Source organism: Pseudomaricurvus alkylphenolicus (assembly GCF_011683955.1).
Lineage (GTDB): Bacteria > Pseudomonadota > Gammaproteobacteria > Pseudomonadales > Cellvibrionaceae > Pseudomaricurvus > Pseudomaricurvus alkylphenolicus.
In genome coordinates this window covers 1095756-1153426 of sequence record NZ_JAAQPI010000001.1, presented here as the reverse complement: position 1 = coordinate 1153426, position 57671 = coordinate 1095756, and the positions used below count along the sequence as shown (strand labels likewise).

Annotated in this window: 54 protein-coding genes (2 of these 54 cut by a window edge); 30 read left to right on the top strand and 24 right to left on the bottom strand. The window is 53.7% G+C overall.

Annotated features, from left to right (window positions below; genetic code table 11):
- Nucleotides 1–749: the beginning of a 5-amino-6-(D-ribitylamino)uracil--L-tyrosine 4-hydroxyphenyl transferase CofH gene (cofH, locus tag HBA55_RS04545; RefSeq protein WP_166987665.1), read on the bottom strand. It extends 2281 nt beyond the left edge of the window; the window shows 749 of its 3030 coding nt (coding positions 1–749); its start codon is at nt 747–749; its stop codon lies off the left edge, out of view.
- A 176-nt stretch (nt 750–925) separates the two neighbouring features.
- Between cofH and HBA55_RS04540 the strand changes: the two genes are divergently transcribed.
- Both HBA55_RS04540 and HBA55_RS04535 read left to right on the top strand, forming a co-directional pair.
- On the top strand, nt 926–1966 hold the full coding sequence (locus tag HBA55_RS04540; protein ID WP_166987662.1) for an LLM class flavin-dependent oxidoreductase: 1041 nt from the start codon (nt 926–928) through the stop codon (nt 1964–1966).
- An 81-nt stretch (nt 1967–2047) separates the two neighbouring features.
- Complete coding sequence (locus HBA55_RS04535) at nt 2048–2995, top strand: LysR family transcriptional regulator (RefSeq protein WP_166987659.1); 948 nt, start codon at nt 2048–2050, stop codon at nt 2993–2995.
- A gap of 15 nt (nt 2996–3010) precedes the next feature.
- On the opposite strand, the gene HBA55_RS04530 is transcribed toward HBA55_RS04535, so the two are convergent.
- Nucleotides 3011–3940, bottom strand: coding sequence for a LysR family transcriptional regulator (locus HBA55_RS04530; protein ID WP_166987657.1), 930 nt, complete (start codon nt 3938–3940; stop codon nt 3011–3013).
- A gap of 346 nt (nt 3941–4286) precedes the next feature.
- Here HBA55_RS04530 and HBA55_RS04525 point away from each other — a divergent pair, with 346 nt between their 5' ends.
- The 5 genes from HBA55_RS04525 to HBA55_RS04505 all read left to right on the top strand — a co-directional run bounded on the left by HBA55_RS04525 (nt 4287) and on the right by HBA55_RS04505 (nt 11469).
- Entirely contained in the window at nt 4287–6617 is a 2331-nt protein-coding gene (locus tag HBA55_RS04525; RefSeq protein ID WP_166987655.1) for a TonB-dependent receptor, read from the top strand.
- A 553-nt stretch (nt 6618–7170) separates the two neighbouring features.
- On the top strand, nt 7171–7743 hold the full coding sequence (locus tag HBA55_RS04520; RefSeq protein ID WP_166987653.1) for an SDR family NAD(P)-dependent oxidoreductase: 573 nt from the start codon (nt 7171–7173) through the stop codon (nt 7741–7743).
- 60 nt (nt 7744–7803) lie between these two features.
- Nucleotides 7804–8919: a hypothetical protein gene (locus HBA55_RS04515; protein WP_166987651.1), complete on the top strand. Its 1116-nt coding sequence runs from the start codon at nt 7804–7806 to the stop codon at nt 8917–8919.
- Nucleotides 8920–8955: 36 nt separating this feature from the next.
- Nucleotides 8956–10527: an FAD-dependent oxidoreductase gene (locus tag HBA55_RS04510; RefSeq protein WP_166987649.1), complete on the top strand. Its 1572-nt coding sequence runs from the start codon at nt 8956–8958 to the stop codon at nt 10525–10527.
- A gap of 174 nt (nt 10528–10701) precedes the next feature.
- A complete protein-coding gene (locus tag HBA55_RS04505; RefSeq protein WP_166987647.1) occupies nt 10702–11469 on the top strand; it encodes a hypothetical protein in 768 nt (255 codons plus the stop codon).
- A gap of 83 nt (nt 11470–11552) precedes the next feature.
- On the opposite strand, the gene HBA55_RS04500 is transcribed toward HBA55_RS04505, so the two are convergent.
- Nucleotides 11553–12578 carry an AraC family transcriptional regulator gene (locus HBA55_RS04500; RefSeq protein WP_166987645.1) on the bottom strand — a complete coding sequence of 342 codons (1026 nt, stop codon included), beginning with the start codon at nt 12576–12578 and terminating at the stop codon, nt 11553–11555.
- A 141-nt stretch (nt 12579–12719) separates the two neighbouring features.
- On the opposite strand from HBA55_RS04500, the gene HBA55_RS04495 reads away from it, so the two are divergent.
- A complete protein-coding gene (locus HBA55_RS04495; RefSeq protein ID WP_166987643.1) occupies nt 12720–13466 on the top strand; it encodes a hypothetical protein in 747 nt (248 codons plus the stop codon).
- Nucleotides 13467–13678: 212 nt separating this feature from the next.
- On the opposite strand, the gene HBA55_RS04490 is transcribed toward HBA55_RS04495, so the two are convergent.
- The 6 genes from HBA55_RS04490 to HBA55_RS04465 form a co-directional block, all read right to left on the bottom strand.
- Nucleotides 13679–14593 (bottom strand): SDR family NAD(P)-dependent oxidoreductase, encoded by a 915-nt coding sequence (locus HBA55_RS04490; protein ID WP_166987641.1) that lies wholly within the window; start codon nt 14591–14593, stop codon nt 13679–13681.
- A 171-nt stretch (nt 14594–14764) separates the two neighbouring features.
- Complete coding sequence (locus tag HBA55_RS04485) at nt 14765–15493, bottom strand: hypothetical protein (RefSeq protein WP_166987639.1); 729 nt, start codon at nt 15491–15493, stop codon at nt 14765–14767.
- Nucleotides 15494–15588: 95 nt separating this feature from the next.
- On the bottom strand, nt 15589–15891 hold the full coding sequence (locus tag HBA55_RS04480; protein ID WP_166987637.1) for a Rieske 2Fe-2S domain-containing protein: 303 nt from the start codon (nt 15889–15891) through the stop codon (nt 15589–15591).
- A gap of 15 nt (nt 15892–15906) precedes the next feature.
- Entirely contained in the window at nt 15907–17316 is a 1410-nt protein-coding gene (locus HBA55_RS04475; protein ID WP_166987635.1) for an aromatic ring-hydroxylating oxygenase subunit alpha, read from the bottom strand.
- Nucleotides 17317–17462: 146 nt separating this feature from the next.
- Entirely contained in the window at nt 17463–17744 is a 282-nt protein-coding gene (locus tag HBA55_RS04470; RefSeq protein ID WP_166987633.1) for a cytochrome C oxidase subunit IV family protein, read from the bottom strand.
- A gap of 4 nt (nt 17745–17748) precedes the next feature.
- The gene (locus HBA55_RS04465) at nt 17749–18378 is read right to left on the bottom strand and encodes a cytochrome c oxidase subunit 3 family protein (protein ID WP_206019511.1); all 630 of its coding nucleotides are present in this window, start codon (nt 18376–18378) and stop codon (nt 17749–17751) included.
- A gap of 265 nt (nt 18379–18643) precedes the next feature.
- Here HBA55_RS04465 and HBA55_RS04460 point away from each other — a divergent pair, with 265 nt between their 5' ends.
- From HBA55_RS04460 to HBA55_RS04440, 5 genes are all read left to right on the top strand, one after another.
- Nucleotides 18644–19711 carry a spirocyclase AveC family protein gene (locus tag HBA55_RS04460; RefSeq protein WP_166987631.1) on the top strand — a complete coding sequence of 356 codons (1068 nt, stop codon included), beginning with the start codon at nt 18644–18646 and terminating at the stop codon, nt 19709–19711.
- Nucleotides 19712–19737: 26 nt separating this feature from the next.
- Nucleotides 19738–21336, top strand: coding sequence for a phytoene desaturase family protein (locus HBA55_RS04455; protein WP_166987629.1), 1599 nt, complete (start codon nt 19738–19740; stop codon nt 21334–21336).
- The gene (locus HBA55_RS04450; RefSeq protein ID WP_166987627.1) at nt 21329–22063 is read left to right on the top strand and encodes a hypothetical protein; all 735 of its coding nucleotides are present in this window, start codon (nt 21329–21331) and stop codon (nt 22061–22063) included. The genes HBA55_RS04455 and HBA55_RS04450 overlap by 8 nt, the downstream gene beginning before the upstream one ends.
- Nucleotides 22064–22089: 26 nt before the next feature.
- Nucleotides 22090–23088, top strand: coding sequence for an AraC family transcriptional regulator (locus tag HBA55_RS04445; RefSeq protein WP_166987623.1), 999 nt, complete (start codon nt 22090–22092; stop codon nt 23086–23088).
- 203 nt (nt 23089–23291) lie between these two features.
- Nucleotides 23292–24062, top strand: coding sequence for an enoyl-CoA hydratase/isomerase family protein (locus tag HBA55_RS04440; protein WP_166987620.1), 771 nt, complete (start codon nt 23292–23294; stop codon nt 24060–24062).
- Nucleotides 24063–24123: 61 nt separating this feature from the next.
- Here the strand turns inward: HBA55_RS04440 and HBA55_RS04435 are convergent, their stop codons facing one another.
- On the bottom strand, nt 24124–24393 hold the full coding sequence (locus tag HBA55_RS04435) for a hypothetical protein (RefSeq protein WP_166987617.1): 270 nt from the start codon (nt 24391–24393) through the stop codon (nt 24124–24126).
- Between the two features lie 214 nt (nt 24394–24607).
- Between HBA55_RS04435 and HBA55_RS04430 the strand changes: the two genes are divergently transcribed.
- The gene (locus HBA55_RS04430; RefSeq protein WP_166987614.1) at nt 24608–25294 is read left to right on the top strand and encodes a TetR/AcrR family transcriptional regulator; all 687 of its coding nucleotides are present in this window, start codon (nt 24608–24610) and stop codon (nt 25292–25294) included.
- A gap of 6 nt (nt 25295–25300) precedes the next feature.
- Here the strand turns inward: HBA55_RS04430 and HBA55_RS04425 are convergent, their stop codons facing one another.
- Both HBA55_RS04425 and HBA55_RS04420 read right to left on the bottom strand, forming a co-directional pair.
- On the bottom strand, nt 25301–27499 hold the full coding sequence (locus HBA55_RS04425) for a TonB-dependent receptor (RefSeq protein WP_166987611.1): 2199 nt from the start codon (nt 27497–27499) through the stop codon (nt 25301–25303).
- Between the two features lie 34 nt (nt 27500–27533).
- Complete coding sequence (locus HBA55_RS04420) at nt 27534–28196, bottom strand: transporter substrate-binding domain-containing protein (RefSeq protein WP_166987608.1); 663 nt, start codon at nt 28194–28196, stop codon at nt 27534–27536.
- Nucleotides 28197–28438: 242 nt separating this feature from the next.
- Here HBA55_RS04420 and HBA55_RS04415 point away from each other — a divergent pair, with 242 nt between their 5' ends.
- Nucleotides 28439–30037 (top strand): phytoene desaturase family protein, encoded by a 1599-nt coding sequence (locus HBA55_RS04415; protein WP_166987605.1) that lies wholly within the window; start codon nt 28439–28441, stop codon nt 30035–30037.
- Nucleotides 30038–30144: 107 nt separating this feature from the next.
- On the opposite strand, the gene HBA55_RS04410 is transcribed toward HBA55_RS04415, so the two are convergent.
- The 4 genes from HBA55_RS04410 to HBA55_RS04395 all read right to left on the bottom strand — a co-directional run bounded on the left by HBA55_RS04410 (nt 30145) and on the right by HBA55_RS04395 (nt 36108).
- Nucleotides 30145–31458 carry a type II toxin-antitoxin system HipA family toxin gene (locus HBA55_RS04410; protein ID WP_166987602.1) on the bottom strand — a complete coding sequence of 438 codons (1314 nt, stop codon included), beginning with the start codon at nt 31456–31458 and terminating at the stop codon, nt 30145–30147.
- On the bottom strand, nt 31455–31802 hold the full coding sequence (locus tag HBA55_RS04405) for a transcriptional regulator, XRE family protein (protein ID WP_166987599.1): 348 nt from the start codon (nt 31800–31802) through the stop codon (nt 31455–31457). Before HBA55_RS04405 ends, HBA55_RS04410 begins: the two co-directional genes overlap by 4 nt.
- A 116-nt stretch (nt 31803–31918) precedes the next feature.
- Nucleotides 31919–35020, bottom strand: coding sequence for an efflux RND transporter permease subunit (locus tag HBA55_RS04400; protein ID WP_166987596.1), 3102 nt, complete (start codon nt 35018–35020; stop codon nt 31919–31921).
- Entirely contained in the window at nt 35020–36108 is a 1089-nt protein-coding gene (locus HBA55_RS04395) for an efflux RND transporter periplasmic adaptor subunit (RefSeq protein ID WP_166987593.1), read from the bottom strand. Before HBA55_RS04395 ends, HBA55_RS04400 begins: the two co-directional genes overlap by 1 nt.
- Nucleotides 36109–36294: 186 nt before the next feature.
- Here HBA55_RS04395 and HBA55_RS04390 point away from each other — a divergent pair, with 186 nt between their 5' ends.
- Nucleotides 36295–37077 (top strand): AAA family ATPase, encoded by a 783-nt coding sequence (locus HBA55_RS04390; RefSeq protein WP_206019510.1) that lies wholly within the window; start codon nt 36295–36297, stop codon nt 37075–37077.
- 8 nt (nt 37078–37085) lie between these two features.
- Nucleotides 37086–38873 carry a nitric oxide reductase activation protein NorD gene (locus HBA55_RS04385; protein ID WP_166987587.1) on the top strand — a complete coding sequence of 596 codons (1788 nt, stop codon included), beginning with the start codon at nt 37086–37088 and terminating at the stop codon, nt 38871–38873.
- Between the two features lie 154 nt (nt 38874–39027).
- On the opposite strand, the gene HBA55_RS04380 is transcribed toward HBA55_RS04385, so the two are convergent.
- Nucleotides 39028–39237: a hypothetical protein gene (locus tag HBA55_RS04380; RefSeq protein ID WP_166987584.1), complete on the bottom strand. Its 210-nt coding sequence runs from the start codon at nt 39235–39237 to the stop codon at nt 39028–39030.
- A gap of 178 nt (nt 39238–39415) precedes the next feature.
- Between HBA55_RS04380 and HBA55_RS04375 the strand changes: the two genes are divergently transcribed.
- The 6 genes from HBA55_RS04375 (at nt 39416) to HBA55_RS04350 (ending at nt 46166) form a co-directional block, all read left to right on the top strand.
- Nucleotides 39416–40858, top strand: coding sequence for a hydroxymethylglutaryl-CoA synthase family protein (locus HBA55_RS04375; RefSeq protein ID WP_166987582.1), 1443 nt, complete (start codon nt 39416–39418; stop codon nt 40856–40858).
- A gap of 42 nt (nt 40859–40900) precedes the next feature.
- Nucleotides 40901–42103, top strand: coding sequence for an acetyl-CoA acetyltransferase (locus tag HBA55_RS04370; protein WP_166987579.1), 1203 nt, complete (start codon nt 40901–40903; stop codon nt 42101–42103).
- 24 nt (nt 42104–42127) lie between these two features.
- Nucleotides 42128–43039, top strand: coding sequence for an SDR family NAD(P)-dependent oxidoreductase (locus tag HBA55_RS04365; protein WP_166987577.1), 912 nt, complete (start codon nt 42128–42130; stop codon nt 43037–43039).
- Nucleotides 43040–43063: 24 nt separating this feature from the next.
- Nucleotides 43064–43918, top strand: coding sequence for a MaoC/PaaZ C-terminal domain-containing protein (locus tag HBA55_RS04360; protein WP_166987574.1), 855 nt, complete (start codon nt 43064–43066; stop codon nt 43916–43918).
- A 236-nt stretch (nt 43919–44154) separates the two neighbouring features.
- A complete protein-coding gene (locus tag HBA55_RS04355; protein WP_166987571.1) occupies nt 44155–44931 on the top strand; it encodes an SDR family NAD(P)-dependent oxidoreductase in 777 nt (258 codons plus the stop codon).
- Nucleotides 44932–44936: 5 nt separating this feature from the next.
- Nucleotides 44937–46166, top strand: a complete 1230-nt coding sequence (locus HBA55_RS04350; RefSeq protein ID WP_166987568.1) for an acetyl-CoA hydrolase/transferase family protein — start codon at nt 44937–44939, stop codon at nt 46164–46166.
- A 24-nt stretch (nt 46167–46190) separates the two neighbouring features.
- Here the strand turns inward: HBA55_RS04350 and HBA55_RS04345 are convergent, their stop codons facing one another.
- Entirely contained in the window at nt 46191–46430 is a 240-nt protein-coding gene (locus tag HBA55_RS04345) for a hypothetical protein (RefSeq protein ID WP_166987565.1), read from the bottom strand.
- Nucleotides 46431–46467: 37 nt separating this feature from the next.
- On the opposite strand from HBA55_RS04345, the gene HBA55_RS04340 reads away from it, so the two are divergent.
- Complete coding sequence (locus HBA55_RS04340) at nt 46468–47340, top strand: SDR family NAD(P)-dependent oxidoreductase (protein WP_166987562.1); 873 nt, start codon at nt 46468–46470, stop codon at nt 47338–47340.
- A gap of 103 nt (nt 47341–47443) precedes the next feature.
- Here HBA55_RS04340 and HBA55_RS04335 read toward each other — a convergent pair whose 3' ends face one another.
- Nucleotides 47444–47899 (bottom strand): MarR family winged helix-turn-helix transcriptional regulator, encoded by a 456-nt coding sequence (locus tag HBA55_RS04335; RefSeq protein ID WP_166987560.1) that lies wholly within the window; start codon nt 47897–47899, stop codon nt 47444–47446.
- A 177-nt stretch (nt 47900–48076) separates the two neighbouring features.
- On the opposite strand from HBA55_RS04335, the gene HBA55_RS04330 reads away from it, so the two are divergent.
- From HBA55_RS04330 to HBA55_RS04320, 3 genes are all read left to right on the top strand, one after another.
- The gene (locus tag HBA55_RS04330; protein ID WP_166987558.1) at nt 48077–49222 is read left to right on the top strand and encodes an acyl-CoA dehydrogenase family protein; all 1146 of its coding nucleotides are present in this window, start codon (nt 48077–48079) and stop codon (nt 49220–49222) included.
- A gap of 84 nt (nt 49223–49306) precedes the next feature.
- Nucleotides 49307–50242: a 3,5-dioxohexanoate:acetyl-CoA acetone transferase gene (gene kce, locus HBA55_RS04325; RefSeq protein WP_166987555.1), complete on the top strand. Its 936-nt coding sequence runs from the start codon at nt 49307–49309 to the stop codon at nt 50240–50242.
- Between the two features lie 260 nt (nt 50243–50502).
- Nucleotides 50503–51660: a Fic family protein gene (locus HBA55_RS04320; RefSeq protein ID WP_240945866.1), complete on the top strand. Its 1158-nt coding sequence runs from the start codon at nt 50503–50505 to the stop codon at nt 51658–51660.
- An 86-nt stretch (nt 51661–51746) separates the two neighbouring features.
- Here HBA55_RS04320 and HBA55_RS04315 read toward each other — a convergent pair whose 3' ends face one another.
- Nucleotides 51747–52754, bottom strand: a complete 1008-nt coding sequence (locus tag HBA55_RS04315) for an NADP-dependent oxidoreductase (RefSeq protein WP_166987552.1) — start codon at nt 52752–52754, stop codon at nt 51747–51749.
- A 124-nt stretch (nt 52755–52878) separates the two neighbouring features.
- Here HBA55_RS04315 and HBA55_RS37185 point away from each other — a divergent pair, with 124 nt between their 5' ends.
- The gene (locus HBA55_RS37185) at nt 52879–53061 is read left to right on the top strand and encodes a 3-keto-5-aminohexanoate cleavage protein (protein ID WP_420821491.1); all 183 of its coding nucleotides are present in this window, start codon (nt 52879–52881) and stop codon (nt 53059–53061) included.
- Between the two features lie 103 nt (nt 53062–53164).
- Here HBA55_RS37185 and aroQ read toward each other — a convergent pair whose 3' ends face one another.
- Nucleotides 53165–54391 carry a gamma subclass chorismate mutase AroQ gene (gene aroQ / locus HBA55_RS04305; protein WP_166987549.1) on the bottom strand — a complete coding sequence of 409 codons (1227 nt, stop codon included), beginning with the start codon at nt 54389–54391 and terminating at the stop codon, nt 53165–53167.
- Nucleotides 54392–54491: 100 nt separating this feature from the next.
- Nucleotides 54492–55445 (bottom strand): LysR family transcriptional regulator, encoded by a 954-nt coding sequence (locus HBA55_RS04300; protein WP_166987546.1) that lies wholly within the window; start codon nt 55443–55445, stop codon nt 54492–54494.
- 125 nt (nt 55446–55570) lie between these two features.
- On the opposite strand from HBA55_RS04300, the gene HBA55_RS04295 reads away from it, so the two are divergent.
- Both HBA55_RS04295 and HBA55_RS04290 read left to right on the top strand, forming a co-directional pair.
- A complete protein-coding gene (locus HBA55_RS04295; RefSeq protein WP_166987543.1) occupies nt 55571–55783 on the top strand; it encodes a hypothetical protein in 213 nt (70 codons plus the stop codon).
- A gap of 6 nt (nt 55784–55789) precedes the next feature.
- Nucleotides 55790–56725 (top strand): sodium-dependent bicarbonate transport family permease, encoded by a 936-nt coding sequence (locus HBA55_RS04290; RefSeq protein ID WP_166987540.1) that lies wholly within the window; start codon nt 55790–55792, stop codon nt 56723–56725.
- A gap of 20 nt (nt 56726–56745) precedes the next feature.
- Here the strand turns inward: HBA55_RS04290 and HBA55_RS04285 are convergent, their stop codons facing one another.
- Nucleotides 56746–57318: a CBS domain-containing protein gene (locus HBA55_RS04285; protein ID WP_166987537.1), complete on the bottom strand. Its 573-nt coding sequence runs from the start codon at nt 57316–57318 to the stop codon at nt 56746–56748.
- A 74-nt stretch (nt 57319–57392) separates the two neighbouring features.
- Nucleotides 57393–57671: the 3' portion of an HPF/RaiA family ribosome-associated protein gene (locus HBA55_RS04280; protein ID WP_166987534.1), read on the bottom strand. Its footprint extends 78 nt past the window's final position; only the last 279 of its 357 coding nucleotides appear in the window; the start codon falls outside the window, past its right edge; it ends in the stop codon at nt 57393–57395.

Genomic DNA, 57671 nt, shown 5'->3' with positions numbered 1-57671 from the left:
TGCTGGTCACGAAGATCGGCTGCCATTGCCTTAAGTTGCGCTAAAGAATCCCGCTCAATCTCCTGCAGCGTCGTTCCTCCATGAACAGCGGCATACAGCAAACAATAGGTGTGACTGGCAAAAGCGTTATCCCTATTAGACATATCCTCGAAGAACGCATCCACATCTTCCAGATAATCCATATCACGGCTGATGCCATTTATCTGAGCGATGGCAGGGTCAATACCCAGTTCTCTGCACTGCTGAAGGTGTTTCTGAAAACTGGCCACACCGAACTGAGGTGTAAATCCAGTATCGGTATCCAATATGAGTAGATTCGTGCCCTTTTCGTCATAGGAAGGTATGCCCCCCAGACGGTGCAAGTCCAGCTCCCGAAGCGCTTGCTCAAGATCATTCCTGGTGAGCAAAGGAATATCGGCGGGCAAGATGACTACACGTTTGACACCGTCCTCAGAAAGGGTCTGCAATCCCTCTGCAATTGCGCCATTCATATCGCAACCAGGAGGCTCAGGGATAACCCTGACATTGGGTAGGGATTGCGATATGCTCGTTTCTGAAGTCACCACAGCCACACCGGCAATATCTGAAACTCCGGACACCGACTCCACCACATCCATCAGCATCGCCCGCGCCAAAGCCTCTGCGGATACACCATACTTCTGGTGCAAACCCTGCCTTAGCCGTTTCTTGGCCTCAGTGAACCGCTTAACAGGGATCAACGCCCAGGGACTCTCTGCTGATATCGACATAACCGTGTATCTCTTGCGATTTGACAGACAATAGTACGGTCGGGTGCTCCCAAATTTGAATTGAATTTGACGCAAAACGGGCTTGACCAAGAATCAATTCCGAAGGCGATCGACAATCGGTAAATTCATACCAAAGCAATCGCGTATCACTCAATTAAACAGGAAAAGCAGCGGCTATGGCACACAAAAGAAAATCCCAACTCGGCATTACCATGCCTGGCATCAACCAACCCATGCACAAATTCCCGGAGTTGGCTTCCCTGGCAGACCAGGCAGGTTTTGATTCCGTCTGGGGTTATGAGTTTTACCGCAATGCCTTTGTAATGCACGCACTCGCGGCGACGCAAACCAAGAACATCAAATTGTGCACCGGCCTGGCCACCGCAGCGCAGCGCACCCCCTTTGAGATGGCAAATGCCGCCGCTGATGTAGACGAGTTATCCGATGGTCGCATGCTGATTGCCACCAGTATTGGCGGGCCCGCTTTTGCTGAGCACTTCAATGGTGTCGACATCGACCGGCCAGCCGCCCGAATGAAAGAGTATATTCAGGTGTTGCGTCTTTATTGGGATCACATGCATACCGGTGAGGCCAAAGAATTTCAAGGCGAGTTTTATCGTTTTAGCACACCACCCTTTAACCCGTTTGGTGGCCGCACCCTGACCCGCCCCCGCATCCCGGTCTATCTCGGTGCAGTGCGTCCGGCAATGCTGCGCTTGGCGGGCCGCAGCTGCGATGGCGTTTTGGCCTGGTTACTACCGCCAGAACACGTACGTGACATTATTATCCCTCAGGTAGACGAAGCTGCTGAGAAAGCCGGTCGCGACCCCAGCGACGTTGATATCGCCTCCTACGTGATTTGCAGCATCTCGGAGGATCGAGAAGAGGCCATGCGACGAGCCAGAATCCAGGTCGGCTGCTATGTTGCCTACCCCACCGCCGCAGAGATCTGCGAACAACATGGTCTCGGTGATGATCAACGTAAGGTCGCTGAGGCCCTGTTCCAAGGCGGTCCCGCCGCTCTGGCCGATGTTACTTCAGATGCCCTGGTTAAGAAATTCTCCATCAGCGGCACCCCCGAAGAAGCCAAAGCGCAGATTGACGAGTACCAAGAGGCCATTCCTCACCTGATTCTGCACACGCCCTATGTGCCTCCCCTGAGTGCAGCAGAGAGTGAAGACGCTTTCAAGAATATCGTTACCACCTTTGCCAGATAATAACCACACAGAATTGATCAATAGCATCTGATTTGCTCTAATAGTTGTATCACCTTAGTGACATCGGTTAGTGCAAGTCAGATGCTGGATCGCCTCTCAAGAACAGATTTAAATCTGCTGGTAGCCTTTCAGGTTCTCCTGGAAGAGAAAAATGCCGCCCGTGCCGCCAAGCGACTGTTTATTACACCGTCGGCCATGAGCCGTACCCTAAGCCGGTTGCGGCAGGTCTTTGACGACGAGCTGTTTATCCGCCAACCGCAAGGGTTGAAGCCCACTCCAAAAGCTGAATCGCTGGCTCTTCCTATTGAGCAAGCATTGCATATTCTACAAGGCGTTATCAGCCCGGAACCGTTTGAGCCGGCTAACGCGATTGGTGAAATACACTTGGGCATACCCGAACCGATTTCGGTCTTTATGGTTCCCGAACTCGTACAACGCGTTAAACAGGACGCTCCTCAACTGATCTTGAAGTCGCACCCGGTCATCGACGATTATTGCGACAAGCTCGAAGCAGGCAGCCTGGACTTTGTCATCTATCAACAGGAGAAAAAGACTGAGTTTAACTCTCAACTGATCGGCAGTTTTGATCTGGCCTGCCTGATGCGAAAAGGTCATCCTTACGAGAACAAGACATCGATTCCTGGTGAGTTGTTTTTCGATTCAGATCATATTCTCTACACCATACCGTTGATCTACGAAGAAAAGCTGGTCGACTTTGTCAATCAATCGCTACATCATGATGACAATAGGCATTGCCTTATGGAAACAACGCAATTACTCACGGCAATAGAATTAGTTATCAATAGCGATGCCTTGCTTTTACTTCCACCCGGAACCAAAGATCTCGCAGTATGCCGCAACCAACTGGTTGAAAAACCCATAGTCGACATGCCCATCAACAATGCTGTCAAAAATCTGTATCTGACCCAACACCAGCGTAGTTTGAACTCTCCGTTGCATTTGTGGCTGGCCGTACAGATTGCTGATACTGTAGGTGAGCGTTTTCCCATAAACCTCAACAGCGCATAATACAGAACCTATTTCTTACCTGAGCGTATCCGCTGCCACTTCTGCAATCTTTTCGGTAAACCATTGGTGCAGAGGGAGGTTAAGTGTTCGGAGATGTTGTGTAAGGTACATGTCAATGGTTTCGGCCTCTGGAGGAATATTTTTTATCGGTTTGGCTGTGAGCTTGTCGCCGCATGCGACCAGATCAAGCATTCCGATCGATCCCAGCATGACAGCTTCCGAATTCAGCAAGACCTCAATCCCCAGGAGAAGCTGCGTGGTTTCCAGTGCACAATGATTTTGAGCCTCCTGAACTTCCGCGTCCTTCATATAGCTAGACCAGGTTTCAATACCCACATTGGGCAGAGAGTATATAACTTTTCTTATGGTACGGAGTTCATTCCAATCTATGTACTCCTTATCGCTCAGAGGGTGGTTCTTTCTCATGATACAGAAAGGTTTCAGAGAGCCGACTTTATTGCTCACCAACTCTGGACCCGTTTCAAGCTGATACAAATAAAAATCCAATAGTCCGCTTTGCAAGGACTCCCGATAGTCCCCAACCAGGTTGTGCGAGGCCAGGATTACATTGGGAGCTTGTTGTTCCAGAATTTGTAGAAGCGCGGGAACAACGCATATGCTCGTGGGTTCCGTAATCCCCAGATGAATGACACCTCTGGCGGAGGCTGGGTCAAATGGCGTCGGGTGAACCATGCCATACACGGTTTTCAGCGTTTCTTGCAGCGGTCTGGCAAGCTGCTCTGCTTTGGGAGTCGGTTTGAGACCAAAACCTTGTCGAGTAAACAACTCATCGTCGAAAACCTGACGGAGCCGGTTGAGTGTCTTGCTCATTGCTGACTGAGTGATAAACATCCGTTCAGCGGCTTTAGTTGTATTCCGCTCCTCCAGCAACACCTGAAGGGCAATGAGTAAGTTCAGATCAATACGAGATAATTGGTCGTACATATTAGTTCTGCCTAAAGCGAAGATCGGGCGACATTGGGGGGATAGTTGTGCTCATAAGCACAAGAATAGGAGTTTGGAATACTGTTATCAATCATCAACCTTGTTAATTGACCTACGAGGGGCAGATTGCCGGTCACCATTTGTTTACCGTGCGATCTAGTCCTGTCAGGAATGCATCATAAGAGCAAGAATCATTATTTGCGCTCTAAGATCAGTACTATCATGAAATATAGTAACCAAGCTTACTTTATTGGTGCGATAGACACCCTCTCTGGAAACTAAACTCTCTATTAAGAGCCATAACTACCGTAGCTATTATAATTAGGTTATATAACGAGGAGCTAATATGAACTATTCTTATAAAGAAGTCGCGCAATCTCTAACATCAATTGGAATCAGGCCACTATTGCCTATTCCACTCATGGTTGCAGCCTCACTTCAATCTTCGCTAGTACAATCAGATACATTCACTCTGGAAGAGATAATAGTTACGGCCCAAAAGCGAGTGCAGAGTTTGCAGGATGTTCCGGTTGCTGTGTCAGCATTGAGCGGAGATGAGCTATTCAGTGGGGGCGTAAGTACTACCATTGAGCTAGAGAAAGTGGTTCCTAATCTAGCTATCAATAACAACGGGGCATTCACAGCGATCTACTTGAGGGGAGTTGGCACCCAGCTAGCTAACGCGGGACTGGAAAGCAGCGCTCCAGTCTACCTGGATGATAGCTACATGCCGCGTGCCTACGGGGGACTATTTGGCTTTGGAGACGTAGAACGAATTGAAGTACTCAAAGGGCCGCAGGGCATCCTCTTTGGACGCAACGCCACGGCTGGCGCCATTCGGGCTATCACTGCTGATCCAGCGGATGAGTTTGAAGCGCGAGTATCCTTGATCGCCGGCGACTACGACACCCGTGGCATTGAGGGTATGGTGAACTTGGCTCTTACAGACACTGCAGCATTGCGCCTGACCGCCCGCAAAGTGGAACAGGATGGCTATATCGATAACAAAACGCCAGGTACAAGTGTGTCAGAGTTTGGTGGCAAAGACGAAGAGGCATTCACAGCCAAACTATTGCTGACCCCCTCAGAAGAGTTCAGCATTAAAGTATCCACCGATTATACCGAAGTAAACGGCTCTGTAGGCTCTGGCCATCGTGCGCTCTTTGATGCGCCTTCACAGTTGGGAACGGCGTTGGGTGGTTGTAGTCCTTCAGATTTTTACGAGGTGTGCAGTAATGGCAATGGTTCTGTTCCGACAGCAGATGACGGCGTCATCAAAGCCTATGGCGGTGCAATTCGCGTCGATTACGAGTTAAGCAATGCAACCTTTTCAAGCATTACATCGGCGCGGATGCAAAGAGACAAATCCTATGCAGATGCGGACGCTACTGGCGCGACCTTGCTGGGTGTTTCCGGTGAAGGGCAAACGGATCAATACACTCAGGAGTTTCAGTTAGTCTCCAGCAGTGATAGCAATTTGCAGTATGTCGTCGGTTTGTACTTGCTCAAAGAAGAGTCTGATTTTGCATTTGCACTACACGGTGATTTGATCGATGCACAATTACAACAACAATTTGGGTTGCCGGCTCTGGTGCCTAACAGTGCATTCGGCGCCCATGGCGAAGTTGAAGTAGAGTCGTTTGCACCCTATATACAACTTGACTACGAAATCTCAGAAGCGTGGTCTGCCACTTTGGGGGCTCGCTATACCAATGAGAAGAAAGATCTACTGAGTAACACGCTCTACCCTGGCGCGGGGGCATTGGCGTCTGACGGATTTTGGGGCAATACCGTTGGTATTGTAGTTGACCCGGGCCAGGATATGGATTTCGAGGAATTTACTCCATTGGTCACTTTGACCTACCGACCCGATCAAGACTGGATGCTGTACGGTACATACTCACGTGGCTTTAAAAGCGGTGGATTTAATCTTCCCGGCTTTGGAGTAATCGATCAGGTAGACTCCGAAATTCTGGATATGTTGGAGTTTGGATGGAAATTCCAAGGATCAACCGTGCGCTTTAACGGCGCATTGTTTCACTACGACTACCAGGATTTACAGATTCAAACTTCGGACCCCGAAACCTTATCGACCAACGTACGGAACGCTGCCACGGCGACAGTAACAGGCTTGGAGATGGATCTGACCTGGGCCGCTACGGCGAATCTTGAGTTAGGAGCCGGTGTTGGCCTACTCGACAGCGAGTACGATGACTTCCCAGACAGTCTGGGTTATATCCCTTGTACTGACTTGGCTGCTGCAGAACAGCCGGCTACCTGTACACCATTTGGTCCTGGATTGGTAGTTGGTGTTGCGGAGCTGTCTGAAGACGCATCAGGCAATGATTTGGCCAATGCGCCAGAAGTAACTGCCTACATACGTGGGCAATACTCCATGGATCTTGAAAAGATTGGCACATTGGCATTCAGCAGTGTGATCAGTTACCGTTCGAAGACCTTTTACGATTCATCGAATCGTTTTGAAGATCCCAGTCGAACTCTGGTAGGGGTGCAGGCGTCTTGGACGTCCGTTGATGAAATGTACCAAGTGACTGCGTCGGTTGATAACCTCACTGATGAAGAATACAATTTGGTTGTATTCCCGCAGGGAACCGGTGGTTGGCAGATTCCAGCAATGCCGCGTCAGGTTACAGTGCAATTCACTGCAAATTTCTAACTCCTTTAGGTTTCCCTGCTAAAGAGCCTCTAAACCGGAGGCTCATCTATCCTTCGTGTTCCAAACCCGTCATTGCCGACGGGTTTTACAATCATAGGAATATAGACTTGAATATCGGAGATGTTCACCCCGAGTTGCGCTCCGCCTACGCTCGTATGCCTTCATTACCGTTTCAAGGACGTGCTTTTCTGTATGGAATACGTTTCATGTCCTGGTTCCTGTTGCGAAGGAAGGCCGTTAAGGACGTCGAGATTTCCGTGCACCCCATCGATGACTGTTCCGTGCACCTTTATCGTCCGAAAGCACCTCGCTCCAGATCGGCATGGCTCTGGATTACTGTTGGGAACAACAGTTCCTGAAGCATCCATTTCCAAAGGCTTTAATCATCAAGTCCACGACTTCTTAGCTAAGCACTTACTACTTGGACAATACACACATTCATGAGCACTTTTAAAATGATTATGAGGCCCAGTACCTAGCATTCAAAATCATTATTAATCTAGAGCGTCAGCACCTAATATTGAACAATACCGAGTTACCTACGAAAGTTATCATGCATCAGTTACAAAATAAATTTGACCTATCGGGAAAGACAGCTTTTGTAACCGGCGGTGGTACAGGTATAGGTTTTAGTATTTCAAAGGCCCTGGCTGAGTCCGGTGCCGCCGTTATGATCGCATCGCGCCGTGAGGAAATTCTACAACAAGCTGTCAAACAACTGGCGGAAGACTATCCAGGTGGCCTAATCCAGTATACCGTAATGGACCTCTCAGATAGAAACAGTGTTTTGAGCGCTGCCAGTAATGCAGTAGAGAAACTTGGTGGTATTGACATCTTCGTTGGTAATGCTGCGATGGATGGGCTAGAACCCATAGATAAGGTTCAAGACGAGACGATTGAAGCGGCCAAAAAATCAATACAAGAGCAACACGGTAGCGACAGCGTCTTAGCTATTGTGAGCGGCTTTACCAGTATGATACCCGTAGGACGTCTCGGTGAGTGTCATGATGTCGAGGGTATGATTCAATTGTTGGCAAGCGATGCTGGAAGTTACATTACAGGCAGCGAAGTTAATATTGATGGCGGGATGCGCATTATGATTCGCCCCAACACGCAAAGTCCGTAGAAGGCAATACGACTTTCACCATAGACCTCTCACCAGAATGAACATCAATGGAGTAAAGTAATGAGTTATAAAGTAATTCAGTGGGCGCCCGGTTATGTGGGCAATGCAGCAATGAAATATGTGATTCAGCACCCAATGATGGAACTAGTGGGTGTCAAATGCTTTGGCGATTCAAAAGCTGCAAAGGATGCCGGTGAAATCTGTGGATTGGACCCCATAGGTGTGTATGCGACCAAGAGCGAAGAAGAACTGCTGGATCTTGATGCTGACTGTGTCATTTTCACTTGCGGCGAAACCACTATGCTGCAACCTTACCCGGGCACTATGGGCTATGAGTTCTTAGAAACCATTTGCCGGCTTTTAGAGAGTGGAAAAAACGTTGTAGCGACCACCCCAATGCACATGCTTTATCCAAAACATATGGGTAACGAAGGCCAGAAGCTGGTGGATATGCTGAACCTTGCCTGTGAGAGAGGTAACAGTACGGTGCTCTTTACCGGTTATGAACCTGGGTTTATGGGGGATGCCATGGCGGCCCTGATTTCCAGCATTTCAATGGACATTACGGAGTTCCGAACTTACGAGCTGGTAGAATGGAGTAACTACGACAAGGTTGATAGCTTGAAGGCTCTTGGAGTCGGTGTACCCCCTGGAGGGGAAATGCGTCCCATGGTACTCGAAGCTTTTAGAAACGTCTGGGCAACCAGCATCTACGAGTTGGCAGATATGATTAACATCGAGTTAGATGAGCTGCGTGTATGGGACAGGCCCCAGTTGGCAGAAGATACCTTTACTACTGCGGGAGGTGTAGTGATTGAAAAAGGTACTGTAGCGGTAAACCACTGGGCGGTTGAGGGCATGAAGGATGGTGTTCCACGCATTGCTATTGAGCATTGCAACCGAATGCGTTCCGATCTTGCCCCCGAACTCCCATCACTGCTGCCTGGTGGTGGATATCGTGTAGAAATCCAGAGTAATCAATTGCCACTGACCGTAGACATTCACTCTGGTCGCTGTGGCACACCTATGCCCACAGTAGATAGTTTCGATGCCGCTATGTACGGGGCGGCAGCGCGGGCTGTTAACAGTATTGAGGCAGTGTGTAAGGCCAGCCCTGGTTTTAAAACCAAGGGGGACCTGCCGCCTATCACGGGCCGTAATGCTATGTGGTTATAAATTCTTTTCGGATCATTTGACAGAAGTAAGGTGCGTGTGAAAAATTTCGATTATTTGGTGGTTGGCGGTGGTCACAATGGTCTTGTAGCAGCCTGCTATCTAGCGCGTTCCGGACATTCCGTGCAGGTACTTGAGAAACGCCAGGTAGCAGGTGGAGCATCTATCTCTCAACCCCTTGTCAGCGTGGCGCCAGAGTATACTTTGAGTCCTGGAGCGATTGACGCTGTTTTTATCAGACAGACATCTATTATCGAAGAGCTGCGGTTAGCTCGTTTTGGATTCTCACTGATCGATGTCGACCCCGGTTATGGGTGGGTTAATGAAGATGGGGATAGCTTAATGCTATTCCAGTCAGTCAAACAGACTGCTGAAGACATCAAATACTACTCTAAAAAAGATGCTTCCCAGTATCTGGAGCTTGCTGAAGTATTTCAGCTTATTCTAGAAATTCAATCCGATTTTATGTCGAGACCGCTGAGTCAAAGTGGATGGTGTGATCTGGTCAGAGCTGCCTGGAAGCTTGTGGCCGATAAGAGTCTTCGCAGGACGCTAGGAAGGCTTCTTTCTGTTAGCGCCTATGAGGCAATCGCTGAGACTTTTGAATCTGAGCCTCTCAGAGGTTTGTACGCCTATTGGTGTGCAATAGCCTGCCCGCCGGATGCCGAAAACTCCGGTGTCTTCTTGGCCTCTTTTTCCCAGATACATCAGCTGGGTTGTAGCAGGCCTCGCGGGGGAATGTCTTCGCTGATTAATGCGTTAAGCAACTGCTTGATGGAGTTGGGTGGAGAGATACGTACATCGGCTTCAGTAAAGAATATTGTTGTTGAAAACAGCCAGGCTAGAGGCGTAGTGCTAAACTCAGGTGAAGTGATAAACGCGCGTCTCGGTGTGATTGGCGCTTGTGCACCGCAGATTACGCTGGGGCAGCTACTTCAAGATAACGACCGTCCCCAAAATGTACGAGAACAATTGCCGTTTATACCCGCCAATGCAAGCAATATGGGGCCTTTCAAAATCGATATGGCCATTGATGGTCCATTATTGTTTGAAAGGGCCAGTCAGAAAAGGGGGCAACGAGATGGTGTTGATATTAATGGTGCCAGTTTGATGACAGGCACATTGGATGAACACGTCGATCATACGAGTCAAGTAAGACTGGGAAGACTGGGAAAAAAGCCACCCATTTGGATGACGGTTCTCTCCCATAACGATAAAACCTTGGCGCCTGAGGGCAAATCTACGGCTTATCTCTACACCAGTATTCCGGTAAAGACTGATATGTCTGAAGAAGAGTTAAGTCACCGTTGTAGTAATTTTCTAGTCGAGAGTTCCAAACAGTATCTTGTTGGACTCGGAGCTGAGTTGGGACGTAATACCCTGACACCGTTGGCATTCAATGACGAATTCTCTTTGCCCAATGGCTGCATATACCATGTCGACATGTTGCCCACCAGATTGGGTCCTTTGCGACCTGCGCGTGGATTGGGAGGGGGCAGTACGGAGATAAAAAGCTTGTACCTCGGCGGAGCTGGGAGCCATCCTGGTGGTGGTGTCTATGGATTGCCGGGTAAGTTTGCGGCTCAAGAGGCTTTAATTTCAAAGGGCTAGTAGATTAGATACTCACTGCCTCCCCATTTTGCTCGTTTTTTACAAACAAGTCCTTCCAGGAAATCCGTAAGTGAAAAAACTTCAGTGTTTTCGTGTGGTTATCTCCATCACTATAGAGCTTAGTAACTAAGCGACAAAATATTTTCCTGAAGAATCAGAGATCTTTGAGGTGACATGATGACTGCTAGCAGAATAGTCCACGAGAGATTCCAGTTGATCAGCTGCTGGTGTGGATTGGGGTTCTTTGTATTGTTCTTTTTTGGCTTGCTGCCCATGATGGGATTCTTCCCACCCCCATCACCGATGATGTCTGGAGAAGAGCTGCTTGCAAAGTATACGGAAAACATACTTCTGATTAAAGTCGGTATTATTGTCTGCATTATCGGTTCCTCACTGCTAATCCCGTGGTCTGTAATGATTGCGTTCCAAGTCTCCCGAATGGAAGCAGGACGACTACCATTCATGACTGTACTCTCTTTGTCTGCAGGCATGATTAATGCTCTGTTGTTTATACTTCCTTTTATCTTTTGGTCCGGTGCATTCTATCGCGCAGATCGCGATCCGGAGTTGATAAGGCTCCTCAACGATGTGACGTGGCTGGAGTTTGTAATGATTGTTCCACCCTATGCACTCCAAATGTTCGCTATTGCTTACGCCGGATTGACCTCTACGGCCAAGCGTGAGGTTATTCCCCGGTGGTTCTGTTACTTTAATATCTGGGTGGCTTTGCTGACATTCCCCGGCATGCTGGCAATTATTTTTTTCGAAGGGCCCTTTGCCTGGAATGGTATTTTGGCGTTCTATTTGCCAGTATCAGTTTTCATACTGTACTTCCCTTGCTCATTTTGGGTATTCTACCGGGCAGTCAAGACCCATAAGTTGGATGTAGAAAACAGTAATCCATCTGGTGTGGAGAACACTTTGAGGACGGTGCTTTCATAGCGAAGCTGGATTTTTCAGCGTTGCATTGGAGCTACTAATCTTGGCCCTCTTTATCTAACAAGAATGCTAGAGGGTCTTGATTGTCATTGGTTATCATCAGCGTTATCTTCGACAGAACGATCCAAGTGTTTTCTGTAATTCGTAAGGGTAGAGCCTGTCCACGATTTGAAAGCACGTCGAAATGCATTGGCATCACTGTAGCCCAGCAGTATGGCTATGTCATCGATACGTAGTTGTCTTGACCTGAGGTATGCTGTCGTTAATTCTAGACGAAATTTTTGAGTTAGGGACTTATAGTTGGTGCCTTCTTCGAGCAAGCGTCTGCGTAATGTCCGAGGAGCTAATTGTAAGTGTTCAGCAGCTTGCTCAAATGCGGGGATGGCGCCAGGATTACTTAAGAACAACTTCCTCAGCTTAGACACCAAGAGATCTCGATAGCCGGTTGTGCGGAGTATATGCCTGCAATGCTGATTGGCTATGCGATGTAGCTGCTCGTCATTTCTGGGCAAAGGGAATGATAATGCAGGTGAGCGAATCACCACTGCACATCGGCGTGCATTAAAATAAATAGGGCACTCAAAGTAATTCTTGTACTTTTCTGCATGCAGTGGCGCCGGGTAGCTCAGGTAGACCTCTTTGATAGACAGTGGTTCTCCTGTAAGTGCCTTGACTATGTTACGTCCGGCAACGGTCATTTCCTCAACGCAAAAATTAAAGATAAAGCCGCTCTGAATGGCCGAAGAATAGACGATCGTCCACTGCTCTTCCTCGGGCTCCAGTTTGATGTTGATTAGCATACCAGTAAGGTTGCTAAAGGTAACCCAATGCTGAGCGGCTGCTTGCAGTGTGCCGGAGGAAACCATAGCGTGTGCAATAATTCCAAAATCCGCCAAATTGACCCGGTTGCCTACATCAAGGCCTATACCTTGATCCTCGGTCAGTCGAATCATGTTCTCTACGACTATCTGACACTGACTCAAATCTACCAGATAGTCCGCGTCATCAAGCCGCTCTTGGTTAATACCACTACCTAGCAATGCGGCTTCAGGGGTAATGCCCCGTTCTTGCATTACTGACAAATAGTAACGGATTTTAACAGGATGAAACATCGCTGAGTTCCTCTAGCCCATCCCTCAATATGAGTGGCCTCAAGTGTATGCATTTGTGGTTGTAATGGCTAGCGCTTTATTCTTGATGTTGACGTAGAGTGCATTCTCTAGATTCAATTTGTTATGGTATGAGGTACTAACATGCTCTCGGTGGCGATAACCAAGAAAACTCAGATTGCTTGCGTCTGGGCCGGTGTTGCATTTTTTGTGTTGACTTTAATCGGACTAGGCCTGTTGGCTAATTATATTCCACCTCCGTCGCCTTCGTTAAGTGCGATTGAGGTTAAGGCTTTATTCGAAAATAATTTGTTTTTGTTGCGAGTTGGCATGGTGTTATTGATGTTTGCTGCGGCGATGTATCTCCCGTTTACTGCTGTGACAGCTGTAACCATCGCGCGGGTAGAAGGTGGCGTAGGTGTGATGACTATCACCCAAGTATTAGCTGGATTTACTAATATGATTCTCTTCTTCTATCCGCCTCTGTGGTGGTTGACCGCTGCTTTCCGGATGGACCGAAGTCCCGAACTTATTTTATTGCTGAACGACGCTGCGTGGTTGCAATATATGGGAGCTCTTGCACCGTTTCTATTTATTCAAGCAACCCTGGCTTGGGCAGCTTTCGTTGACAAGCGGCCTAACCCCATATTTCCCCGCTGGTTCGGCTACCTAAATCTGTGGGTTATCGTGCTTTTCCTGCCGGGACAACTCTTATTTTTCTTTCATGACGGGCCTTTCGCCTGGAATGGCATATTCGGATGGTGGATTCCGCTGTTCAACTTCTTTGGCTGGTGTTCTTTCTTGATCTACTTTGTCCGACGCTCAGTGTTGAGCGATAGTCGACAAGCGATAAATAGTGGGATAAATCCGGCGACGGCAGTGGGAGGATAGTTGTGATTGAAATACTACGGTTGACCTTTCCCTGTTGACTGCGTGATTTGTGACGATCATTGCGATCGTCACTCTCCATTGGGCGACCAATGAATTGAATAGTGATTATTAATAGTAACTTTCGGGAACGTTAAGCTTCTCAATCGGTGTCGTCTGACAGTGGCTGTATCATAGCGTAAGGTATAAGTTGTATTGTAGACCTTATTGATCAGTTAAATTATGTGATCTAAAATCTGTACAACACTTTCTTCCATGGATTCCGAAGCTTCAGCACGTTCAAAGTCCGTTATTACTTTCCACTGTTCAGCAATAGTATCAATTTTCCACTCAGCAGGCGGTAGCGCCGCACCCTCACTGCGTTGAAACCGCACCTTGCTGAACCAGCCACCGGCGGCTTCAAACAGTGATCCGTTTTCCTGGCAGGAAGCGTGACACAAATACGCTACCAGAGGCGCAATGGCAGCCGTAGGAAACGCTCGCTGCATTGATTCGTCCAAAACATCGGCATTCATCCGGGTTATGCCGATGGGGGCGACACAGTTGCAGTGAATATTATTGCGCGCACCTTCCACCGCCAGTGTTTTGGCCAAACCCACCATTCCAAGCTTGGCAGCGCTGTAATTAGCCTGTCCAAAGTTGCCGTAAAGCCCTGCGGCGGAGCTGATAAACAGCAGACGACCAAAGCCCTGTGACTTCATTAGTGGCCAGGCCGCATGACTTAACCGATAGGCCGCCTCAAGATGCACGGACTGTACCGCTTGCCATTCTTCCAAGGTCGACTTGACAAACGAAGCATCGCGAACAAAGCCAGCGTTGTGCACAACCGCATCCAGGCGACCGAATTGCAGATGGCAATAGTCAATAATCGCTTCAGCATCACTGACAGGCGCATCAAACACTTCTGCCTTGCCGCCTTGGGCTTCGATCAATTTTTTGGTTACCACCGAGGCGGGTGACTCTGACTGCTCGTCATCGGGCGCGCCGGTGCTGTTAATTACCACGGTTGCCCCCAGGGAGGCAAAATAGAGGCTGAAAGCTCGACCGAGACCGCGACTGCCACCCGTGACCAGAACGACTTTGTCATCAAAGCGGAGTTTGGATTTTGATGTTTCACCTCTGCTGTGCATATCTACCTCCCATCTGTAGGGTGGATTAGCCAAAGGCGTAATCCACCAATGGCCCTTGAAGGTGCCACCTTACGGTGGATTACGGCTTCGCCTAATCCACCCTACGCGGCAACCTGGCAACGTAACGTTGACTAGGCAGCGTTGCCATTGCGTTGCGCAGGGCATAGCCGATTAAGCCTTAATTGCAGTCGCCTGTAAGCGTTCAGAGTGCTCTTCCGCCATCAGTCTTTTCACACCTTTCAACAACAGCGGAAACAACACCAACAACCAGACCAGAAAAAACGCCACCGGTGTCCAGAAACCCAGGACCCCGTTCCAGGCAAAGGCGCCTTCCTTCATAAAGGTGGCAAAACCACCCCCCGTACCCGCCAGGGCAACACAGAAGGTAAAGTAACAAAACCAGCGAGGCAAAAACGGTTGCTCCGATTTATCTCCCAAGAACACCACGGCCATAGCGATCAACTGAATCAAATACTCGGGATAGGCCATCACAAACACCAGCCAGCCGGCATCGTTCAGCAGCTGCACCAGAGCGGGGTCCAGCTCCGGTCGAAACGCCGCAATGGTCCAGATAAGACTACACACCATAAAAAACGTACAAAGAATCAGAGCGCCGCCGAACTGTAACCATGCGAGTACCGGATAGCGCCCTTCGATTCTGGCCATATGGACAGTGACTACTGCAGTCCATGGCAAGAACAACGCGGAAAAAACCAGACACAGTAATTGCCCCAGACGAATGCTGGTACGATCTTGTTCAAAAAACGCAGCCACTTCCGGCGCAGATAACATTGGGGACGGTGGTGGTACAAAGCCACTGATGCCGATAAAGGCGATCAGGTAGAGGACGATAAAAGCCGGTATGCTCCAGATGCAAACCAGTTGGGTTTTCAGATTCATCTTTCGCTCCGGTAATTTTATTATTCGTTATTTCTGTTCCGTCACGCAGTACAAATAAATTGCCCACGGTGGATTACGCCTTCGGCTAATCCACCCTACGCAACGTCAACCAGGATTCTTCCTTCCACAACCGACACCGGAAATGTCTTGACCGGTGCCAGACGCCCGATTGCCGGCTGGCCATCCTGCAAACGGAACTTTGCCCCATGACTGGGGCAGCGAATCACATCGGACACCACCACGCCCCCTTGCAACGGCAGGTTGGCGTGTGGGCAGCGGTTTTCGATGGCGTAGACACCGGAATCGGTTCGACAAATCAGCAGCCGCAGGCTCGACACCGCCACACAGCGCTGATCACCAACACCGAGTTCTTCTAACGCCAGTACGTCCGCCTGCACGGTAAGTTCCTCTATCTACTTGCCGCAAATTTGTGCTTCAAGAAATTCATGCATAAGCGCGATACGCTGTTCCTGATAACGTCCCAGCACCAGATCCGAGCGTTCCTTGGCCGCTGAACGCATGCCTTTTTGAATAATCGGCAGGTTGGACATGTCCTGGTCAAACACATGAGCAATACGGCCCCACTGAGGAAGGCTTTCGAAGAACTCGTCAAAATCCAGCTCGGTCATGGGTGCCGCTGGTGGACGCTGGTTTTCATCGGCCACCGGCGCCAGCAGACGCACCACAAACAAGGACTCATTGGGGTCATCGCCCAGAGGCAGGAACTGATACATCAGCGGCAGGCCTTCACCGAGCCAGGCGCCAAAATTGGGGAACATATCGTACTGAGTGGCGTCCAGCATTTCGGAATCCGACACCTCGGAAAGATCGACCCCCAACATGGCCTTCATGGTTTCGCGACGCCACTCCGCTACGTGCTTGCGGCCAAAATCCGGAATTTTATCGAAGTCTGGCAATGTGTCTTCGGCCGCTGGACCAAGCGCGTTGGCAAAGGATTTGGCCGCTTCGATGGCCGCCTCACGCGCGGTCACGGCGTCGTTCAAACCCGGTGATGGCACCGCCGCCGGTGTAATCAGGCGCCCGGTTTTGGTCACACCGTTGTCGAAAATATCGTACTTGGTGTTGGCGTCGCCGTTAAAGTCCACCGCATCAAAGTGGGTTTCCGCCACATGATAGGCTTCCAGAAATGCGGCCCAGACATTTTTCCAATTGGCCCTGATCTTCTTCGCGGTTTTAACCAGGGTAAAGCGCTTGCCCATGTCAAAGTGCTCAAAGTGTTCTTTCAGCACCCCCAACGAATCTTCCAGTGGCGCCGCATCCTGGTCGGGATTGATAAACAGGCAGCCACCCCAGCTGGCAATCTGTGCTTCCGGCAGACGGAAGGTCTCGTCTACCTGTGGGAAGTCCCACTGGCCCGGAATCTCCTTGACTGAACCATCCACGTGCCATTGCCAGCCGTGGAAAGGGCAACGGATTTCGTCGCCGCCGGAGTGAGCACTGCACAAACGGGTACCTCGGTGCAAGCAGGCGTTGTACAGTGCCTTGAATTCGTTTTCGCCACTGCGAATGATAATAAAAGACAGGGGGCCAACATCATATACGTAGCGATCACCGACATTGGGGATGTCTTCTTCGCGACAGGCAAACTGCCAGCACTTCTTCCAGACGTGCTCCATTTCCTGTTCCGCGTAGTCCTTGTCGTAATAGGTGCTGAATGGAATCTTGGCCGGCGCGGGCCGATAATTGCCCTCCTGCTGCAAAGCATAGGACAGGGGTCGACTGTCGCTCGCCAACAAGTCCTTAACCAGGGGACTCTCTTTAGTGCCGTAACCTTCGATTAAACCTTCGCTATTGTCTCCCATGTCGTACCTTCTCCAAGCCATAAAAAATACCAATCGGTTAGAAATACTCTACACTTAGTTCGCTAGCGTATCAATAGTCAAGTATCGCAATCGGGGGAATAATGAGGACTAAGAAAGTCCTCTTTGGAGGCGCTGGGTTATATGGCTCAGATATAACCCAGGTAGAGCAACAGGATCGCAGTGCAGACCACGACAACCCAGACTTCGAATATGGCCCGCAAAGGGATGGGCGCGGTGCCCACTTCCATAAAGTGCATTATCACCAGATGCACCTTAAAAAAGGCCAGCAACATCAGCGCCACGGTGACCCACTGAAAGGCCGCCTGGGGATCGGGTGCGATACCGTCGGCCAGGCCCCAGGAGAGTCCGGTCAATACCGCCAGCAGCAACCAGACGTAGGTGATGGGAGTATGAATCAATGCCTTCATTGCGTTATTTCACCAAATAAATTAACGGAAACAAAACGATCCATAGCAAATCCACCATATGCCAGTAGGCCGCACCGCCCTCAAAGGTCTGAATATCCCGCTGAGTGTAACCACCCGCCGGAGCACCGGCGCGGGCCTTAAACCAGAGGAAAATCAACACCCCCAGGCCAATCAGCAGGTGCAGAAAGTGCACCCCGGTAAACACGTAGTAGTACATGTAGAAGTCATTGGTGGTCAGCACCAGACCAGCCCTGATTTTCTCGCCATACTCGACGAATTTGACGATCACGAATCCCACGCCGCAGGCCCCGGCCAGGGCAATCAATCGAGCCGCGTGCGTTGGCCAATTATGACGCACGCTGCGCAACGCCAGCGCCACAAACCAGGAGCTGGTCAACAGCAGCATGGTATTAAGGGCACCGTAGTGCAGGTTGAGCGTCGCCTGGGACTCGACAAAGGTGGGGATATCCTGATTGCGGTAGTACATAAACACCAGGAAGAACAGGCTGAACACCATCATGTCGCCCAGAATAAAGACCCAGACGCCCTCTTCGGCCGGGAGATGGCGTTTCACTCGGGGGACTGCATCTTGGCGCTCAGGTTCCATTTCCAGACTATCGGCAGGTGGGGTCATTCACAGTATCCGTCGCAGCAATGATAGAAGTTATAGTGAGTCACTTTAAAGCTCTTCAGCGGCCATAGTAGCAGGTTTTCTATATTGATGTGTATAGTGACTATGCATACAATATGTATCAATTTCAAATCTTTACACTTCGAGGTGCCGCAAAAACACACTGGCCTGGTTTGGGGTGATCTTGGCCACTTCTGCACCGACAGGTACAACAGGGGGTGTGTAGCATGATGGGCACACCTAGACCTACACAGAGAGAGCCACTGTCATGACCAGTGCCACCGAACCCAACCTGAAGCTGTTGACCCCGACTCCCCTCGATGCCAAACCCACACCTCCTGTCATCTATTGGTCGCGGGCCGGTGCGCTGGTTCTGGCCTTTATTGTCTATGTACTGGCAACCTGGATAAGCGGCCCCCACTTCCACTCCGTTGACCCAGGCCCCGACCCTCTGCCAGCACTTCAGGCCACCTTTATTTATTGGGTCCAGATCGTTACCTTGATGCTGGGTGTCGTGGCCATGTGGTTGGTGGTGATCCGGCCCTGGATACGGGAAAAACAGTTAACCACCACGGGTATGCTTTATATCTGTTGGCTGACCTTGTTTTTCCAGGACCCGATGATGAACTACACCTCCGCCCATGTGCTCTACAACAGCTACATGTTTAATATGGGTACCTGGACACTGGGTTCCACGCCGGGCTGGACCAGCCCCAACGGCAGCAATCTGCCGGAACCCCTGTTGCTGATCGTAGTTGGCTACACCATTATCGGTTACTGCCTGTGCTTCCCGGTATTGGCGCTGTTGAACAAGATCAAAGAAAAACGCCCGGCCATCAGCAAACCGATGCTGGCCACCATCGGGGTGTTGATCCTGATCCTGCTCGACACCGTTTTTGAATCCCTGCTGTTGCGCACCGGTGTCTATGCCTACCCCGGCGGTATTCGCGAACTGACCCTGTTCGCGGGAGAAACCTATCAGTTTCCCTTAACCGAAGGCATTTTCTACGGCGGTTTTACCATTGGTGCCACCATGATTCTGTTGCTGTACCGGGATGATAAAGGCCAGACATTTGTCGACCGGGGTTTGGATACGCTCAAAATCAGCCGCTTCCAAAAGCAGTGGGTCAAGTTCCTGGCGCTGTTTGGTTATGTGCATATCAGCATGTTTCTGGTCTTTACCGTGCCGATGCAATGGTTTGCCACCCACTCCGATCCCTATCCGGAGGGTTATCCGTCCTACATGATCAATGACATGTGTGTATACGGCGTAAACCGCGACCAGTGCCCTGGCCCGGGAGTGATGATGCCACGCCCCGAAAACAATCCCCTGTAAGTTCAACAGCAGTGAAGAGTTGAGTCATGAATAATACCTGGGATTATCTTGTTATTGGCGGCGGCCACAATGGTCTGGCCGCCGCCTGCACACTGGCCAAAGCCGGGCAAAGCGTGTTGGTGATTGAACAACGAGCCATCATCGGCGGCCTGTCCGCGAGCCACGCCTATTTGCCTGAAGCGCCACAACACTTGCTCAGCATCGGCGCCATGGACGATGCGTTGATGGCTCCGAGCAGCATGGCCAGGGAATTCCACCTGCACCAGCACGGTTACCATCCGATACCACTTGAACACCCCTACGGCTGGATGAACGATGAAGGGGAAACCCTGCTGCTGTTCTCGGACTTTGAACGAACGGTTAAAGAGATTCACTACTTTTCCCCCAAAGACGCAAACACCTACCGCAACCTGCGTGGCATCTTTGATTTTCTGATGAACAGCCTCGACAAGATCGGTGCAAAACATCCAGCCGCGATTGGCAAACTGGATATCGCCGGCTCTTTGTTAAAACTGGCGGGCGATCGACAGATTCGGGAAACACTGAAGCGCATGGCGGCCTGTAGTGCCTTCGAGATGATCGATGACACCTTTGAGAGTGATGCCATGCGCGGTTTGTGGGCGTTCTGGAGCTGCATGTTTGCACCGGCCACGGCACCGGGCGGCGGCATTTACCTGTCGGGTTTTGCCAATGTTCACCGCAGCGGCATCTTTCGCCCCCAAGGCGGTATGACGGGATTAGTCGGCGCCTTTGCCAACTGCCTCAAGAGCCTCGGCGGTGAGATCCGACTTAACAGCCCGGTGCAGCGCATCCTGATTGACAGCCAATACGGAACGGCCAGCGGCGTTCGGCTGGCGGATGGAACCCAACTGCAGGCACGGCATGGCGTACTCGCCAATTGCGCGCCCCAGGTAGCACTGGGCGAATTGCTCGGCGACGGCGATTTGGACCCCGGCATCGTTCGCCAGCTGCGGCATATTCCCGCCAATTCCGCCGAGGTGGCGCCCTATAAGATTGATCTGGCCAGTGGCGGCCGCCTGAGTTACCACCGAGCGCAACAACTGCGAAAACGAAGGGACGCCGTCGATCTGCGCAAAACCACCTTTATGACCGGCACCTTGGAGGATCATATCGCCCAGCACAAAGCCTGCCTGAGGGGGGAAGCCGTCGCTTTTGAACCACCGCTGTACTTCTCCATTTTGTCCGGTGCCGATCCCAGTGTCGCACCTGACAATGGTGATGTGCTTTACTTGTATGCCAACGTACCGGTTGAACCCATCGGCGGCTGGGCCGACAACAAAGATCGCTATGGCCAACAGATCTATGCAGCGGCCAGCCGTTACATTGATGGTCTGGAGAGCGAAATCGGGCGACTCCAGACCTGTCCGGCGGACTTTATCGAACAGTTCTCCGCCCCCAGGGCTACCTACTTTCATGTCGATATGCTGCCAACCCGTATGGGCAACAATCGACCCGCTCCCGGTCTCGGTGGTTATCAAACTCCCGTGCCGCAATTATATCTGGCGGGCTCCGGTTCTCACCCCAGCGGCGGCGTCTCCGGGCAACCGGGCAAACTCGGGGCAGAGTTTGCCCTGTCACAGCAGAGGAATTCGGTCAATGTATGACGTTCAGTCCGTAATGGACAATATCAGCAATAATATCTTCTGGTTTATGGGCTTTGGCGCCATCGGTATGTTCTGCAACTGGTGGCTGCTGTTTGAATGCGTCAAGCTCGGTTTTAAACACCGTACCTATTCCATCGCTCTGTTCGCCACCTATTTCTGGACCGCCCACGACATTTCTTTTGTGCTGCAGTGGCACACCTGGTTTGTGGAAATGGATTTTTGGGTGTGGAAACTATTTTGGGTCAACATTCTTTTGTCCGTGGTGTTCGAGGTGTTCTTTTATTACCAGATGATCAAATTCGGGCTCAACGAGCTGTTCCCCGGCCTGCCGCGCAAGACCGCCCTGTGTTTGCTGTTCGGCGGTCAGGTGATTGCACTGGCGGTATTCTGGTACGTGAAGATGGCCATGGGTGGTGATCCCATGTTCCTGTCGATCATGGTGCTGACTATCTTTGCCTGCCCGATCTTTGCGATTCCCACCGCCATGCGCCGCCGCTCCCGCAAAGGGCAATCCATTCGCCTTAACCTGATCTATATCATTATGGTGTTTGGTATCTGGCCCGCGTGGTACATCACCGCGCCGGCGTTTCAATCCGTCTGGTTTATCGCTCTGGGCGCCGGCACAGTGGTCTGGTGTCTGGCCAACATCCTTGTGTTGAAGTCGCTGCCGGCCTATAGTCCTGTCATTGAAGAACAAAACCCACAGGGTGCCGTCGCCGTCTCTTAGCGGGCTGTTAGTACTAAACCATTGATATGTTCAGACCCACCATTATCAAACATTACCTGTCGTGGATGGAACAACAAGGGTTCCAACCGCAACAGGTGCTGTCTGATACCGGGATTGAAGAGCACAAGCTGAGCGACCACAGTTACCTGATCGATATCTGGCAGTCACAAAAAGTCATCGCTAATATGAGTGCACTGACTGGCGATGACCATCTGGGTTTCCGTATTGCGGAAGACATTAAGATGTCGGACTTCGGCATTATGGGTTACGCCTTAATGTCAGCGCGGGATATGCGTGAGGTGGCCAACCTCTGGACCACCTACAGCCACACACTGATTGGGGAACTGATACGCATAGCAGTGGAAGAACAGGAAGACGGCTGGCGGGTTGTCTTTACCGAGGTTGCCCCGCTGGGTTCCCTTTTGCGTTTCTGCCTGGAAGAGTGTTTGGCCTACGGTAAGTATATTGGCGAGGCGACCACCAAGAATCCGTTCAATTTTGTCAGCCTGACTCTGGCCTACCCGAAGCCCGCTGACACCAGCTCTTATGCTGCGCTTTTCGATTGTCCGATTTCATTTAACGGCGACAGAACCCTGATGCACATCCGCAGCCCCGGACTCAACACTCCCATCGAGCACAACGACAGTGAACTGCACGAGGTGTGCCTGCAGCACTGCCAGCAGGTGATGCGCAAGATCACCGAAGAGCGGCCGCTGGCGTTTCGAATCCGGCATATCCTGTTGCAGCGACGCAGCGAATTGCCGAGCCTGCAACAAATGGCGGACGCTCTGCACATGAGCAGCCGCAGCTTAAGGCGCCACCTGCAGGCCGAGGGCGTCAGCTATCAGGAATTGCTTAATCAGTTTCGCGCGGATCTGGCACAGGAGTACATTCGCGAATCGGGTCTTAGCAACCAGGAGATTGGCTTCCTGCTGGGCTACCAGGATACCAAAGCTTTTCTGCGCGCGTTTAAGAGCTGGACAGGACAGACGGTAACGGATTTCCGCAATCAGGCCGCAGCCTAATGGTGCTTTGATGCTTTGGTGTAGGGTGGATAAGGCGAAGCCGTAATCCACCGAGAATGTGGCACGTACCAGGCCCAATGGTGGATTACGGCTTCGCCTAATCCACCCTACAGGGACGGGCATGCCAACCTAGTAATCTTGATTACTATAACTTAATATCCTAAACTATCGGTATTGATGACTGATAAATCCCGAGCACAACCATGAGCGAGCCCGACCTGCTGCACAGCGAAAGCGATGGCGTACTGACCGTCACCTTTAACCGCCCACAAAAATACAATGCGCTCACGTTTGCCATGCTCGACCAATTGCAAGAGCTGGCCGACAAATTCCGTGAAGATGACTCACTGCGAGTGCTGTTGATCACCGGCAACGGCAGGTACTACTCCGCCGGCATGGACATCAGCGCCGGCCTGGCACCTGAAACTGACAGCGGTATCGAGTTTCGCAATTGGTATCGCACTGCCATCCACCAGTTGTTCGACGAGCTGGAAGCCATCGAAAAGCCCATCATCTCAGCCGCGCAGGGCCCGTGCCTGGGCGGTGCGCTGGAAATGGCGCTGTCCTGCGATTTTCGCCTGGCGGCTGAAAGTGCTGCCTACGGCCTACCCGAAACCAATATCGGCGCCCTGCCCGGCAGTGGCGGCACCAGCCGCCTGACCCGCCTGGTGGGTGTTGCCGAGGCCAAATGGTTGATCATGGCCGCACAAACCATCGACGCCCAACGCGCCCTGCGGGTAGGACTGGTGCATGAGGTCTATGCGGACGCCGAATTCCTGCAACGCTGTCAGGCGTTTGCCCGCCATCTGGCTTCGCTGCCACGCGAGGTTCTGGGCATGGCCAAGCTGACCATTGAAAGCGTCAAGGATCTGGACAGAGCCTCGGCCCGCAATATCGAGCGCATGGCCAATACCCAGTTGTCCCAGTCCCAGGAACATCGCGATCTGGTGGCGAAGTTTCTGGCCAGAAAGTAGCGGCAAGGCCAAACCCTCGGTGGATTGCGCTTCGCGCTATCCACCCTACGCCGGTTTCTCCCTACGCCGGAAGGCAGAGTCCTACCAGCAGCGCCTCAGCGGACAGTTTTGATCCAGACCGGGAATCGTCCAGGCAGTGGAGGATATTGTCCACCATGGCCTGGCGATTGATCGGCAGAACCTCGCATTCGGGCTGTCCTGCGTCCAGCTGATCCTCGAGATCATCCAGTTCGCAGAATTCCGGCTCGTCCAGAACCGCGCAGTAGCTTTCCAGCAGTGATTCCATTTGCTGACGCATATCGACATTTGAGTTTACTGTTGAAGTTTTCATTTTATTTTCTCTCTCTAAGACCCGGGTTTTATGTGGGTCTGCCACTTGAAGGGTTAGTAACCCTTTACTACAATAATAGCAACTCATTACTAGTTTTGTAGTAATCTATTACTAAAACATGAGAATGGCAAATATCGAATGGTTATTAGAGGCCATGCGTAATAAAATTACCGTTCATGATAGTTTTGAGCGGTCATACTGAGGACGGATAACAATGGCAGCCAGATCAACCCCCGCCAAGAGCCGCCAAAATACCCGGGATCGCATCCTTGAGAACAGCCTGCGTTTGTTTAATCAGCGCGGCGTAGAAAAGGTATCGGCGTTGGATATCTCCAAGGCGCTATCCATCAGCCCCGGCAACCTGACCTACCACTTCAAGAAGAAACAGGACATTGTCGATGCCCTGGTGGAGGCCTTGGAACAGGACCTGCTGACGGCACTGGAAGATATCGACACCATCGGCGCGCTGGCCCAGGATCACCAGCAGTGGGTTAACCGTTTGTTTGGGCTGTTGTGGCAATACCGGTTTTTCTTTAACGACATTACCTACCTTGGCCTCAATGCACCGAAATTGAAGAAAAAGTACGGATTCTTTAAAAACAGCTCAACGGGAAAAATGCGCGACAACTACAAGCGCCTGGAGCAGGCCGGGTTGATGAACCCTATTGTCGCGCCAAATACCGTGGAGCTGCTGGTCGATAACATCTGGTATCTGTGGTTGAGCTATGTGAGGATCTATGCCTTTGAGGTGGGTAGCCGCAAGTGCTCCCAGGAAGGTTTTATCAACTTTGCCTCCCGCCACAACATGGCGCTGATGTTTTCCCATTACACCGACGAGGTAAAGCAGGGGCTCAATCTGGATCCTTTAGAGGCCACGGAAAGCGAAGAGGAACCGGCCTAGCCACTATTATTCCCCACCCCAACGCCAGGTAAAGGTGAGCCCGTAGAACCTGGGCGGCGCTTCCACCGCCACAATGGAATCCCCCGAGCGCAGACCGCCGCTGAGGTAATACTCGTCAAACAGATTATTGAGCCACAGCGACAGGCTCCAGCGCTCGTGGGGCGGGTAAAAGGTGGTCTGAACGTTGACCAGTGTAAAGGCATCATCGGAATCACCGCCCGAGCCTACAGATTCATCCACCCCGTAAAATACACCGCTGTTATGGCTGATTGAGAGGTTTGATTGCCAGCGTCCACGCAGGGTGTGGTGGTTGTGCTCCACCCCCAGCGCCAGGGTCAGTTCCGGCGCCCCGGAGATAGTGTTGCCCGAGGCCTCAATGGCAGGAAAGCCCCCGGCTCCGGCGGGCACACTGAATTCGTCATATTCACGCTCATAAAGATAGGTCAGCGCCAGGTTGTAGCCCCACGCCTCCCCTACGGCTCCCTGCCATTCCAGATCCATTCCCCTTATCGCAGCCTTCTGCCCGGCCACCAGATTGGTGAAGCCGGTGGTAGCACTGACGGTCTGGGCGTGAATGTCCTGATAGTCGTAATCGAACAACGCCCCGTTAAGGCGAATACCCCAGGCGGCCACATCGGCCTTAAATCCAATTTCATGGGCGATCAGAATTTCGGGATCCACCACCGCGCCCGCCGGGTTCTGAACATTCAGAGTACCGCTGACAAAGCCCTTGGCACGACTGCCGTAAATCAGCCCCCACGGCGTGTGATAGTCCAGCACCGCACGGTAGGTCAGCTCTTCCCAGACCTCGCGCTGACTGTCCACCGGCACACCGACAAAGCCAATAGCGCCAAAAAAACCAGGGTCGCGGTTGTCCTTCAGGGAAAAGGCTTCGCGGGTATGGCGCAACCCCAGAGTCAGGCTCAGGGCCTCCGAGGCGCGGTAAATCCACTCGCCAAAGAGGGCATGGGAGCGGGATTGCCAGTCGGAATCCCCCAGGGAATGTTCAGCGGAGGGCGATAGGGTCGCCTCACCGGCAGGCGACAGGGCCGCCCCAAGCGCGCCCCAAATCTGAGAGTCCGTATCTCCTTCCTCAAAGTACTGGAACCCCAGCAGCCAGGGGTGGTCGGCATCATCGGGGGCATGCAACCTCAGCTCCTGGCTGTAGGTGGTCGCCTCCCAGTCGGCGGCAAATCCTGCTACCGCCTCGGGCAGGGAAAACACCTCCGCCGTACCGAAAAAACGGTTGTTGAGGTAGCCGGTTACCGACACCAGGGTGAAGGGCTCAAACTCGAAACGCCCCTGCAACGTCGCCGCGGTATCATCGCCTTCTCGCAGACCCCAATGACCATAGCTGTGGTACTGCCCCGGGTCAGAGGCAAACGCCGGATTAAACTGACGAAATCCAAAATTGTTGGTGTCATCGTACTCACGATAACTCAATGCCAACTCCCATTCGCTGGTCTCTGAGATCGAGCCGAGAAGCTTCAGGGCCAGGGACTTTTCGTCCACATTATTGATGTCTTGCAGCGAGCCCGGCAGAGGGGTGGCCGTCGCCAGATTGTCCACATAGCCGTCCCGCCGCACAATCGCACCACTGAGGCTGATGGCCAGGTTATCGGCCAGAGGCCTGGTGGTTCGGGCACTGAGTCGCTGCTGCTGGTAATTCCCCACCGACAAGCGGATCTGGGAAGCCGCCGCCTCGTCAGGTTCGGGGGAATGAGTTGTAATGGTAATCGCACCACCCGTAGCATTGCGGCCATAGAGTGTTGACTGAGGCCCCTTAAGCACCTCGATTTGAGCAACATTATCCAGCCCGAAAGCCAGAGCATTTGACCGCGGTGTGTAGACCCCGTCCACATAGACCGCGACACTGGTATTGGTGGCGGCGCCGGCATTAAAGGAACCCACCCCACGAACAAAGGGTAAGAGCAATGAATTATTGGTATTGATGACCAGCCCCGAAACCAAGTGGGTCAGGCTGTCCAGGGATTGTACACCGGAGGCCTGCAGGTCTTCCGCCGTCACTGCCGCAACCACCATGGGTACGTCCTGGATGCTCTGTTCACGCTTTTGTGCGGTAACGATTATTTCCTCCAGCTTGAAGTCATCAATGGCCCGAGCCAAGGAATATGGAAACAGCAACGATGGCAGGACGACTGCACAAAACAGTCGATGTCGGCCGGCAGATGGGAAAACGAGCATCGTTCATGGCAATCCGTAGGACAATGTTCGCTAATTATAGATCACCGACCCTCTGTTCTGCGTCCCGAAGCGCCTGGTCGAACAAGGGCTGCAGGTGCGACGATTGACGGGAAAAAGCCACATAGGCCGGAGAATAAGCCCGATAGCCTTCTACGGGAACAATCTGACCGGTCGCACCGAGCTTGCGCATCACATAATTGGCCTGATCCACCCCCAACAGCGCCGTATCCGCTCGGCCGGCAAGGACGATAGATACCATACGCTCCCAGGGTTTGGAGCCATGCAGCATGATTACGTTCGGCGGCCGGGTTTCCAGGTAGCGGTGCAACATCGGGTGAGCGTTGCGATAATCAAAGCCCTTGACGCTCACCAAGGTTCTTTGGGTGATGGATTGCATGCCGTTGTAGCGCCAATCCGCCTGTTTGCGCTGATAGAAAGCGGTTTGAACCTGGTAGTAGGGCTCCGATGAGGTGGTCAGGGACATATCTCCGAAGTCCTTGGCGACGGCACAGTACACATCACTCTCTCCCACCACCACACTTCTCAGGGCCCGAGGTTGGGGCATATGGTGAAAAACGGCCCGATAACCGATGCGCTCAAAAGCCAGTTTGAGTATATGCACCCCTTTGCCAGTGGTGCCATGACCGTCCTCCGCGGCCATAAAGATGGGAGGCATGTCAAAGCAGGCAATGCGCACGATTGGCTTTTCAGTTATAGAGTCTTCAGCCTTCGAATATGGCGATAGGGAATTGCACAGGGAAACCATACAAAAAGCCAGAGCATAGCGACGAAGGCTCTGAGCTGTCCTGACAGGCAATGGCATACTCAAAACCTCCGCACAAGCATTGAGTAGAACTCACACATATAGTACTCTAGTTTATTATATCTGCAAGCATTACTGCTTTGATACCCTTTTGGACAGCTAGAGAGAAGTTCGCAATGACCTCACCCCAATATGATATTGTCGTCGTTGGCGGCGGTTCCAATTCCCTTACCACCGCAGCCTATATGGCCAAGGCAGGCAAGAGTGTGCTGGTGCTGGAAAAGAATGCCCAGTGCGGTGGTGGCGCTGTCTCCGTTGAAGTCGCCCCTGGATTTATTCACGACACCCATGCGACCAGTTACTCCGGTTGTATTAATAGCCCAACTCTCACCGCTGACGAGTTGGGCCTCTATGCCAAAGAGGGGCTTGAATTCGGTCACTGGGACGCCATGTTCACTTCTCTGTTTGATGATGGCAGCGTACTGGCGACCTTTAAGGAGGTTGACCGTACCTGTGAGAGCATTGCCAAATTCTCCACCAGAGATGCAGAAACCTACGCCGCCTTTGCAGACAAATGCATTTCTCTGATTGGCCTGCTGGGCATGGGCTCCACCAACCCACCGCTGCCCACCGCGGCCTTTCTCGGCATGCTCGAAGAGAGTCACCTGGGCCGTGAACTTGCCAACTCGCTGTTCTGCAGCGCCTGGGATGTTATCACCCATTACTTTGAATCGCCCGAGCTGCAGATGCACTACTTCAAGTGGATCGCCGAGGCCATGGAACATCCGGAAACCAAGGGTACCGGCGTAGCCATGTACCAACTATTAGGGCTGTGCCACACCACACAGGCCGTTCACCCGATTGGTGGTGGTCAGGAACTAAGCAATGCCCTGGCACGCAGCGTCCAACGTTTTGGCGGCGAAGTTCGCACCGAAGCAGAGGTGGTCAAACTCAAAGTCGAGTCGGGAGTGACGAAAGGTGTTTATCTGTCAGACGGCGAATATGTTTCCGCTAGAGAAGCTGTAGTTGCTTGCGTTCACCCTTGGAACCTTGGCAAGGTCATTCCCGAAATGAGCGACCAACTCAAAGAGGAAATGACTTGGGTAAGACTCAGCAATCACGGCGCCTGTAACCAGCAGGTTTCTCTTGATCGCGAGCCGGAGTTTCGTACCGATGATCCGAAGATCTGTCGCGAGACGATGTGCCTCGAATTGATGAAACGCAAGGATCCGAAAGAAATGCGTCGTTCAATGGACGGTTTCCGATTTGGTGAACTGCCTCAAAAGGACGACATCAGCCCCTTGATCATGCGTGCGTCCACCTTCGACAAAACACGAGTGCCGAAAGACGAATACTGTGCGATGTACGTCTATCAGTTTGCACCCATACTGGACGACAAGCAGGACCCGGTAAGGTGGGAAGAACTCAAACAACAGTACGCCGAAGATATCTGGGACGTTTTTAAAACCTACGCAACCAATATTGACGATTCCAATGTTATGGGCCGACTGGTTGAATCGCCATTGGATCATCATCGGCATTCGGCCAGCATGATGCACGGTGATATTTTTGGCATCGGACTGCCAGGGCAATTGCTGGGCCGCCGGCCTACTCCCTCTATATCTGACTACACCATCCCCGGCATCGAGAAGATTTATTTGGTGGGACCATTTATGCACCCGGGCGGTATGGTAACTCTGGGAGGGCGCACGACGGCGATCAAGATGTATCAGGATATGGGGATTGATTTGAAAGAAGGCTTTGAAGGCCTATAACCAGTTCATATTCGTCAGTTGACTCAACCAACTTTCACGTCCGCCTGAGACAGACATTGTAGAAAGCTCCGGGCGGGCGATAGTACGCCTTTTAGGTCTCCAGAAATCTACAGACGACGCAAATTCGCAACAATCGTTTCCCGCAACCCTGGTCCCAGCTCGAACTGTCGAGCCATGTCCTCGAAATGAGAAAATGCTTGCTGGGTAGCGTCAACAATGCGCTCAGCCTTGATCGAGCGCAGATTACACTGCTCACCGAAGGCAATGAGATCTTCTCGGAAAAAGTGATCCTGCTTGTTGTTCAATCGAATCTGATGCGCTCGCGTCCACTTCCCTGTCGGGTCGCAGGAATAGGTCATATCAAACGCAGGCGCTAATGACCAATTTCCAGACTTGTCCATTAAAAAACCGAAGTTTTTGGTGTGATCATCCTGATTTCTTCCAATCACATTGAAAACGGCACGTCGATACAGTTGCTCGATCTCCGACTGTTTCAAGTTTAACTGACGAGCGAGATCAATTAATTGCTTATAGGACTTGGTACCCGTGGTGTCCCGGTCCGCATGCGCCAACCCACACCAACTGCCATAGTGCACCTTGGCCAACTCTCCGTCTTCAATGCGCCGATCAAATCGCTCGATCAGGTAGTGGAAATCACCCCCATCCTCCATGTAGTCCGTCTCGGGAATATTAATATCAACCATGCGGGCAATCCTGGAATAGATATACTCAACCTTGGTCATTCCCTTGGGGTCTTTATGGTCGCGATCCTTGTTGTCTTCGCTGTCGAACTTCAGCATCCAGTAACGAAAACCAGGTCCATGATCCACGGTGCCATCATAGAGACCACCCTGTGTGTCTGTGGCGACGAGTGCTTTTGAACGTGCCCCGCCAGCACTGGAACCCACTCGTATCACCGTCAGCGCTTTGCCGCGATCATCGGCACGCTTCAAAGCGTCAGCCAAATCACTCTTTTTTTTCAGAACCCGATCAGCCAACTCCGCCAGTTCATTCAGTTCCAGCCTCAGGGACGCATTGACCCCATCGCTGACTGGTTCAATCGGATGGTACTCCAGAGCACCCATGCCGCGATTGCCAACATACAGCAAGCGGTCCAGAGCAGTGACTTCTGAGGCGGCAATATTTCTGTCCGCCATAAACAGATCGATTAACTGATTGCCGTACTTATCTGGCAAGCTGTCAGCAAAGATGCCGGGAATGCCTTTAAAGGTATTGCGACTGATTTCGTCAAAGCGGTGCAATTGTTGTCGGTTGGGCAGGGTAATCGGGGAAATTTCTACCGGCGCGTTGACAAACCCATCGCTGTACTCAAAGGTGGCAACGTCGCGCTGTCCGGGAGCGTAGGCGAGATAGCCAACCGTAAGCCCCCACAGCTTCACCTCAACGCGAGATAGGCTCATTTCGATTTCCAATCCATGATTGGTTTAGTCGGCTTGACCGGTTTTTTGATTCGTTTGGGAAGTGGCTTCACTGCTTGGCCGCTGGGTCGGAAATCGGGCTCTGGCGCACGCATCAAAACCTCAAGGCGATCCAGCTCACCGATACCCCGTAACAGACGAATGAGTGTTTTTAAGGTGGGGTTGCCCGTACCCTGCCTGAATTTATTCAGGGATTCCGCGTGTGCCCCTCCACGCTCAAGCAGCTCCTGGTCCTGGATAGCCTTGGTTCGCCTGAGAATGTCGAATTGCTGACCCAGGAACTCTATGACCTCCTGGTCAGTTTTCGAAGAAAGGTCAATATCCATAAAAGACGTTTTAACGGTTATTAAAGGACTTAATGCGTATTAATATACGTTAAAGTGGATAATAGATCCACACCTTATATCACTCGTTTAAACGTACATTAGATCTCCAAGACGCTCTAATGATCGCTATAACGTGTTTTAGAAGATTCCGCCCTCACCCCAAACAACAACCCATACCCCACCGGCACAATCAACATCGTAATCACCACCCCGGCCATCAACCCGAACATAATGGTCACGGCCATGGATTTCCAGAACACATCTTGGAGTAATGGAATCAACCCCAGCACGGTAGTGAGGCTGGCGTTGACCACCGGCATCAGCCGGGACCGTGCCGCGTCCACCAGGGCTTCATAGGGCAACATGTTTTGCGCCATGTTCAACTTGACCTGATCGAGCAACACCACGGAATTTTTGATCATCATGCCCGCCAGGCTGTAGATGCCCAGCGTGGATACAAAACTCAAGGGCACACCGGTGATCCAATGACCGAAGAAGACGCCGATCAGCGCAAACGGCAGTACGGCAAACACCAACACACTGGCGCGATAGCCGTTAAACAGCCCGACCACCACCAGGGTCATCACCGCCAGGGCGACGGGCAGCCCCTCGGCCATGGAATACAAAGTGTCGTTGTTGGTCTGATATTCCCCGGCCAGTTCGATGTGATAGCCGTCCGGCAGTGGCAACGCCTCCAGAGTGGGCTTTAACTGCGCCACCACCGTAACACCATCGCTGCCATCGGTGGCCGCCTGCAGGGTAATGGCCCGGCGTCGGTCGTGGTGCCAGATAATCGGATCGTACCATTCCCAGTCGGTGGATTTGTTGATCTGCAACAGCGGTATGCTGACGGACTGAGAAGCGGAACGAACCTGTACCTGCTGCAACGGATTGCCGGCGTCGACATCACTGGCAGTTTTGAGAACAATGGCGTGCTGCTCGTCACCCTTGCGCAGGGCGCCGACGGTTTCGCCATCGAGGCTGCGCTTTAAGGCCCGGGCCACGTCTTCACGGCCAACCCCGGTCCAGCCACCCTCTTCCGCACTGTAACTGGAAGCCATGCGCAAACTGCGCTGGCGCCAGTTGTCGATCACCACCTGTACTTCGGGATGCGCCTCAATACTGGTCTTGACCTGCTCGGCGATACTTCGGAGCACATTCAGCTCAGCATTGGCCGGACCCACCACGCGTATTTCCACCGGCCATTTGGGCGCCGCGCCCACGCCGAACTGGCGTACGCGCACAAACGCCTCCTGGTGTCTTTGCGCCAACCCTTGTTCAAACGCGGCGATAGTGTCTTTTACCACAGCCGCATCCTCCACCGTGACCAGCAGCTGACCAAAGCTGGGGTTCGGCAGTTCGGGATCGATGGGCAAATAAAAACGCGGCGCGCCCTGACCAATGAAGCTGCTCACGGAAGCGACGCTCGACTGTGCCAGCAGATCCGCTTCCAGGGCTTGCAAGCGCTCCGACACCACCGCCAGGCGGGTGCCTTCCGGTGCCCAGTAGTCGACCATAAACTGATCGCGTTTGGCGGTGGGAAAGAACTGTTTCTCTACCTGATTGGACACCAACAGTGACGTCACAAAGACACCACCCAGAATCAGCAGGGTGAACAATCGGCGCCTCATGACCCATATGATGACGCTTTGAAAACGCCCCTGCACTCGGCTCACAAAACCGCTGGCGCTGCCGTCTTCACTCGCCGCCGATACCGGCAGCAAACGCGCGCATAACAGTGGAATAATGGTTTGCGATACCACCCAACTCAGCAGCAGCGACAAACCCACAACCAAAAACAAACTGCGGCTGTACTCTGCGGCACTGGCATCGGAGCCAAACACCGGATAAAACGCCATGGCCGCCACAATGGTGGCCCCCAGTAACGGCCAGCCCGGCTGATGCGCGGCTTCAACGGCCGCTTCCAGACGTGACATACCCCGCTGCACGCGCACCACAAACCCATCGGCCACCACGATGGCGTTGTCCACCATCATTCCCATGGCCACCACCAACGCACCGAGGGAGACGCGGTGCAAATTCAGCTCCAGCGCCTGCATCAAGGTCATACTGCCGAGCACCGTCAGCCCCAGGCCAATGCCGCCGATCAGCAAACCCATGCGAAGACCCATAGTCACGCTTAATACGGCAAATACGATGAGTACCGCCTGCACCAGACTGAGCATAAAGCCCTTGACCGCATCGGCCACATAGTCCGACTGCCAGGCAACTTTTTGCAGCGTCAGCCCGATGGGCAACTCCGCCTGCAACTCCTGCAAACGCTGATCGAGTCGATAACCCACCTGCACGATATTGGCGCCCTGAATCGGCGCGATCGCGAGCGCCACGCCAGGCAAACCGTTATTGCGAAATACTTCGGTGGCCGGATCGGCGTAGTCGTAACGGAAGCGAGCCACATCGCCAAAGCGCACCAGCTCCCGATGGCCCCGATCATCCACCGCCGACACCAGCATCTGGCGCAGATCTTCAAGGCTTTTGGCCTCGCCGGAGACGCTCAGCGCGTATTGGCGCTCACCAATTTCCAGGGCACCCGCATCCACAATCAGGTTGTACTGGCTGAAGGCCCGCGCAATCGCGGCCTCGTTGACTTTGAAGGCGGTCAGCTCCGAGGGCAGCAGTTCGATCACCACCTGGCGCTGCTGCATACCCCACAGATCCACCCGCGCCACCTGCGACATCAGGTTGAGTTCGCGCCGCAGTTCGCGTGCGGTTTCCTGCAATTCACTCTGGCTGAAGCCATCGCTGCTGACTGCCAATACAAAACCGAACACCGAGCCATAGTCGTCCTTGATCACCGGCGGGCGTACGCCACTGGGCAGCAGCGGTTGCACGTCTCTGACCTTGCGCCGTAGCTCGTCCCAGACTTGAGGCAGTTTAGGTGTCCAGTATTCGTCCTTGATATCAACTCGCAGGATGGCGCGACCATCGCGACTGAGGGAAGCAATATGCTTGATCTGCGGCATCTCCTGCAGCTTGGTTTCCAGCGGCTCCACCACCTCCAGCTCCACTTCCTCCGGCGATGCCCCCGGGTAGTCCACCAACACCACCGCGGATTTTACCGAAATGTCCGGATCTTCCAGCCAGCCCATGCTGAGATAACTGAACACCCCGGACAGTGCCAACACAAAGGCGGCAAAGTACACCAGTTGGGGATTGTTTAGACTGAACCTGGCCAGGTTGAGGTTATCGGCAGCCATCAGTGCACCCGCTCCGATACAGCCTGCCCTTCCTTGAGCTGATGAACACCGGCAATGACAATTTCTTCGCCGGCCGCCAGCCCCTCGGTTACCTCTATGTGTTCACCCTGAGCGTCACCCAGCACAATTTCCCGATAAACAATACGATCCTCTTCCACCACCCACACCGCACTCTGGTGCTGAGCCGGACGGGTAAACACAGCACTGACCGGCACCTGCAATCCCTCGGGCAGGCCCAGAGGCTTGCGTTCCACTTCCACCCGCACTTTGGCGGACATTCCGGGCAACAGCGAGAAGGCATCATTGCGGTCAATTACAAAACTGGCGGGGTAGGTGCGGGTCTGGCGGGAGGCCTCGTGACCAAACTCTTTAAAGCGTGCCTCGATCCACTGTCCAGGAAAGGCGTCCACCTCTACGTAGGCGCGATGCTCCACCAGTCGGGAGCGCAGTTTGGCAAAGCGTTCCGGCACATCCACCCAGACTTCAAATTGCGATAGATCCACCAGTCGCGCCACCTGAGTGGAAGCCGGGAGATAAGTAAAGTTGTCCAGATAGACGGCCACCACCTGGCCGTCAAAGGGGGCGCGCAAAGTGGTGTCAGCATAGGCCTTGGTGTCCAGGGCCAGCTGGCTGGAGGCGACGTCCAGGCGGGTCCGGGCTTCGTCCACTTGATTTTGGGAAACGTTATTGGTCGCCAATAGGGTCTGCAGCCGCTGACTGTCGCTGCGCGCCTGATGGTAGCGAGCCTTGGTGGCTTCCAGTCTGGCCCGGTAGGCTTCCTGGTTAAGTTGGGCGATCAGGGCGCCTTCGGTCACACTGTCGCCGACGCTGACAGGCAAGTGCTCCAGCCGGCCGGGGACCTCAAAGGCCAGGTTTACCTCATGCACGGGTTCGAGCCGGCCCGGGAAGCTGACCGTTAACTGTTGTTCTGGCGTCTGCAATACGAGCGTTTTTACCGGACGAACCAGGCGCACTTCCGTGTCGCCGTCTGAGGACGAACAACCGCCCAGTAACCATGATAAACCGAAGATACATATCAGGACCCTAAGGCCATTGTCGCAAGGGGCGGTGCTACTGCGGAAATTCAAATTTCTACTCCAGAAAAGAAGCTGGTTCAGAAACGTGGTTGGAGCCTCCGAGCCCCATACCACTACTACTTTAACACTATTACCCTTATAATACGCTAGATCATTGTATTTATCAGTTCTTTTCGTGCCCATATTATATGGCACACGTCCTATGGCAAGAGGCGGATGATCCGCTGTGAGGTAAACGTGAGCAACATTCCCTTTTACAAAGACGTCGGCAACGAAAAAGCCATCTTCCGGGCCGCTTACCAGAGCCGTCACGCCGTCATGCTCAAGGGCCCCACCGGGGTGGGCAAAACCCGCTTTGTGGAGGCCATGGCCGCCGAGCTGGATCGGCCGCTGATCACCGTCTCCTGCCATGAAGACCTGACCTCTGCCGACCTGCTGGGGCGCTACCTGCTCAAGGGCGGCGATACCGAGTGGATGGACGGCCCCCTGACCCGCGCCGTGCGCGAGGGTGCCATCTGCTATCTCGATGAGGTGGTGGAAGCACGCGCTGATACCACCGTGGCCATCCACGCCCTCACCGACCATCGCCGGGAGCTGTACGTGGACCGCCTGGGTGAGGCACTGAAAGCGCAGCCCGAGTTTATGCTGGTGGTGTCCTACAACCCCGGTTACCAGAGCATTCTCAAAGATCTCAAACCCTCGACCCGCCAGCGCATGGTCTCCATCGAACTGAACTTTCCCCCGGCCGAGGTGGAGCGGTCCGTCATCCTTAATGAAACCGGCATCGCCGAGAACATCGCCGAGGATCTGGTGCGCCTGGCCAGCGCCATTCGGCAACTGGACATCCCCGGGCTGCCCGAGGTGTCTTCCACCCGCTCGCTGATTGCCGCCGCCGATCTGATGCAGGCCGGGCTGTCCCCCCGGGAAGCCGTCGAGGCGGGCATGATCGGCCCGCTGTGTGACGATGCGACGGTCAGCGCCAGTCTCAGGGAAATCGTCAATACCTATATTGCCGGGTGACCCCAGTGATGCTGACGGGGACTGACAGTCGCGGCCATGACGCGACCAGTGCCGGCGAGCCCGATTCGTCATCGCTGCACCACTATAATCTGATCGCCAGTGCGGTGGCCGGGCGGGCGGTCACCGTACACTGGCATGGCAGCCACAAGTACCGCGCCTATTCGGACGGCCGCAGTATTTATTTGCCAGCGCTCGGCACTGTTGAAGACCGTCTCGACAAGAACACTGCAGACAATGAACGCCTCAGCGTTATCGCCCAGGCACTGCTGCTGCGTGCCGGCTCCTTGCGGCGGCGCTGGGTGCAGCGCCTGGTGGGTCAGCGGCAACTGGCTGAACGCTATCTCTACGCCGAGATCTGCCGAGCCGCCAACGCCTTTGCCCATCTGCTGCCGCGTCGATTTACCAGCGCTCCGGCGCTGGGTGCATTCCCTTACCGAACCCAGGACAGTGAGGACTCACTTAAGCTGGCCGGGAGCAGACAATCCTTTCCGCCCATTCCCGACCTGATCGGCACCCTGCGCCCGGTTTTACTGCTGACCAACAATCTGGCCGACAGTGCTTTTGCAGAACTCACCGAGAAGCAACAAGCCGGCAAGATGACCTTCAAACCGGTGGATGAACTGGATGACGACGACAAGGAGGACGCGGAGGAATCCAAGATCCTCAAGTTGTTCCAGAACCCCCTGTCCTCCGGCGGGGCCCTGTCGGACATGCTCAATGACATACTCGGTGCCGGGCGTAGCGGCAAGCCGGAAGACGACCCCAACGCCGGTGGCGGTGCCGAAATGCCGGTGGGCGGCATCACCCAGGCCAAGAAGAAAGGCCTGTTCGCCACCCTCACCAACATGGCGCTGGACCTGATCAGCGATGACAACCACAACGACAGTGGCAGCCAGCGCTACCCGGAATGGGATTGCCATCAACAGACCTATCGCGATGATTGGTGTCTGGTGGACGAGATGGATCCCTGGTGCGAAGAACCCCTATCGACTGAGGCCATGCGGCAAATATTGCAGCCCCCTTCCAATGCGTTGAAACGCAAACTGGCCGGTATCGGCCTCAGTTTTGAAAACCACCGCAACCAGCCCGACGGCGAAGACCTGTGCCTCGACCGGGTGATCGACTACGCCGTCGATTACCGCATGGGCACCACCCCCAGCGAACAGCTGTTTGAACAAAGCTTGAAGACCCGGCGGGACCTGGGGGTAATGATCCTGTTGGATATTTCCGGCTCCACAGGGGAGACCGACACCGACGGCGACAGCATTCACAACAAGCAAATGCGACTGGCTTACCAGATGCTGGGGGCCCTGCACGAGCTGGGGGACCAGGTGGCGCTCTACGCTTATCACTCCTGGGGGCGCACCCTGATTCGTCTGTTGCGGCTGAAATCCTTTAAGGAGAAACGCCTCGACAGCCGTATCCATCAGCGTTTTTCTCAGTTGGAACCTGTGGGCTACACCCGCACCGGCGCCGCTCTTCGCCATGCAGCACATAAATTGAAAACGGAGACGGGACTGCCCTATCGATTGCTGATTGTGATATCCGACGGCTTTGCCTACGACCAGGACTACGAGGGCAAATACGGCGAGGAGGACACGCGCAAGGCGCTGGAGGAAATCCGCGCCGAGGGCACCGGTTGCCTGTGCCTGACCATTGCCAGCGGGCAGGACGAGGACAAGTTGGCGAGCATTTTTGGCGCGGCCTCGACACTCGCGGCCGCAGATGAAGAGGAAATGCTGGGACAGTTGAGGCCAGCCGTGTTGAAAGCAATTCGACAGATTAAGGCTTCCTGATTATGAAAAGTGCCCTCACAAGACCCCACCCAACCGTAGCAGCGGGCTCTGACCGCGACCAGGTTTGGCAACATTATCCGGTCCCCGTCGCGCTCAGAGCGCGCTGCTACGGAGGTAAAGTGCCAGATTGGTTTAGTAGTGACAAATTCGGTTCTTAGCGAGTACCCCGAAACAACATAGTCGCGGCAAAAAACAGGGTCTTTAGACTCATCACCGAAAACACCCGACGTACCTCGGAAGGCTTGACCACCGCGCGAATGGGCATGGCTCCCATAATGGTGCCTTCCACGATCAAGTTGTTACCCTCCGGATAGATCCGGCTGACCTCCATCAGGTCTGAATTGTCCTTTGCGTACAGTTTCATAAATCCCCGCTTGCGCAGCTCAATTAACAATCGCTCCATTATAGTACGCAAGCTATCTATATTCCAGCACCTAAAGATGCCTTACTGAGGCTGGATAAACACACCACAATTATGATAACCTAGCTTACTATTATTTAAGGTATTAATATCCTGGTTACAATTACTTTAGGGGATTAGCATGCAAGTCAAGGGAATCAGCGCCTATGGCGCCTATGTACCTTCGCTGCGGATGAGCCGCAAAGCCATCGCCCAGGCTCACTCCTGGGCACTGCCGTCGCTGCGCGGCCTGGGCAAGGGCACACGCGCCTTTTGCAGCTGGGACGAAGACGCCATTACCATGGCGGTGGAGTCGGTCAGAAACTGTCTTAAGAATGGCGCCGATGGCGCGGCACCCATCGGCGCCCTGACGTTTGCCTCCACCACCGCCCCTTTTGCCGACTACCAGAACGCCACCAGTGTGGCCGCCGCCACCGGTTTGCCTTCCAATATCCAGGCCAGCGATGCCAGTGGCTCCCTGCGTGCCGGCACCTCGGCCCTGCTCAATGCCCTGCAAAACAGCCGCAGCGAATCCGCGCTGATCGTAGCCTCCGACTGCCGCCTCGCCAAGCCCGGCAGCGTGCAAGAGATGCACTACGGCGCCGGCAGCGCAGCCCTGGCGGTGGGAAGTGACAACATCATCGCCCGTTTTGTGGGCTCCGAGAGCAACGCCACCCAGTTTGCCGACCACTACCGTCGCAGTGGCGCAGACCACGACTACTACTGGGAAGAACGCTGGGTTCGCGACGAAGGCTATATGAAGATCGTGCCCGCCACGGTGAACACATTGCTGGAAAAAACCGGCACCCCGGCGGACGCCATCCAGCACTTTTGCATGCCCGGCACCCTGGCGCGACTGGGCGCCGGACTGGCCAAAAAACTGGGTATCAACCCCGAGGCCGTGGTGGACAACTTTGCTGCCGACATCGGCGACACCGGCAGCCCCCAGGCGTTATTAATGCTGATCGCGGCCCTTGAGAAAGCCAGCCCGGGCGAGCGCATTCTGGTGGTGGGTTTTGGTGCCGGCTGCGACGCTCTGTTGCTGGAGGCCACCGACGCTATTACCGAGTACCAGCCCGCCGTTCCGCTCAGTACCGTCAACGATCACGCCCGCACCGTCGAACACTATAACCAGCTGCTGTCCTTCAGCGGACAGTTGCAGCTGGACTGGGGCATGCGCGCAGAGGTGGACAACAAGGTCTCCATCTCCCAGCTTTATCGCTCCCAGGACCAGGTCACCGGCTTTAATGGTGGCGAGTGCAGCAGCTGTGGCGCCGTGCAGTTTCCGATCCTGTCCACCTGCGTCAAATGCGGCAGTACCGAACCCATGAGCCGCAAGTCACTGGCCGACGAGAGCGCCAGGGTGGCCACCTATTCCAGCGACAATCTGCAGTACTACCCCGCCCCACCCATGTATTGGGGACTGGTGCAGTTTGATAACGGCGCCCGTCTGCTAATGGAGATGGTGGATGTCAATGCCGAGAGTTTTGATGTCGGCACACCGCTGCGCATGACCTATCGCATCAAGCAGAAGGACGACAGTCGCGGTTTGCACCGTTACTTCTGGAAAGCAACTCCCTTCTGAAAAGCAACCCCCGCGTGAGACACATTTTAAGAGACGAACACTATGGCTACAGGCATTAGAGACAAGGTCGCAATCCTCGGCATGGGTTGCAGCCGCTTTGGCGAACGCTGGGACAGCGGCAGTGAGCATCTGGCCGCCGAGGCATTTTCAGAGGCGCTGGACGACGCCGGCATCGAAAAGAACCAGATCGAAGCGGTCTGGTCTGGCTCCGCCCTGGACAACATCAACGTCGGTAACTCCGCCATTCCCCTGGCGATGGCACTGCGCCTGGAAGGCATCCCGATCTCGCGCATGGAAAATATGTGCGCCACCGGCACCGAAACCCTGCGTGGCGCCGCCTACGCGGTGGCCTCCGGTGCGGTGGATATTGCCATGGCCATCGGCGTGGAGAAACTCAAGGACACCGGTTACGGTGGCCTGCCCGCACCGACCAAGGGTACGCTCAACGACTTGTGGTTTCCCTATGGCTCGGCACCTGCCGGTTTTGCGCAACTGGCCGCCGGTTACCGGGCCAAGTACGGCACCAGCCGCGAAGACTTGAAGCGCGCTCTGGCACACGTGTCGTGGAAGAGTCACCAGAACGGCGTCAAGAGCCCCAAGGCCCATATCCGCAAAGCCATTGATAAAGACACCATTCTTAACGCGCCCATTATCGCCGAGCCACTCGGGCTTTTTGACTGCTGTGGCGTCAGTGACGGCGCCGCCTGTGCCATCGTCACCACGCCGGAAATCGCCCGCAGCCTGGGCAAGACCGATATTGTCACCATCAAGGCTATGCAGCTTTCCCTCAGCGCCGGGCGCGAGTCCGCCACCGCCGATTGGGATGGCAGTTACGTGCGCAACACGCGCATTGCCTCGCAAAAAGCCTACGCCGAAGCCGGTATTCGCAACCCTCGTGAAGAGCTGAGCTTGATGGAGGTGCACGACTGCTTCTCCATTACCGAGCTGGTCACCATGGAGGATCTGGGCGTATCCAAAGATGGCCAAGCCGTTAACGATATTCTCGACGGGTTTTACGACGCCGACGGCAGCGTGCCCTGCCAGATCGATGGTGGCCTCAAGTGCTTTGGCCACCCCATTGCCGCCTCCGGCCTGCGCATGACTTACGAAAACTATCTGCAGATTCTGGGCCGCGCCGGCGAGCGCCAGATCAAAGACGCGCGCATCGGTCTGTCACACAACTTGGGTGGCGTGCCCTACAACGGGGTCGCCGCAGTTTCCATTATTGGTCGTTACGAACAGTAAACTCACAAACAAGAGGACGTATCCATGTCTCAAATTCTAGAAGGTAAAGTTGTTATCGTTACCGGCTCCGGCCGTGGTGTCGGCGAATACATTGCCAAAGAAGCCGCCACCCAGGGCGCGCGCGTGGTCGTCAATGACCTCGGCAAAAACGAAGAGGGCCAGAACACCGCCGAGGTGGTATGTGCCCAGATCAAGGAAGCCGGCGGTGAAGCCATCGCCTCTCTCGACAGCGTGGCCGAGTGGTCCGGTGCCGAGAAAATGATCCAGGCCGCCATGGACAACTGGGGTCGCGTGGACGGCATCGTCAACAACGCCGGCATCCTGCGCGACAAGATCTTCCATAAAATGTCTGAGGAAGAATGGGACCAGTCGTTTGAAGTGAACGTCAAGGGCTGCTTTAACACCTCTCGCGTCGCCGCACCGATTTTCAAGGCCCAGGAGAGCGGCTCGCTGGTGCACATGACCTCCACCTCCGGCCTCATCGGTAACTTCGGCCAGGCCAACTACTCCGCCGGCAAAATGGGCCTGGTGGGTCTGTCCAAGTCCATCGCCCTGGATATGCAGCGCTTTGGTGTAAGGTCCAACTGTATCGCTCCGTTCGCCATGACTCCGATGGTAATGGCTGGCATTCCCCGAGAATCCGAAGAGGATAAGGCGCGCTGGCGTGTGATTGAGCGCATGGCGCCAGAGAAAATTGCCCCGCTGGCCTGCGCCCTGATGTCCGACGACGCCAAGGACGTGACCGGCCAGATCTTCGGCTCCCGCGCCAATGAGGTGTATCTGTTCAGCCAGCCGCGTCCGCTGCGCACCATGCACATTGGCGACGACGAAGGCATCAGCACCCAAGCGGTGATCGACCGTGTGCTGCCGGCGTTCCGCACCAGCATGTACAACCTGGACCGCTCCATGGACGTGTTCACCTGGGATCCGGTGTAAGGGTCGAAGGAGGCGAGAAATCACATGATTCTGAACAAGGTATTGGAATATCAGCTGAAGCCGGTGGAGCACACCATCAGCGAAAAGGACTGCATGCTCTACTCCCTGGGCATCGGCCTGGGCATGGACCCGGTGGATCCGAAACAGCTGCAGTTCGTCTACGAAAAAGATCTCAAGGCGTTCCCCAGCCAGTCCGTGGTGATTGCCCACCCCGGCGCCTGGGTCACCGACCCGGAGCTGGAGATCAACTGGATCAAACTGCTGCACGGTGAGCAGACCATCACTCAGCATAAGCCGCTGATTCCGGGCAAAACCTACGTGGGTAACTACCGGGTTCTGGGGGTAGTGGACAAGGGTGCAGACAAGGGCTCGATCCTGTATCAGGAAAAAACCCTGACCGACAAGGAAAGCGGCGATCTGGTCAGCACCGTTACCTCGTCCTACTTTATGCGCGGTGACGGCGGCTGCGGCAGCAGCGGCTATGAGCCCCCCGCGCCGGTGGTAATTCCGGAGCGTGAAGCGGACAAGAGCGTGACCATTGCCACCGCCGACAACGCCGCCCTGATCTACCGCCTGTCCGGCGACTACAACCCCATCCACGGGGACCCGGAGAAGGCCCGCAAGGCCGGATTTGACCGCCCCATTCTGCACGGCTTGTGCACGTTTGGCGTGGCCACCCGGGCGATTCTGGACACCTACTGCGACTCGGAGCCGGAGCGACTGGAATTTGTCGGCCTGCGCTTCAGCTCACCGGTGTACCCGGGCGAAACGGTCAAGGTGGACTTCTGGGAAGAAGACGGCGATGTCCTGTTTGCCGCCACGGTTGTGGAGCGGGGCGTCAAGGTGCTGAACGCGGGACGGGCTCGGGTTAAGGCCTGATACCGGCTTAATGGCTGCGTAGGTGCGTAGGTGCGTAGGGTGGATTAGCGAAGCGTAATCCACCATGGTTCCTGGCTCGTGCCGTATTCAAGGTGGATTACGGCTTCGCCTAATCCACCCTACGCCCCATACGCCATACGTCCCACGCAATGCAGCAACGATTGCCAGCACATCACATATATTATACGCTTACTTATTATTACTTTTATCACTATTTGCCGGATGACATACCGACCATGACCATAGAACTCAGTTTTGACCAGGGCGCCGTGATTGTCGGCGGGGGTACCGGCGGCATTGGCGAGGCTATCTGTCGCCGCTTCGCCGAGGCGGGCACCCCGGTGATTTTCACCTACAACAGTAACGTCGCCAAGGCCGAGGCCATCGGCGCCGACATCGAGGCCGCCGGTGGTCAGTGCTCCTTCAGCCGGGTGGACCTCTCCGATACCGACTCCGTCAACGCCCTCTTTGAAGACGCCGTTGCCAAGTACGGCCGTATTGCCCACGTCATCTATGCCGCCGGTCCCAGCTTCGATTTTGCCAAGATCGGCGACATCCCCGCGGACACCTGGAAGAAGGTGATCAACGCAGACGTTAACGGTGCCTTTAACCTGATTCAGAGTGCGGTTCAGGTATTTCGCCAGCAGGGCGGCGGCAATCTCATTGGTGTCATTACCTCGGCCGTTGAATGCGTGCCCAAGGCCGACATTATGTCCGCCTCGCCCAAGGCCGCTATTGAAATGCTGATACGGGGTGTGGCCAAAGAATCCGGTAAAGTCGGAATCCGCGCCAACTGTGTGGGTCCCGGCTGGATCAACGCCGGTCTCGGCAAGAAAGGTATGGAAGAGAAAATGACACCCGAGATGGTGGAAAAGCTGCGCCGCTCTACCATCCCGCTGCAGAAATTTGGCAACGCCGATGATATCGCCTACGCCTGCCTGTTTCTCTGTTCGCAACAAGCCGGCTTTGTGACGGGGCAGACGCTTGCCGTTGATGGCGGCGCCCAGATCTGATGTCAATGGCAAACTTTTTCAGCCAACTGAAGGTCGGGCAGCGCTTGTATATCCCCGGCGCTTCGGCCGAACCCAGGGCGTTTGTCGAGGCCCTGGCGCGGGTCAGTGCCGAGCTTCCGCCCCTGAACATCACCAACTCTTTTGTTCCCGGGGTCAACCCGCTCGCGCTCGCCACAGAAGACAACGCGCTGACCGAAACCGTGGTATTCCCCCGCGGCAATAAGCTGATGCACGAGGGGCGCGTCGATTTTTTACCGCTGTCGTATTTCGGTGCGGCGAACTATCTGCAACAACAGTCGTTTGATTGGGCGGTACTGCAGTTATCACCCCCGGATCAACAGGGCCAATGCTCGCTTGGCGCCTCGGTGGAGTTTCTGCCCAGTGTTCTCAAGGGCAGCCAACGACTGTTGGGGCTAATCAATCCCAATGTACCGCAGGTTCCGGGCGCTCCATCACTGTCAATCAAAGAGCTGCACCAGGTGGAAGAAATCGATTCTCCCCTTGTAACCTACAACGTAGGCAGCATCGACCGCGTTTCTGATCAGATCGCAGGCCACCTGAGCGAACTGATTGAATCCGGAGCGGTGTTGCAATTGGGGCTGGGCAATGTGCCCACCAAACTCTGCGCGGCGCTGGGGGAGTTCAAACAACTGCGATTCCATTCCGGCATGCTGTCTGACGGTTTCTGGCATTTGGCCGAATGTGGTGCACTGGACGAAGGTTTTGCCCATACCACCTGCTGTGCGCTGGGCTCCGACGCTTTTTATCAGCAATTGCCACATCTGCAGCAACTGACCATCAGAGGCGTTAACCAAACCCACGACCCGAGCAATCTTAGTCAACACACTAATCTGATTGCCATCAACTCCGCTCTGGAAGTGGATCTGTGGGGGCAGGCTAACCTGGAAATGCTGGGTACCCGACAGATCAGCAGTGTCGGAGGTGCGGCGGATTTTGCCCGTGCTGCGCGCAATGCCCCACAAGGGAAAAGCGTGATCGCACTGCCTTCTACGGCTGCCAAGGGCAAGTTGTCGCGCATTGTTCCCCATTTCCAACCGGGACAGGTCACCTCCCTGGGACGCGGGGATATCGACTACGTGGTGACCGAACACGGCGTTGCTGAACTGAAAGGAAAATCGTCTCTGCAACGCGCACAGGCGTTGATTCAGATTGCCGACCCAGCCTTTCGCGAACAGCTCAGCGAGGCCTGGCACCAGCAACTGTCAAAGAGCTAACAATAACCATAGGACGAATGATACTTACACAAACTTGAATCCCCGTAGCAGCGCGCTCTGAGCGCGACAGGAACTGAAACAACGCTGCCATACCCGGTCGCCCTCGGAGCGGGCTGCTACAAGACTCTCACACTGGTAGCAGCGGGCTCCGACCGCGACTTGATATAGCACCAGGTGTTTGTCGCAGTACCCGATAAAGCGGGGCAGGCTCTCAGAGCCCGCTGCTACGGGGAACGGTGCAAGATCGGCTTGGGTAGGTGACATTCATTCTTAATCCTTTGAGAATTTGAGGCAAGATCTTATGAGTGCTCAAACTCTTCTGGTGACCGGCGCCAACGGCGATATCGGTCGCTACGTTGTCAATCAGGCCCTGGCGCAGGGCAGAACGGTGTTCGCCAGTATCCGCAACGAGGCCCACAAAGAGACCTTTCAGGATCATCCGCGGCTGCACTTCCTGATTATGTATATGGATCAGCCGGACTCCATCCACGAGGCATTTGCCGAAATGGATAGAATGCTGAACGGCAGCCCCCTGGATGCCGTGATTCACTGCGCCGCCATGGAAAGTCCGTCCACGGTTGAATTCCTCAAACCCGAGGTACTGGAGCAGATCATCCGCATCAATTCGGTGGGCAGTCTGGCGATCATGCAGGCCTCCTTCCCGCGGTTGCGGCGCAGCGGCGGCAACCTGATACTGGCCAGTTCCCTCTGGGGGCGTATTTCAGGTCCCCTGGTGTCTGCCTATTCCGCCTCGAAATGGGCCCTGGAGTCCCTGGGTGAAGCCGCTCGGCGGGAAACCCGCCACATGGGGTTTAATATTGTTCTGGCGAATATCGGTGCGGTTAAGTCGCGTATGATGGACGCCCATGTCGAAGACGTGAAAACCCTGCTCAATAACGCCAGCGACGAAGAGCAACGGCTATATGCCCATGCCTACGAATCCCACGCTGAGATGACCAAGAAATTTGACAGCGTTGCCATCAGTGTGGAAAAGGTGAGTGATAGATTACTGGCTATCGCCGACAATGCCAGGCCAAAAGCCCGCTACAAGATGGGTCTGGATGCCAGGCTGCTGACGGCTCTGAGCTGGCTGCTACCATCAAGCTGGATGGATATGATGCTGGGCATTGGCAAGCCCAAAGAATCGGGGTTGTCTTACCGCAACGCTGACTAATTCCTTAATAATGGGAAGAACCGTAGGGTGGATTTACCCAAAAAGCGGGCACAAGAGACGCAACGCGTCGTAATCCACCGAACCGCACCGGGCGAATTTGACCTTACTCTTCAGCCGCCCCCATTTGCAGCAGATTGTGTTTCATGGTCTTGAGAATACCATCCAGCAACTTATTCTGCTCCTTGGTGATACCTTTCATAATGCGCTTGTTGATGCCAGAGGCAATACCCTGCATCTCACCCAACAGCTTTTCGCCGGCCTTGGTCATCACCACCTTCTTGGCCCGGCGATCTTCGGGATCCGGCAGGCGCTCCAACCAGCCGGAGGCTTCCATACGATCGATCAAACCACCGAGACTTACCTTGCCGACGCTCATCAGGCGCGCCAATTCGGTTTGGGCAATACCATCCTCCGCATAGCGGGCAATATTGACCAGCACCCACCACTGGGAGCGCGTGATGCCCAAGGGCTTGAGCTCGTGATCCACGACCTTTTTACGCAATCGCGACACGTCGTGTACCAGAAATCCTGTGGCAAAATCCGGTTCTTTGCGGCTCATAGATAGACTCACCTTATTATTTATAAACATGCTTATAGTAGCACGACCCATATAGTAAGCATAGTCATGGCCAAAATACCACCCTATATATGAGACCACTTGAACTTAGTTATCATGCATACTATTATTTAGATAACTTAAATCCCTAGCCCAGCAATATAGCCACGAGTGACCCCTATGCTGCCCAGATCCATCTTCAGCGAAGAACATGATATTTTCCGCGAGTCCGTGCGCCGCTTTATCGAACAGGAGATCACCCCCTATCACGATGAATGGGAAAAGCAGGGCCAGGTCAGTCGCGAACTTTGGCTCAAAGCCGGAGAAGCCGGCCTGCTGTGCCCCAATGTCTCCGAGGAGTTTGGCGGCCTGGGTGCGGACTTTATGTATAACGTGGTGATTACCGAAGAGCTGGCCCGCGCCGGTGCCACCGGCCCCGGTTTCGCGGTGCACTCAGACATGGCCGCCACCTATATCGACACTTTTGCCTCTGTGGAACTGAAAGACCGCTGGCTACCCAAGCTGATCAGTGGTGATTGTATTGCCGCCCTGGGTCTGACCGAGCCCGGTGCCGGCAGTGACCTGAAAGAGATTCGCACCACCGCTGTACGTGATGGCGATGACTACGTCATCAACGGCCAGAAGGTGTATATCTCCAACGGACAACTGTGTGACCTTGTGGTTTTGGCCTGTAAGACCGATCCCAGCGCCGGCGCCAAAGGCATGAGCTTTATTCTGGTGGAAAGCGACCGTGAAGGTTTCGAGCGCGGTCGCAATCTGGAAAAACTCGGCCTCAAGGCCCAGGACACTTCTGAACTGTTTTTTAACAACGTCCGGGTCCCCGCCAGCAATCTGATCGGCAATGAAGGCGACGCCTTCAAGATGGCGATGTTCAAGTTGGCCCAGGAACGCATCACCATTGCCATCTCCGCCCTCGCAGTCGTGGAGGCGGCATTGGAGTGGACGGTTGACTACACCAAGGATCGCAAAGCCTTTGGCAACCGCATCTGCGACTTTCAGAACACCCGCTTCAAGATGGCGGAACTGAGTGCTGAGGCCACCGCCATGCGCGTGTTTGTGGACCACTGCATCGAACAGCATATGCATGGCAAACTCGACGGCATTACCGCCGCCAAGGCCAAGATGCTGTGTACGGAGCTGCAGTGTAAGACCGTGGACGAATGCCTGCAGTTCTTCGGCGGTTACGGCTATATGCTCGAGTATCCGATCGCCAAGGCCTATATCGACGCACGGGTTCGTCGCATTGCCGGAGGCTCCTCAGAAATTATGCGGGAAATCATTGGTCGCGACATGTTTAAAGATTAAAAAGCCCGCTGCGAAAATTATGAACTGCCCAAAGCGGTATTGTCAGATTGCCTAGAGCGAGATTTATAGAGAGCAGAATCTACTATGAAAGCCAGCACAAAAGTCATTATCTCCTGCGCCATCACCGGCTCGATTCACACGCCTTCCATGTCGGAGAATCTGCCCGTCAGCCCGGCACAAATCGCGGAGCAGTCCATTGCCGCCGCTGAAGCCGGCGCAGCGATTTTGCACCTGCACGCCCGCAACCCCGATGGCTCCCCATCACCGGATCCCAAGATTTTTATGGAGTTTCTGCCAGAGATCAAACGCAACTGCAATGCCGTGATCAATATCACTACCGGCGCCGGTCTGGGAATGACCATGGACCAGCGTTTGGAGGCGGCTGAATCAGTTGCCCCGGAAGTGGCGTCCATGAATATGGGCTCGATCAACTTTAATATCTCCGGGGCGGTGAATGCGGTGCCGGAGTTCCAGCACGCTTGGGAAAAGCCCTATCTGGAAAATACCCGCGACTTTGTGTTGACCAACACCTTCGCGCAAATCGAGGAAGGCATCGAGCGGTTGAGCCGCAACGGCACCCGGTTTGAGTTTGAGTGCTACGACATCGGCCACCTCTATAACCTGGCGCACTTTCGCGATCGTGGTTTGATCGAGGGGCCTCTGTTTATTCAGGGCATTTTTGGCATCTTGGGTGGCATGGGTGCCGACCCGGAAAACTTGTTGCACTTTAAGGCGACTGCCGATCGACTGTTTGGTGATGATTATTATCTTTCGACCCTTGCCGCCGGTCGTCACCAGATGAAGTTCGTCACCTTATCCGCCATTTTGGGCGGGCATGTGCGCGTGGGTCTGGAAGACAGCCTCTATCTCGGCAAGGGCCAGATGGCGGAGAACAATGCCCAGCAGGTGGCGAAGATTCGTCACATTGTCGAACAATTGTCTCTGGAAATCGCCAGCCCGGATGAAGCCCGGGAAATGCTGGCCCTGAAAGGCGCCGGTAAGGACAATATTATTATATAGAATCGCTCGTCTCCTTCAGGAGCGATAAAGCACGCGCTCTGCCTATACTCTCTCTAGAGTGCGATTAGGGTGCCCGGCTTGTCGGGCACCCTTTTTTTGTTCTGGCTGTTTTCCCTAGGTATTGTGTGCTTCGATGTGAGCGTTGTAACACCGTATCACTTTGGACCCTCAAAAAATCGATAACCACCTGATTTTTATATATTTTTTATTGAAATTATCACTTTCAAGCATTTGACTCTGTTTCTCAGAAAGCGAGGGTTTTGAGAACAGATCTTCCCTTCTTCTCAAAAACCGCTATTATTGAGAAGAACATAGATGAACTTCTCACAGATAGAGCAACCAGAAGCATGTCCAAAGATGCCTTGGCAAAGTTACCACCCTCGCAGGAACTAGAAACTCCCCGGGTCTTACGGGCGCTGGTCAACGCACATAGGCATCTGGCAGAACTAAAAGGTGTGGCCAAAGCAATTCCTAATGAAGGTATTCTTATATCGACTCTTTCACTGCAGGAGGCACAAAGTAGCTCTGAAATCGAAAACATCATCACGACTCAAGATGCTCTATACAAGGAAGAGCTACAGACCGCCATCTCCGATCCAGTAGCAAAAGAAGTTGCGCACTATGCCACTGCTTTACGCTCTGGCTACGATAAAGTAAAGAACCAAAAAGTTCTTAGCCTCAATACAATTCTTGAAGTTCAAGAAACACTTGAAGGAAATCGTGCCGGCTTCAGGAAGACACCAGGTACGGTTCTTAAGAATGAACAAACTGGTGAGATCGTTTTCGAACCACCATCCCCGGAGCGAATCGGTAAATACATGTCAGATCTTGAACAATTCATAAATACAGAACAAGTTCTTGATCCCCTTGTCTGCATGGCATTGATTCACCACCAGTTTGAAACGATTCATCCCTTCTATGATGGTAATGGTCGAACTGGAAGGATTATTAACATTCTGTACTTGGTCTTGTCAGGGCTTTTGGATACTCCGGTACTATATTTGAGCCGTTATATTAACCAGACTAAGTCGGAGTACTACACTAAACTTCAACATGTACGCGATAGCAAAGAGTGGGAAGCCTGGCTTTTATATATGTTGAGGGGGATCAGTTCAACAGCCAGCCATACCATTGGACTTATTCAAGAAATTCAACAGTTACTCCTGGAGACAAAACAAGAAATAAGGAGCAATCATAAATTTTACAGCCAAGATTTAATCAACAATCTTTTTCGCCACCCATACACAAAAGTAGCGTTTCTCGAACGAGACCTCGACGTCTCTCGAGCGACCGCCACAAGGTATCTCGATGCCTTATCTCAACAGGGATCACTCACAAAACATCGTCATGGGAAAGAAAGCTATTACATCAACCACAAGTTGATTGATCTTTTGTTTAACATGCCTGAGTTTCCATAGGAATAGCTGACTGCCATAAGCGGTCAAGACCAAAATTCAGAATCCAGTTCGCATACCGAGCATCCAATCTGACCGCTGCCTACTTGTTACTCCACCAACTTAATAAGAGTCTTGCCCAGGTTGTCACCCGCGTACAATTTCTCCAAGGCCAACGGCGCCTGCTCCAACCCCTCGTAAATTTCTTCCCGGTAGCGCAACTGCCCACGCTGGATCATTGCCGCCAGCGCCTGCAAGGCCTGTTCAAAGCGGTGCTCATGATTAAAAATCACAAATCCCTGGTGGCGAAGCTCCTTGACTAACACCTGGCGCTCACGCCTCGGCCCGACCGGCACCGGATCCCAGCTGGCCACGCTGGCGGTGCCCACCTGTGCGATGCGTCCGCGGGCGTTCATGTTTTCGAACACGGTATCCGCAATCCCGCCACCGACGTTATCGAAGTAGGCATCAATTCCCTCGGGACAGGCTGCTTTCAGAGCCGAAGCAAGATCCGCTGTTTTGTAATTGATGGCACCATGATAGCCAAATTCCTCGCGCGCGAGGCGTACCTTTTCTTCGCTACCGGTTAAACCCACAACATTGCAACCTTTCGCGCGCGCCAACTGCCCGACAATACTGCCCACCGCCCCCGCCGCGGATGACACCAACAGTGTTTCACCGGCCCTGGGCGCCAGTATATCCTCCAAGGCGATATACGCAGTCAGTCCGTTGATCCCCAGTACGCCCAAGCTGGTCTGTACGGGGGCCTGGGCCGGATCGACCTTGCGGATGATCTGCTCCAGGTTGACATGAGCATACTCCTGCCACCCGAACCAGCCGGTGACAAAATCGCCGACTGCGAAGCCCTCAAGCCGTGACTCAATAACCTCACCCACGGCCAGTGCCTTCATCGGTTCCCCCAACTCCGCCCTGGCGTAGTTGGCGACGTCCGTCATCCAGCCCTTTTGGGCGGGATCGGCGGAGAGGTAGTGGTTGCGGACCAAGATACAGTTGTCATTGCAGTTGGGAACAGCAGCATCCGCGAGAGTGAAGTGGTCAGGAGTTGGTAAACCGTTGGTGTAGCTGATCAATAAGAGTTGCTTGTTTGAAGTACCCATAATTCTGACCAATGAAGATGTAACGTTGTAGAGAATTATATGTCAGATCTGCTTTAGTTACTCACACTTCAACAACGTCATCGAGCACCTCATCCAGGGTATTTTCGGCATTCTGGGCGGACATGTGCGCGTGGGTCTGGAAGACAGCCTCTATCTCGGTAAGGGCCAGATGGCAGAAAACAATGCCCAGCAGGTGGCAAAGATCCGTCACATCGTCGAACAATTGTCTCTGGAAATCGCCAGCCCGGATGAAGCCCGCGAAATGCTGGCCCTGAAAGGCGCCGGCAAGGACAACATTGTTATATAGAATCGCTCGTCTCCTTCAGGAGCGATAAAGCACGCGCTCTGCCTATACTCTCTCTAGAGTGCGATTGGGGTGCCCGGCTTGTCGGGCAGCTCGTTCCTGCCTGTTACTCTAATGCACAAGCGGAACAGAACTCGCTTAAACGCTTGGCTACCAGCCCCTCTCCCAATCGCAATTCGAGCCAAGTATCAACAAATTCCTTAAGTCGAATATCCGGCTGCATTAAATAGGCTTTTTGCTGGTAGGTAAGCGTAGAGGCCACCGGCAGGCAAAGCTCCGGGTGTTTGTGCGCCTGCAGCTGCGCTTCGATGCGGTCGGTGACCATGACATCCGCCTCTCCGCTTATTATCCGCGCGAAGATGGTGCGGTTATCCGGGTGCAGCAACTTGCTGGCTTGTTTGATCTGTGTATCGACAAAACGCTCGTTGGTACCGCCCGGATTCACGATCACCCGCACTCCGGGCTTATCAATCTTGGTAAGACTGGAAAAGCGTTTCGCATCTGTGCAGCGGCTGATGGCCGTTTTACCACCTATGTGATAAGGCCGGGAGAAAAAGCCCAGTCGTTGACGCGGAAGAATTCGAGAAACACCACTCATGGCAATATCGTATTTGCCCGCCTGCAGATCTGCGGTCAGGTCGGGCCAGCTGGTAGGAACTAAAAGCAACTTCACACCCAACGCCTGGGCGAGATCCCTAGCCATTTCAATATCCATTCCGCTATATTCCGACTCGCCCTGCGGACGATAGGAGAAGGGTGGATAGTCACCTGTGGTGCCCACACGCAACAGATCACTGTCGAGAATTTGAGTAAAACGATCAGGGTAAAAATCAATCTCTTGCAGAGCCTGAGAGATCTTTTTACTACTTTGCTGAGAGAGCCCCTTAACAGTTAGGGTTGCAATATCACTGAGTTGACCTGTCTCTTGAATGCGCCCAAGCTCTGTTATCAGCGCCGTGCCCAATGTCAGCAGCTGCGGTCGAACCACATTGACCAGATCAGGAACAGCGTCGGGCAACGTTTCGCCCTGCTGCCAGCGCTTGAACCAATAGTTCTGAACCTCCTTGGCGGCTCCGATCTGAGCACGAAAGAACGCCTCACTACTGGCGACGGTTATGCCGTGTACGAGGCCTTGATGCACGGCAGCTTGTAGAACTCTCTCTTCTCGCGCCAGATCTTCTACGGGAAGATTGCGTTGCCATTTATAAGCCGCAACCGCCTGCATCAACCGCAAACGGTCTGTGATGAGAGACTCCACAGCCGTACTCGGTGCCGCCCGGCACAATGTAGTGGCCAGTAAACCTGCCACAAGAATCAATATTCTTGCCGCCATCCTCCACTCCCTCCTCAGGATGAATGCCAACTCGGATTTGAAGCGCATTATAGGCGCCAGGCGCGCCTGCCCCACAATAGGAGAATCCTTTGCCAGAAAACTACGCCTTGGGCGAATTGAGATGCTTGGCCAACTCTGCCTGCAAGACATCTTTACCCTCCTCTTCGACATAGCTCAAAAACTCCGACGCGATGACCGTTCGGCGCTTGGATTTCGCCCAAACAAAGAACCAGTGAGAATCAATCGGTAATTCCTTAACCGGCAGCTTGACCAGCCCGGATTGTCCCCCATAGGTCAAAGTATGAGCCGAGAGAATGGAAATCCCCAACTTGGACATGACCGAGTGTTTGATGGCTTCGTTACTATCAATGGTCATCTTGATATTCAACTGTACCTTGTGCCGGCGCATGAACTCCTCAATCGCGTGCCGGGTGCCCGACCCCTGCTCGCGCATCAGGAAGGGCTCGTCAAGCAAATCGGTGATCTTGAGCCGCTTGCGTTTAGCCAGGGGGTGGTCTTCCGGCGCGATGGCCACCAGAGGGTTATCAACAAACTCGATAGTTTCCGTATCCATATCCTGGGGTGGATGACTGAACACAAAGAAGTCTTCAACCCCCTGCTTCAGACGCTCCACAGTTTGCTGGCGATTGCCCACCTTCAGCTGGATATCAATTCCCGGATAACGCTCGCAGAACGGTCCCAACAAGTGCGGAATAAAATACTGCGAAGTATTGACCACCGCCAGCCGCAATGTGCCGGACTGCAGCTCACGCATACTGTTCAGTGACCTATCCAGCCGATCAAAGCTGTCCAATACTTCGACAGCGGTTTTCACCAGCTCCAGGCCTTCGTCGGTAAAGACCAGTTGCCGATGGGAGATATTGTAGAGAGGCATACCGATGGCTTCTGACAGCTTCTTCATCTGCATGGAAACGGTGGGCTGCGTCAGATAGAGCGCCTTCGCCGCACGGTTGATGCTGCCCTGGTCGTGTACCGCCAGCAATATTTCCAGTTGGCGTAGGGTACCCACATGTGCGTGTAAACGAGATTTCATACTATTTATCAATCATGATATAGATAATTATCTATATTAAAATTAAACAATATCTATTTTTAACTATATTTGATATCGCTCAGAATGGCCACCCGAAAATCGACAAATCTGGAGGCGACCTTATTATGAATACCAGGCAATTTGCATTTAGTCTATTCGTTGGTGTGGTACTGATCGGGCTGGGTCTTGCCATTCTCGGCAAGGCATCGGTGGGCATTAGCCTGGCGGCATTGGGGCTGGCGATCATTGTTCTGAGCCTGCTGAACCGCCCCGGGGCTGCCACAGAAGATCAGGGGCAGCTGTTGCCCATCGCTATTGAAATCAAGCCGCGGGACTGAACCGACATGAGTCTCGATGTCGGTATTGCCTTCTTTATTCTCGGCGTGATCGCCACTCTGATTCGCGCCAATATCCAGTTTCCGAAGGGGTTGTATCAGTCCCTGATTTTGTTTTTGATGCTGGCCATTGGCCTCAAAGGTGGAGTCGCGCTGGCGCAACACGCCTCCTGGGCGCTGATCAGCCAATCAGCCTACGTTCTACTGTTAGGAGTGTTGCTGCCTCTGATTGCGTTTCCGATTCTGTATTTTATCGGTGGGCTCAAACGCTATGATGCCGCCTCCATTGCGGCCCACTACGGTTCGGTCAGTGTGGGGACTTATGCCGTGGCGGTCGCCTTTCTGGAAGCACAGGATATTCACTATGAGGCTTATATTCCCTTGTTTGTGGTGTTACTGGAAATGCCGGCAATCGCCGTGGGCATCGCCCTTGCCAGGAACAAAGCGGATGACAAGCAAAATACCGGCGAAGTGGTCCACGAAGTGTTCTGCAACCAGGGCATGGTATTGATGGTAGGCGGGTTGCTTGTCGGCTTTATGGCCGGTGAGCGCATTGAACGGGTAACACCTTTTTTCTTTGATCTCTTTAACGGGGTTCTGGCGCTGTTCCTGCTGAAGATGGGTATGATGGCAGCCCAGCGAATTGATGAAATCAAGCGTCTGGGGAGCTTTATGCTGGCCTTCGGCGTGGCTATGCCCCTGGCAGGTGGACTGGCAGGTTGCCTGCTGGGACTGATGATCGGTCTCTCCTCTGGAGGAGCCATCCTGCTGTCGGTACTCGGCGCCAGTGCGTCTTACATTGCCGTACCCGCTGCCATGCAGGTTGCTCTGCCCCAAGCCAACCACAGTCTCTCGATCAGTGCCTCACTGGGAATCACCTTTCCGTTTAACGTCCTGATTGGCATCCCCACCTTTACGGTGCTGACAGAGCTAATCGCCGGCTGACGCAATTCGATACAAGCAACTCAACACCACAGGGACAGTGGTGGATTTGCGGTCACACAGCGCAACACATCACTGCGGGAAACAATCCCGATAACTACCCCAGAGTCCTGTACGACCGGCATTGAATAGAGCTCTTCTTCGAGCAGGAGCGTCGCCAGCCTGCGGACATCCGTAACAGGGTCTACCGCATAGGTTCGGTGGTCTGACGTCAACAGGAGGTGATCAAGCGTGCAGCCAAACCGGTGCCTGGTGAAGTCTTCGGCGGCAAGCAGCTCGTAGTAGTGCAGCCGCGACAGCGCACCGCAAAGTCGACTACAGGCATCTACGATAGGAAAGACCTCGTAGGGATGGGATTGAAACTGCTCTCTGGCCCGATGCAATGTCCAGTGAGCCGCCAATGTTTCCACCGGTCGGGTCATGATCTGGTGGACATGACACACTGGCTCGGGTTGCCCCCGATCACTCAACATCGCCTTGTAACGGTCTACAGCTGCCTGCGACACCTGAGCGAGAGAGCGGTCATCTGCAACTTGATCGGACACAGCATTGTCGGCGTTGCGCCGCAATTGAGCATTGGCGGAGAGCTTCTCCACGCGTCGCAGCTCCTCCAATGCACCAGAGAAGAGACGACCACGTGGACTAAAAACTGAAAACATGGGGTATGGCGCTAGAGGTTCTCAACCAACCCCAACTCCTGCTCTGCCGGCAGTTTTCTGGCCAGCACTTGTCGACGTTTTAGTCGACGACTGAGGCATTGGCCGGCTCGGGTAATGGCACGATCTATAGCCACCACCAGAGTATCCCGCTTTTCGGTTACCACGATTGGTTTAAGTCCAAGCGGTTTAATCACGACCTTGCATTGCTTGTCGACGCCCGCCTTGGGTCCATTCAGATCCGTCAGGGTAATAGCGGCGCTGTCGATATAATGACGCAGCCGCGAAAAAGT

Coding starts and splice junctions, on each gene's coding strand:
- HBA55_RS04540 (WP_166987662.1), top strand. CDS start 926: ATGGCACACAAAAGAAAATCCCAACTCGGCATTACCATGCCTGGCATC.
- HBA55_RS04535 (WP_166987659.1), top strand. CDS start 2,048: ATGCTGGATCGCCTCTCAAGAACAGATTTAAATCTGCTGGTAGCCTTT.
- HBA55_RS04530 (WP_166987657.1), bottom strand. CDS start 3,940: ATGTACGACCAATTATCTCGTATTGATCTGAACTTACTCATTGCCCTT.
- HBA55_RS04525 (WP_166987655.1), top strand. CDS start 4,287: ATGAACTATTCTTATAAAGAAGTCGCGCAATCTCTAACATCAATTGGA.
- HBA55_RS04520 (WP_166987653.1), top strand. CDS start 7,171: ATGCATCAGTTACAAAATAAATTTGACCTATCGGGAAAGACAGCTTTT.
- HBA55_RS04515 (WP_166987651.1), top strand. CDS start 7,804: ATGAGTTATAAAGTAATTCAGTGGGCGCCCGGTTATGTGGGCAATGCA.
- HBA55_RS04505 (WP_166987647.1), top strand. CDS start 10,702: ATGATGACTGCTAGCAGAATAGTCCACGAGAGATTCCAGTTGATCAGC.
- HBA55_RS04500 (WP_166987645.1), bottom strand. CDS start 12,578: ATGTTTCATCCTGTTAAAATCCGTTACTATTTGTCAGTAATGCAAGAA.
- HBA55_RS04495 (WP_166987643.1), top strand. CDS start 12,720: ATGCTCTCGGTGGCGATAACCAAGAAAACTCAGATTGCTTGCGTCTGG.
- HBA55_RS04490 (WP_166987641.1), bottom strand. CDS start 14,593: ATGCACAGCAGAGGTGAAACATCAAAATCCAAACTCCGCTTTGATGAC.
- HBA55_RS04485 (WP_166987639.1), bottom strand. CDS start 15,493: ATGAATCTGAAAACCCAACTGGTTTGCATCTGGAGCATACCGGCTTTT.
- HBA55_RS04475 (WP_166987635.1), bottom strand. CDS start 17,316: ATGGGAGACAATAGCGAAGGTTTAATCGAAGGTTACGGCACTAAAGAG.
- HBA55_RS04470 (WP_166987633.1), bottom strand. CDS start 17,744: ATGAAGGCATTGATTCATACTCCCATCACCTACGTCTGGTTGCTGCTG.
- HBA55_RS04465 (WP_206019511.1), bottom strand. CDS start 18,378: ATGACCCCACCTGCCGATAGTCTGGAAATGGAACCTGAGCGCCAAGAT.
- HBA55_RS04460 (WP_166987631.1), top strand. CDS start 18,644: ATGACCAGTGCCACCGAACCCAACCTGAAGCTGTTGACCCCGACTCCC.
- HBA55_RS04455 (WP_166987629.1), top strand. CDS start 19,738: ATGAATAATACCTGGGATTATCTTGTTATTGGCGGCGGCCACAATGGT.
- HBA55_RS04450 (WP_166987627.1), top strand. CDS start 21,329: ATGTATGACGTTCAGTCCGTAATGGACAATATCAGCAATAATATCTTC.
- HBA55_RS04445 (WP_166987623.1), top strand. CDS start 22,090: ATGTTCAGACCCACCATTATCAAACATTACCTGTCGTGGATGGAACAA.
- HBA55_RS04440 (WP_166987620.1), top strand. CDS start 23,292: ATGAGCGAGCCCGACCTGCTGCACAGCGAAAGCGATGGCGTACTGACC.
- HBA55_RS04435 (WP_166987617.1), bottom strand. CDS start 24,393: ATGAAAACTTCAACAGTAAACTCAAATGTCGATATGCGTCAGCAAATG.
- HBA55_RS04430 (WP_166987614.1), top strand. CDS start 24,608: ATGGCAGCCAGATCAACCCCCGCCAAGAGCCGCCAAAATACCCGGGAT.
- HBA55_RS04425 (WP_166987611.1), bottom strand. CDS start 27,499: ATGCTCGTTTTCCCATCTGCCGGCCGACATCGACTGTTTTGTGCAGTC.
- HBA55_RS04415 (WP_166987605.1), top strand. CDS start 28,439: ATGACCTCACCCCAATATGATATTGTCGTCGTTGGCGGCGGTTCCAAT.
- HBA55_RS04410 (WP_166987602.1), bottom strand. CDS start 31,458: ATGAGCCTATCTCGCGTTGAGGTGAAGCTGTGGGGGCTTACGGTTGGC.
- HBA55_RS04405 (WP_166987599.1), bottom strand. CDS start 31,802: ATGGATATTGACCTTTCTTCGAAAACTGACCAGGAGGTCATAGAGTTC.
- HBA55_RS04400 (WP_166987596.1), bottom strand. CDS start 35,020: ATGGCTGCCGATAACCTCAACCTGGCCAGGTTCAGTCTAAACAATCCC.
- HBA55_RS04385 (WP_166987587.1), top strand. CDS start 37,086: ATGCTGACGGGGACTGACAGTCGCGGCCATGACGCGACCAGTGCCGGC.
- HBA55_RS04380 (WP_166987584.1), bottom strand. CDS start 39,237: ATGAAACTGTACGCAAAGGACAATTCAGACCTGATGGAGGTCAGCCGG.
- HBA55_RS04375 (WP_166987582.1), top strand. CDS start 39,416: ATGCAAGTCAAGGGAATCAGCGCCTATGGCGCCTATGTACCTTCGCTG.
- HBA55_RS04370 (WP_166987579.1), top strand. CDS start 40,901: ATGGCTACAGGCATTAGAGACAAGGTCGCAATCCTCGGCATGGGTTGC.
- HBA55_RS04365 (WP_166987577.1), top strand. CDS start 42,128: ATGTCTCAAATTCTAGAAGGTAAAGTTGTTATCGTTACCGGCTCCGGC.
- HBA55_RS04360 (WP_166987574.1), top strand. CDS start 43,064: ATGATTCTGAACAAGGTATTGGAATATCAGCTGAAGCCGGTGGAGCAC.
- HBA55_RS04355 (WP_166987571.1), top strand. CDS start 44,155: ATGACCATAGAACTCAGTTTTGACCAGGGCGCCGTGATTGTCGGCGGG.
- HBA55_RS04350 (WP_166987568.1), top strand. CDS start 44,937: ATGGCAAACTTTTTCAGCCAACTGAAGGTCGGGCAGCGCTTGTATATC.
- HBA55_RS04345 (WP_166987565.1), bottom strand. CDS start 46,430: ATGTCACCTACCCAAGCCGATCTTGCACCGTTCCCCGTAGCAGCGGGC.
- HBA55_RS04340 (WP_166987562.1), top strand. CDS start 46,468: ATGAGTGCTCAAACTCTTCTGGTGACCGGCGCCAACGGCGATATCGGT.
- HBA55_RS04335 (WP_166987560.1), bottom strand. CDS start 47,899: ATGAGCCGCAAAGAACCGGATTTTGCCACAGGATTTCTGGTACACGAC.
- HBA55_RS04330 (WP_166987558.1), top strand. CDS start 48,077: ATGCTGCCCAGATCCATCTTCAGCGAAGAACATGATATTTTCCGCGAG.
- kce (WP_166987555.1), top strand. CDS start 49,307: ATGAAAGCCAGCACAAAAGTCATTATCTCCTGCGCCATCACCGGCTCG.
- HBA55_RS04315 (WP_166987552.1), bottom strand. CDS start 52,754: ATGGGTACTTCAAACAAGCAACTCTTATTGATCAGCTACACCAACGGT.
- aroQ (WP_166987549.1), bottom strand. CDS start 54,391: ATGGCGGCAAGAATATTGATTCTTGTGGCAGGTTTACTGGCCACTACA.
- HBA55_RS04300 (WP_166987546.1), bottom strand. CDS start 55,445: ATGAAATCTCGTTTACACGCACATGTGGGTACCCTACGCCAACTGGAA.
- HBA55_RS04295 (WP_166987543.1), top strand. CDS start 55,571: ATGAATACCAGGCAATTTGCATTTAGTCTATTCGTTGGTGTGGTACTG.
- HBA55_RS04290 (WP_166987540.1), top strand. CDS start 55,790: ATGAGTCTCGATGTCGGTATTGCCTTCTTTATTCTCGGCGTGATCGCC.